At 69.7% G+C, this 55,397-nt stretch carries 50 protein-coding genes, 1 tRNA gene and 16 pseudogenes (2 of these 67 only partly in view); 20 read left to right on the plus strand and 47 right to left on the minus strand.

Features of this window, described 5'->3' with window-relative positions:
- The 10 genes and pseudogenes from SY89_RS15685 to truA form a co-directional block, all read right to left on the minus strand.
- On the minus strand, positions 1–352 hold the 5' portion of the coding sequence (locus SY89_RS15685) for an HAD family hydrolase (RefSeq protein WP_080506584.1). 350 nt of this gene lie to the left of the window's left edge; the window shows 352 of its 702 coding nt (coding positions 1–352); the start codon lies at positions 350–352; the stop codon falls past the left edge of the window.
- A 275-nt stretch (positions 353–627) separates the two neighbouring features.
- Positions 628–1,000 (minus strand): annotated as a pseudogene (locus SY89_RS03525) (DUF5811 family protein).
- Positions 1,001–1,033: 33 nt separating this feature from the next.
- A complete protein-coding gene (locus SY89_RS03530) occupies positions 1,034–3,445 on the minus strand; it encodes a DUF2298 domain-containing protein (protein ID WP_054583171.1) in 2,412 nt (803 codons plus the stop codon).
- 71 nt (positions 3,446–3,516) lie between these two features.
- Positions 3,517–3,990 (minus strand): pyruvoyl-dependent arginine decarboxylase, encoded by a 474-nt coding sequence (locus tag SY89_RS03535; RefSeq protein WP_054583172.1) that lies wholly within the window; start codon positions 3,988–3,990, stop codon positions 3,517–3,519.
- A 49-nt stretch (positions 3,991–4,039) separates the two neighbouring features.
- Positions 4,040–4,195, minus strand: coding sequence for a hypothetical protein (locus SY89_RS03540; protein WP_189319102.1), 156 nt, complete (start codon positions 4,193–4,195; stop codon positions 4,040–4,042).
- A complete protein-coding gene (locus tag SY89_RS16420; protein ID WP_144427124.1) occupies positions 4,195–4,494 on the minus strand; it encodes a hypothetical protein in 300 nt (99 codons plus the stop codon). The genes SY89_RS03540 and SY89_RS16420 overlap by 1 nt, the downstream gene beginning before the upstream one ends.
- A gap of 52 nt (positions 4,495–4,546) precedes the next feature.
- Entirely contained in the window at positions 4,547–4,903 is a 357-nt protein-coding gene (locus SY89_RS03545) for a hypothetical protein (RefSeq protein WP_054583174.1), read from the minus strand.
- 6 nt (positions 4,904–4,909) lie between these two features.
- Entirely contained in the window at positions 4,910–6,136 is a 1,227-nt protein-coding gene (pan2, locus tag SY89_RS03550) for a proteasome-activating nucleotidase Pan2 (RefSeq protein ID WP_054583175.1), read from the minus strand.
- Between the two features lie 123 nt (positions 6,137–6,259).
- Positions 6,260–8,059 carry an oligoendopeptidase F gene (pepF, locus tag SY89_RS03555; protein WP_054583176.1) on the minus strand — a complete coding sequence of 600 codons (1,800 nt, stop codon included), beginning with the start codon at positions 8,057–8,059 and terminating at the stop codon, positions 6,260–6,262.
- Positions 8,060–8,167: 108 nt separating this feature from the next.
- Positions 8,168–8,967 (minus strand): annotated as a pseudogene (truA, locus tag SY89_RS03560) (tRNA pseudouridine(38-40) synthase TruA).
- Positions 8,968–9,417: 450 nt separating this feature from the next.
- On the opposite strand from truA, the gene SY89_RS03565 reads away from it, so the two are divergent.
- Entirely contained in the window at positions 9,418–12,564 is a 3,147-nt protein-coding gene (locus tag SY89_RS03565) for an adenosylcobalamin-dependent ribonucleoside-diphosphate reductase (RefSeq protein ID WP_054583177.1), read from the plus strand.
- A 38-nt stretch (positions 12,565–12,602) separates the two neighbouring features.
- Here the strand turns inward: SY89_RS03565 and SY89_RS19260 are convergent, their stop codons facing one another.
- The 5 genes and pseudogenes from SY89_RS19260 to SY89_RS18975 form a co-directional block, all read right to left on the minus strand.
- The gene (locus SY89_RS19260) at positions 12,603–13,343 is read right to left on the minus strand and encodes a PAS domain-containing sensor histidine kinase (protein WP_321163887.1); all 741 of its coding nucleotides are present in this window, start codon (positions 13,341–13,343) and stop codon (positions 12,603–12,605) included.
- Entirely contained in the window at positions 13,235–13,999 is a 765-nt protein-coding gene (locus SY89_RS19265; protein WP_321163888.1) for a PAS domain-containing protein, read from the minus strand. The genes SY89_RS19260 and SY89_RS19265 overlap by 109 nt, the downstream gene beginning before the upstream one ends.
- An 83-nt stretch (positions 14,000–14,082) precedes the next feature.
- Entirely contained in the window at positions 14,083–14,529 is a 447-nt protein-coding gene (locus SY89_RS18965) for a molybdopterin-binding protein (RefSeq protein ID WP_275575416.1), read from the minus strand.
- An 11-nt stretch (positions 14,530–14,540) separates the two neighbouring features.
- A pseudogene (locus SY89_RS18970) lies at positions 14,541–14,612 on the minus strand (molybdopterin-dependent oxidoreductase); the annotation flags it as partial.
- A gap of 43 nt (positions 14,613–14,655) precedes the next feature.
- Positions 14,656–15,585, minus strand: a pseudogene (locus SY89_RS18975) (molybdopterin-dependent oxidoreductase); the annotation flags it as partial.
- 95 nt (positions 15,586–15,680) lie between these two features.
- Between SY89_RS18975 and SY89_RS17065 the strand changes: the two are divergent.
- Complete coding sequence (locus SY89_RS17065; protein WP_189319190.1) at positions 15,681–15,818, plus strand: HVO_2523 family zinc finger protein; 138 nt, start codon at positions 15,681–15,683, stop codon at positions 15,816–15,818.
- Between the two features lie 133 nt (positions 15,819–15,951).
- Positions 15,952–16,905: a phytoene/squalene synthase family protein gene (locus SY89_RS03580; RefSeq protein ID WP_054583179.1), complete on the plus strand. Its 954-nt coding sequence runs from the start codon at positions 15,952–15,954 to the stop codon at positions 16,903–16,905.
- A gap of 18 nt (positions 16,906–16,923) precedes the next feature.
- On the opposite strand, the gene SY89_RS03585 is transcribed toward SY89_RS03580, so the two are convergent.
- The 4 genes and pseudogenes from SY89_RS03585 to SY89_RS03595 form a co-directional block, all read right to left on the minus strand.
- The gene (locus SY89_RS03585; RefSeq protein WP_054583180.1) at positions 16,924–17,832 is read right to left on the minus strand and encodes an HNH endonuclease; all 909 of its coding nucleotides are present in this window, start codon (positions 17,830–17,832) and stop codon (positions 16,924–16,926) included.
- A 38-nt stretch (positions 17,833–17,870) separates the two neighbouring features.
- Complete coding sequence (gene cruF, locus SY89_RS03590; RefSeq protein ID WP_054583181.1) at positions 17,871–18,737, minus strand: bisanhydrobacterioruberin hydratase; 867 nt, start codon at positions 18,735–18,737, stop codon at positions 17,871–17,873.
- A gap of 10 nt (positions 18,738–18,747) precedes the next feature.
- Positions 18,748–19,574, minus strand: a pseudogene (locus SY89_RS15690) (prenyltransferase); the annotation flags it as partial.
- A pseudogene (locus SY89_RS03595) lies at positions 19,574–21,129 on the minus strand (phytoene desaturase family protein). The pseudogenes SY89_RS03595 and SY89_RS15690, both read right to left, overlap by 1 nt.
- A 108-nt stretch (positions 21,130–21,237) precedes the next feature.
- Between SY89_RS03595 and SY89_RS03600 the strand changes: the two are divergent.
- Positions 21,238–21,908: pseudogene (locus SY89_RS03600) on the plus strand (SDR family oxidoreductase).
- 49 nt (positions 21,909–21,957) lie between these two features.
- Positions 21,958–22,203: a DUF5816 domain-containing protein gene (locus SY89_RS03605; protein ID WP_204374415.1), complete on the plus strand. Its 246-nt coding sequence runs from the start codon at positions 21,958–21,960 to the stop codon at positions 22,201–22,203.
- A 60-nt stretch (positions 22,204–22,263) separates the two neighbouring features.
- Here SY89_RS03605 and SY89_RS03610 read toward each other — a convergent pair whose 3' ends face one another.
- The 6 genes from SY89_RS03610 to SY89_RS03635 all read right to left on the minus strand — a co-directional run bounded on the left by SY89_RS03610 (position 22,264) and on the right by SY89_RS03635 (position 27,602).
- Positions 22,264–22,500, minus strand: coding sequence for a hypothetical protein (locus SY89_RS03610; RefSeq protein WP_144427125.1), 237 nt, complete (start codon positions 22,498–22,500; stop codon positions 22,264–22,266).
- Between the two features lie 66 nt (positions 22,501–22,566).
- Positions 22,567–24,288, minus strand: a complete 1,722-nt coding sequence (locus SY89_RS03615; RefSeq protein WP_054583183.1) for a glutamate--tRNA ligase — start codon at positions 24,286–24,288, stop codon at positions 22,567–22,569.
- A 66-nt stretch (positions 24,289–24,354) separates the two neighbouring features.
- Positions 24,355–24,648, minus strand: coding sequence for a hypothetical protein (locus tag SY89_RS03620; RefSeq protein WP_054583184.1), 294 nt, complete (start codon positions 24,646–24,648; stop codon positions 24,355–24,357).
- Between the two features lie 39 nt (positions 24,649–24,687).
- On the minus strand, positions 24,688–26,130 hold the full coding sequence (locus tag SY89_RS03625) for a hypothetical protein (RefSeq protein ID WP_054583185.1): 1,443 nt from the start codon (positions 26,128–26,130) through the stop codon (positions 24,688–24,690).
- Positions 26,123–26,860 (minus strand): ABC transporter ATP-binding protein, encoded by a 738-nt coding sequence (locus SY89_RS03630; protein ID WP_054583186.1) that lies wholly within the window; start codon positions 26,858–26,860, stop codon positions 26,123–26,125. Before SY89_RS03630 ends, SY89_RS03625 begins: the two co-directional genes overlap by 8 nt.
- A gap of 64 nt (positions 26,861–26,924) precedes the next feature.
- Complete coding sequence (locus SY89_RS03635) at positions 26,925–27,602, minus strand: MBL fold metallo-hydrolase (protein WP_054583187.1); 678 nt, start codon at positions 27,600–27,602, stop codon at positions 26,925–26,927.
- A gap of 136 nt (positions 27,603–27,738) precedes the next feature.
- Between SY89_RS03635 and SY89_RS18080 the strand changes: the two genes are divergently transcribed.
- The 6 genes from SY89_RS18080 to SY89_RS03665 all read left to right on the plus strand — a co-directional run bounded on the left by SY89_RS18080 (position 27,739) and on the right by SY89_RS03665 (position 30,844).
- Positions 27,739–28,221 carry a hypothetical protein gene (locus SY89_RS18080; RefSeq protein WP_054583188.1) on the plus strand — a complete coding sequence of 161 codons (483 nt, stop codon included), beginning with the start codon at positions 27,739–27,741 and terminating at the stop codon, positions 28,219–28,221.
- Positions 28,218–28,706, plus strand: a complete 489-nt coding sequence (locus SY89_RS18085; protein ID WP_239685505.1) for a CPBP family intramembrane glutamic endopeptidase — start codon at positions 28,218–28,220, stop codon at positions 28,704–28,706. The genes SY89_RS18080 and SY89_RS18085 overlap by 4 nt, the downstream gene beginning before the upstream one ends.
- Positions 28,707–28,800: 94 nt before the next feature.
- A complete protein-coding gene (locus SY89_RS03650; protein ID WP_080506585.1) occupies positions 28,801–29,223 on the plus strand; it encodes a helix-turn-helix domain-containing protein in 423 nt (140 codons plus the stop codon).
- Positions 29,223–29,510 carry a hypothetical protein gene (locus SY89_RS03655; RefSeq protein ID WP_054583190.1) on the plus strand — a complete coding sequence of 96 codons (288 nt, stop codon included), beginning with the start codon at positions 29,223–29,225 and terminating at the stop codon, positions 29,508–29,510. Before SY89_RS03650 ends, SY89_RS03655 begins: the two co-directional genes overlap by 1 nt.
- Positions 29,503–29,835, plus strand: coding sequence for a DUF7521 family protein (locus SY89_RS03660; RefSeq protein ID WP_054583191.1), 333 nt, complete (start codon positions 29,503–29,505; stop codon positions 29,833–29,835). Before SY89_RS03655 ends, SY89_RS03660 begins: the two co-directional genes overlap by 8 nt.
- 43 nt (positions 29,836–29,878) lie before the next feature.
- Entirely contained in the window at positions 29,879–30,844 is a 966-nt protein-coding gene (locus tag SY89_RS03665; protein WP_054583192.1) for an oxidoreductase, read from the plus strand.
- Positions 30,845–30,889: 45 nt separating this feature from the next.
- Here the strand turns inward: SY89_RS03665 and SY89_RS03670 are convergent, their stop codons facing one another.
- Positions 30,890–33,172, minus strand: a complete 2,283-nt coding sequence (locus tag SY89_RS03670; protein ID WP_054583193.1) for a CDC48 family AAA ATPase — start codon at positions 33,170–33,172, stop codon at positions 30,890–30,892.
- A complete protein-coding gene (locus SY89_RS03675; RefSeq protein WP_054583194.1) occupies positions 33,169–33,420 on the minus strand; it encodes a DUF7127 family protein in 252 nt (83 codons plus the stop codon). Before SY89_RS03675 ends, SY89_RS03670 begins: the two co-directional genes overlap by 4 nt.
- 234 nt (positions 33,421–33,654) lie before the next feature.
- Here SY89_RS03675 and SY89_RS03680 point away from each other — a divergent pair, with 234 nt between their 5' ends.
- On the plus strand, positions 33,655–34,425 hold the full coding sequence (locus SY89_RS03680) for an alpha/beta fold hydrolase (protein ID WP_054583195.1): 771 nt from the start codon (positions 33,655–33,657) through the stop codon (positions 34,423–34,425).
- A complete protein-coding gene (locus SY89_RS03685; RefSeq protein ID WP_054583196.1) occupies positions 34,425–34,667 on the plus strand; it encodes a DUF5822 domain-containing protein in 243 nt (80 codons plus the stop codon). The genes SY89_RS03680 and SY89_RS03685 overlap by 1 nt, the downstream gene beginning before the upstream one ends.
- Here SY89_RS03685 and SY89_RS03690 read toward each other — a convergent pair whose 3' ends face one another.
- The gene (locus SY89_RS03690) at positions 34,668–35,174 is read right to left on the minus strand and encodes an HAD family hydrolase (protein WP_054583197.1); all 507 of its coding nucleotides are present in this window, start codon (positions 35,172–35,174) and stop codon (positions 34,668–34,670) included. It lies immediately after the preceding gene.
- Positions 35,175–35,256: 82 nt separating this feature from the next.
- Here SY89_RS03690 and SY89_RS03695 point away from each other — a divergent pair.
- Together SY89_RS03695 and SY89_RS03700 are read left to right on the plus strand one after the other, a co-directional pair.
- Positions 35,257–36,023, plus strand: a pseudogene (locus SY89_RS03695) (hypothetical protein).
- Positions 36,020–36,706, plus strand: coding sequence for a class I SAM-dependent methyltransferase (locus SY89_RS03700; RefSeq protein ID WP_054583198.1), 687 nt, complete (start codon positions 36,020–36,022; stop codon positions 36,704–36,706). Before SY89_RS03695 ends, SY89_RS03700 begins: the two are co-directional and overlap by 4 nt.
- Here SY89_RS03700 and SY89_RS03705 read toward each other — a convergent pair.
- The 4 genes and pseudogenes from SY89_RS03705 to SY89_RS03720 form a co-directional block, all read right to left on the minus strand.
- The gene (locus SY89_RS03705) at positions 36,681–37,826 is read right to left on the minus strand and encodes an acyl-CoA dehydrogenase family protein (protein ID WP_054583199.1); all 1,146 of its coding nucleotides are present in this window, start codon (positions 37,824–37,826) and stop codon (positions 36,681–36,683) included. The genes SY89_RS03700 and SY89_RS03705 overlap by 26 nt on opposite strands.
- Before the next feature lie 55 nt (positions 37,827–37,881).
- A pseudogene (locus SY89_RS03710) lies at positions 37,882–39,074 on the minus strand (alanyl-tRNA editing protein).
- Positions 39,075–39,337: 263 nt separating this feature from the next.
- Positions 39,338–39,853: a helix-turn-helix domain-containing protein gene (locus SY89_RS03715; RefSeq protein WP_054583200.1), complete on the minus strand. Its 516-nt coding sequence runs from the start codon at positions 39,851–39,853 to the stop codon at positions 39,338–39,340.
- A 64-nt stretch (positions 39,854–39,917) separates the two neighbouring features.
- Positions 39,918–40,843: pseudogene (locus SY89_RS03720) on the minus strand (DMT family transporter).
- Between the two features lie 155 nt (positions 40,844–40,998).
- Here SY89_RS03720 and sucC point away from each other — a divergent pair.
- Positions 40,999–42,143 (plus strand): annotated as a pseudogene (gene sucC / locus SY89_RS03725) (ADP-forming succinate--CoA ligase subunit beta).
- Positions 42,140–43,008, plus strand: a pseudogene (sucD, locus tag SY89_RS03730) (succinate--CoA ligase subunit alpha). The pseudogenes sucC and sucD overlap by 4 nt, the downstream one beginning before the upstream one ends.
- Before the next feature lie 4 nt (positions 43,009–43,012).
- Here the strand turns inward: sucD and SY89_RS03735 are convergent.
- From SY89_RS03735 to SY89_RS17070, 9 genes and pseudogenes are all read right to left on the minus strand, one after another.
- Positions 43,013–43,738, minus strand: a complete 726-nt coding sequence (locus tag SY89_RS03735; protein WP_054583201.1) for a helix-turn-helix domain-containing protein — start codon at positions 43,736–43,738, stop codon at positions 43,013–43,015.
- Positions 43,739–43,933: 195 nt separating this feature from the next.
- A complete protein-coding gene (locus SY89_RS03740; protein WP_054583202.1) occupies positions 43,934–45,100 on the minus strand; it encodes a threonine synthase in 1,167 nt (388 codons plus the stop codon).
- Between the two features lie 69 nt (positions 45,101–45,169).
- Positions 45,170–45,616 carry a universal stress protein gene (locus SY89_RS18090; protein ID WP_239685641.1) on the minus strand — a complete coding sequence of 149 codons (447 nt, stop codon included), beginning with the start codon at positions 45,614–45,616 and terminating at the stop codon, positions 45,170–45,172.
- Positions 45,520–46,056, minus strand: a complete 537-nt coding sequence (locus SY89_RS17565) for a universal stress protein (protein WP_204374416.1) — start codon at positions 46,054–46,056, stop codon at positions 45,520–45,522. The genes SY89_RS18090 and SY89_RS17565 overlap by 97 nt, the downstream gene beginning before the upstream one ends.
- Positions 46,057–46,081: 25 nt before the next feature.
- Positions 46,082–47,966 (minus strand): annotated as a pseudogene (locus tag SY89_RS03750) (S9 family peptidase).
- A 203-nt stretch (positions 47,967–48,169) separates the two neighbouring features.
- A pseudogene (locus SY89_RS19805) lies at positions 48,170–49,167 on the minus strand (DUF7544 domain-containing protein).
- Between the two features lie 148 nt (positions 49,168–49,315).
- Entirely contained in the window at positions 49,316–50,359 is a 1,044-nt protein-coding gene (locus SY89_RS03765; RefSeq protein WP_054583205.1) for a DnaJ-like cysteine-rich domain-containing protein, read from the minus strand.
- Complete coding sequence (locus SY89_RS03770; RefSeq protein ID WP_054583206.1) at positions 50,359–50,676, minus strand: hypothetical protein; 318 nt, start codon at positions 50,674–50,676, stop codon at positions 50,359–50,361. The genes SY89_RS03765 and SY89_RS03770 overlap by 1 nt, the downstream gene beginning before the upstream one ends.
- On the minus strand, positions 50,673–51,089 hold the full coding sequence (locus SY89_RS17070) for a hypothetical protein (protein WP_189319103.1): 417 nt from the start codon (positions 51,087–51,089) through the stop codon (positions 50,673–50,675). Before SY89_RS17070 ends, SY89_RS03770 begins: the two co-directional genes overlap by 4 nt.
- Between SY89_RS17070 and SY89_RS17075 the strand changes: the two genes are divergently transcribed.
- The gene (locus SY89_RS17075) at positions 51,069–51,437 is read left to right on the plus strand and encodes a hypothetical protein (RefSeq protein WP_054583208.1); all 369 of its coding nucleotides are present in this window, start codon (positions 51,069–51,071) and stop codon (positions 51,435–51,437) included. The genes SY89_RS17070 and SY89_RS17075 overlap by 21 nt on opposite strands.
- Before the next feature lie 171 nt (positions 51,438–51,608).
- On the opposite strand, the gene SY89_RS03785 is transcribed toward SY89_RS17075, so the two are convergent.
- From SY89_RS03785 to SY89_RS03800, 4 genes and pseudogenes are all read right to left on the minus strand, one after another.
- A tRNA-Val gene (locus tag SY89_RS03785) sits at positions 51,609–51,683 on the minus strand.
- A gap of 42 nt (positions 51,684–51,725) precedes the next feature.
- Positions 51,726–51,989, minus strand: a complete 264-nt coding sequence (locus SY89_RS03790) for a DUF7553 family protein (RefSeq protein WP_054583209.1) — start codon at positions 51,987–51,989, stop codon at positions 51,726–51,728.
- A 43-nt stretch (positions 51,990–52,032) separates the two neighbouring features.
- Positions 52,033–52,571 (minus strand): annotated as a pseudogene (locus SY89_RS03795) (cob(I)yrinic acid a,c-diamide adenosyltransferase).
- On the minus strand, positions 52,568–52,807 hold the full coding sequence (locus tag SY89_RS03800; protein WP_054583210.1) for a glutaredoxin family protein: 240 nt from the start codon (positions 52,805–52,807) through the stop codon (positions 52,568–52,570). The pseudogene SY89_RS03795 and the gene SY89_RS03800 overlap by 4 nt, the downstream one beginning before the upstream one ends.
- Positions 52,808–52,998: 191 nt before the next feature.
- Here SY89_RS03800 and SY89_RS03805 point away from each other — a divergent pair, with 191 nt between their 5' ends.
- Together SY89_RS03805 and SY89_RS17080 are read left to right on the plus strand one after the other, a co-directional pair.
- Positions 52,999–53,658 (plus strand): DUF998 domain-containing protein, encoded by a 660-nt coding sequence (locus SY89_RS03805; RefSeq protein ID WP_080506586.1) that lies wholly within the window; start codon positions 52,999–53,001, stop codon positions 53,656–53,658.
- A gap of 101 nt (positions 53,659–53,759) precedes the next feature.
- Positions 53,760–53,927: a DUF7838 family putative zinc beta-ribbon protein gene (locus SY89_RS17080; RefSeq protein ID WP_189319104.1), complete on the plus strand. Its 168-nt coding sequence runs from the start codon at positions 53,760–53,762 to the stop codon at positions 53,925–53,927.
- A 15-nt stretch (positions 53,928–53,942) separates the two neighbouring features.
- Here SY89_RS17080 and gcvPB read toward each other — a convergent pair whose 3' ends face one another.
- Positions 53,943–55,394 (minus strand): aminomethyl-transferring glycine dehydrogenase subunit GcvPB, encoded by a 1,452-nt coding sequence (gene gcvPB / locus SY89_RS03810; RefSeq protein ID WP_054583211.1) that lies wholly within the window; start codon positions 55,392–55,394, stop codon positions 53,943–53,945.
- Positions 55,391–55,397 (minus strand): annotated as a pseudogene (gcvPA, locus tag SY89_RS03815) (aminomethyl-transferring glycine dehydrogenase subunit GcvPA) (it continues 1,342 nt past the right edge of the window). Before gcvPA ends, gcvPB begins: the two are co-directional and overlap by 4 nt.

The following is a 55,397-nucleotide window of genomic DNA, read 5'->3' on the forward strand; positions in this document are numbered from 1 at the left end:
CGTAATGTCGACGAGCGTAATCGAGAGCGTCTTCCGCCGCCGGGCGAAAACTCACATCGGTTTCATCAACGACATCCGTCGTGATCTCACCCAACTCTCTGAGCACTGCTGTATCCACATCTGGACTGGTCGGTAAATTGGATACTGTCGCACGATAGAGATTCGTGTAAAACTCTGCATCGCTTTCTGCCGTTTCGATTTCGGCTGAATCGACTGCTCGGATGTCGGCTGGCGTGAAAATCGGGTCAATTCCTGCTGATTCGAAAACCTCCTGATGGATGTCGTTATCGGACTGATTTGCCACACACAGCGTACTGTCCAAGTCGAAACAGACGGCGGCAATATCCGACATTTTGGTCGAATATTCGTCAACTTCTCTTAATGCTCTCGGTTCTCTCGAAAACGGGTGGGCAATGTTCGCAACGTAATCACTCCCAACCCCACTTACCGGCTGTTTCAGCAAAAGTCGCCCCGAACGAAGAGTGTCCAACAGGGCCAGCACACCCGCATGCGTTCACAACCGTCCAGCTTTTCGACCGCCGAGCCAGCAACCGCCGATAGCCTTCACACCGAGCGGTTGCTCCCAACTCCGAAAAACGAACCGCAGAACCGCAATAACCGTTCCTGCTACCGAGCGACCGGAACCGGATCGTCGCCCATCGCGTACATCACCTGCGCCGCGGCGCTCGCCGCCAGCCCCTTCGCCACCTCGTCGCGGTCGGCGTCGTCGAGCCCCGCCTCGATGTCGTCGGCGTCGGGCTGGAACCCCGCGCTCACGGGGTGACCCGCCGGCGGGCGGACAGCCACGGTGGCCTCCGGCCCGTTCGAGCCGTAGGTGAGTTCCGAGCCGACGACGTACCCCTCGGGGAGGTACGACTCCGTGCGGGAGACGATCCCCGCGACGGCGCGCCGCAGCCCCGCTTCTCGTCCGGCGAGAGTTCAACGTTGTTCGACGACCCCCCATGATTCCGGGGGCCCCGGCGTAATCAGTCCCGTTCATGTCGTCGGTGTTTGGCGGTATCCACTGATAAAGTCACCGGCGGTGGAACGCCCGCGAGTCGGGCGACCGCGTCGACGCCGCGCCGTCGTCGTCCGGCAGTTCGGACCGGTCGACCTCGTAGATCGTCACTGCGTCCTCCTGGAACGCGACGGAGAACGCCTCGCGGTCGAACGAGCGCATGGCGTCGCCGTACAGCTCCTTCTCGTTCGGCCCGACGTACACGTAGGTCACGTCGTACCGATCCAGCAGCGCCGCGGCCTCTTCCCAGTCGCCGGCGTAGATCGTGTCGACGTGGCCGACCCGGCGTTCGTAGGCGTCCATCCCCCGGTACTCGGCCTGGTGGTCCCAGCCGACGACGGTCGGGAGCCCCGAGAACGTCGACGCCGGGCTCGTCCAGCCGTACGACCCGCCCGGCACTTCGACGATCGTCGGCCGGCCCTGTCGGTCCGCGAGCCACTGCAGCGCCTCGTACTCGTTGGCGTGGAAGTTCTGGACGGCTTTCGTCCCGTCGAGCGAGGGGTCGTAGTGCCCGCCCTCGACGGGGCCGCCGACCTCCGCGGCGAACATCATCACCGGGAACACGGCGGTGGTGAGGAGGATGCCGACGACCAACGCGACCGTGAGCGCCGAGGTGAGCGCGGCCTTGGTGTCCGGCGACGGCTCCGCGTCGGCGCCCAGCGACTCGATCCCTGCGGCGAGTCGGCCGCCGTGCCGGTGGAGTAGGCCGACCGACGCGGCGGCCGCGCCGGCGGCGCCGAGCGTCCACGCCTGCACGCCGACTTTCAGCGACGTGTTCCAGCGCGGGTTGTCGATCAGCGGGAGGCGCGCGTGGGCCAGTTCGAGCGCGGCCAGCAGCCCCGCGCCGGCGACCAGTAGCACCATCCCGAAGCCGGCCCGCCCCGACCGCACGAGCAGCCAGCCGGCGACGATCAGCGTCCCCAGCAGCGCTAGCACGGCGGCGTTCTCGACGACCAGCGCGGCCCCGACCGCGCCGAGGCCGAGCACGCCAGCCGCGCCGAGCCACGGCGCCGGGAGGTCGTCGACGGCCGGCCAGCCACGGGTCGCGACGGCGGCGGCGAAGGCGGTCATCAGCGCGCCGTACATCACGAGGAACGCGGGCAGCGGGCTCCGTGGCGGGAAGAAGCCGATCCCCTCGTTGCTCGGCACGTGGCCGAAGATCAGGAACGGGGAGGCGATCGCGATCCCGATCAACAGCACGATGGCGCCGGCGACCGCCGCCAGCACGACCCGCCAGAGCTCGTGGGCGAGCCACTCTCCACGAGTCTCGGCGGCGGAGGCTGGTCGCAGGCGATCGGCCAGCGTCTCCGGCAGCAGCGTCGCCGGGTGGGCGTCGGCGGCGCCGACGGTGAGCGCGGCCACCCCCGCGGCGGTCGGGAGTGACCACGTGTTCATGAAGCCGAACAGCCCGGCGACGGCGCCGAGCCCGCCGAAGACGAGCACGCGGCGCCGCGTTCGCTCCGCTTCCGGGGTCGCGTAGTACGCCAGCGCCAGCGCGCCCGCGAAGAGCACGTAGGGGTTCGCGAACGTGTGGCCGTGGAGGTCTGCCTTGACGAAGGAGTACAGCGGCACCTCCTGGATCGTCCCCGGGATCACGTAGCGCGTGTACCACCAGCCCCAGTCGAGGGGCTGGGAGAGGTTCTCGACGGTCGAGGGGAGGTCGCCGCCCTCGAAGCGCTGGGCGACGAAGCCGAAGGCGGCCTGTTCGACGACACCCCGGACCGACCCGGGGAGGTACGGCGTGGCGAGTCGGACGGCCGTCGTCGCCGCGCCGCCGACTGCGACGAAGAAGGCGCCCACGACGCCGCCGATTCGCGGGGCGTACCCCCGACGCTGGACCACGGCGCTGCCGACGCCGTAGGCGACGACGAACAGCATGCCGTAGAACGTCGCGATGCCGAGGTTGAAGCCGTAGCGCATCGCCGTCCCCGTCAGCATCGCGAGGCTGGCGACCTGGAGTTGCGTGCCGTAGTAGTACCGCAGCGGCTTGCCGGCGAACCACATGTCCTCCGGCGGGAGGCTCTCGGCGCGTTCGAGCGTGTTCACCAGCGCGAAGTGGAGGAACTGCTCGCCGGCCTGGGGCGTGATCGCGGGGTCGGACGCCCGGAACGCGAGCATGATCAGGAAGCCGACGACGAACACGCCGTACATCGCCGCCACCGACCGCCAGTCTGGCCGAGCACCCACTCGGTGGGCGAGAACGGTGCCGGCGAGCACGAGTCCGATGCCGAGCAGTAGCGTGTGGAGCCCGAACGTCAGTTGGCCGATCCAGAAGACGGCGATCGCGAAGGGGACCAGCGCAGTCGGGAGCGCGAACGCGGCGCCGTTTCGGGGGAGATGTCGGAACAGCGCGGCGGCGATCGGCGCGCCGACGGCGGTGAACGCCGCGGCCACGAGGAGGTACGCGAGGACGGGGATCCACTCCATGGGGTAGCCCTACGGGCCAACCGTTTTCACCTTTCTGGGACGCGACGGTAGCCGAGCGGCTGGGAGACCGCCTAACAGATCGGCTCGCTCTCGCCGTAGGCCGCCAGCACGACGACGCAGGTGTGCTCGCCGGGGGCAGCCTCGGCGCGCTCGACCAGCGTCTCCTCGTGGTCGAACGACCAGTCCCGGAGCGCCCGCCCGGCGTCGAGGCCGGTCTCGAGGCGGGCTTGTACGTCGGATTCGGACTCGGCGTCGGCCTCGTAGAACAGGCCCGGCCCCGGGCCGGTCGTCCAGCCGATCCCGGCGGCGACGGTCTCGGGGCCGACGGCGCTGGCTTTCGCCTGCACGACGTTGAGCCGGTTGCCTGCGGGGCCGAGGTCGGGGGCGTCGTCGACCTGAACGACCTCGGCGTCGGCGGGGACGACCGAGGAGACCGGGACGAGGTTGTAGTTGTGGAGGTTCGCGTCGGCGAGGGCGGCGTCGTAGGCGGCCTTCTCGGTGGGCGCGGTACCGGTACCGCCGACGACGTGGATGGTACTGCTCACGGACGAACGCGGCGCCGGGTAGAGAAAGGGGCTACGGACTGGTTCTCCCCTACCAGGGGGCGTAGAACGCGATGGCGACGACGACGATCACCAGCAGCGCCACGCCGGTCGCGACGACGTAGCCGAACAGCCCGACCGTCAGCGCGATCCGGCCGTCGTACTCGCCCTCGGTTTTCGGGTCCCAGACGCCGCGTGTCGGGAACACTACCGCGGCGGCGAGCCACCACAGCAGCGCGTTCCCGAGCGTGATGCCGGCGACCCACTTGAGCACGTCCTGCTGGAGGCTCCCCCGTGGAGCGCGACGGCGGCCATGATCGCCGCGTAGTGGGTGATGCCGAACGCCGCCGCGGCGACGAGGTAGTTCACGCCCAACGAACCGGTCGGCCACTGGCGACCCAGTCGGCGGACCGCAGTGGAGAGCAGCACCGGGAGGAGGGCGACGGCGTCGAACGCAGCCAGGGCCAGCAGCCCCAGCAGGAGGTCGGGGACGATTCCGGGGAGCATGCCCGGCGATGGTGTCGGTGCCGAGAAACGTTTTGTGGTGTGGACGGGGCGTTTAGCGGTCCTCGACCGTGCGCTCGTCCAGCGCGATCAGCAGGCTCGCGGCCGCGAGCACGCCGGCCATCGGGAGCACGAAGATCCACAGCGTCGCCTGCCAGAACCCCAGCAGTGCGAGCAGCAGCGCGCCGACGGCCGCGATCGACGCCCGCTGGAGCACGGCGCCGGCGGTCCCGAGCGTGGCCGCGCCGCCGAGTGCGAGAAACAGCGCCAGCCGCGCGGGGGTGTAGCCCGGCCGGTCCAGGTAGACGACGAGGACGCCGAGAAAGGCGAGCAGCGCTGCGGCCGCCAGCCCGCGGGCCGGCCGACTGCCCGTGATCGGCATCCCGCTGTCGTCCGGGCTCGACCGGCTCATCCGCCGCTACTGGAACGCGACGGGGCCGGTCGTCGGCCCCTCGCCGGACGCCATCTCGATCTTCTCGTGGGCGTCCCGGAAGTCCGCCATGCGGACTTCCTCGCGCTCGTCGCGGATCGCGAACATGCCGGCCTCGGTCGTGAGCGCGGCGATGTCGGCGCCGGAGTACCCCTCGAGTTCCTCGGCGAGGTCGTCGAAGTCCACGTCGTCGCCGAGGTTGAGTTCGGCGGCGTGGATCTCGAGGATCCGGCGGCGCCCCTCCACGTCGGGCTTGGGCACTTCGATGAGGCGGTCGAAGCGGCCGGGGCGGAGGATCGCCTCGTCGAGCATGTCGAAGCGGTTGGTGGCGGCCATGATGCGCACCTCGCCGCGGTCGTCGAACCCGTCCATCTCCGAGAGGAGCTGCATCATCGTCCGCTGGACCTCGGCGTCGCCGGAGGTCTTCGAATCGGTTCGCGTGGTGGCGACGGCGTCGATCTCGTCGATGAAGATCACGGCGGGCTCGCGCTCGTTGGCGAGTTCGAACAGGTCGCGGACGAGGCGGGCCCCCTCGCCGATGAACTTCCGGACGAGCTCGGAGCCGGCCATCTTGATGAACGTCGCGTCGGTCTCGTTGGCGACGGCTTTCGCGAGCATCGTCTTCCCCGTGCCGGGCGGCCCGTGGAGCAGGACGCCGCTGGGGGGCTCGACGCCGACCTCGCGGAACGTCTCGGCGTTGATCAGCGGGTCCTCGACGGCCTCCCGCACCTCGCGGATCTGGTCGTCGATGCCGCCGATGTCGTCGTAGGTCACGTCCGGCGACGCCTCGACCTCCATCGCTTGCGCCCGGGCGTCGGTCTCGTCGTCGAGCAGCTGCTGGACCGAGAAGGAGTCGTTGATGGCGACGCGGTCGCCCGCCTCGACCTCCCCTTCGAGGGCGGGAGACAGTTCGGTCAGCACCTCCTGGTTGTTGCCGTGCTGCTTGATCACGACGCCGTCCTCGGTCAGCTCTTCGACCGTCGCGAGGTAGAGCGAGGACGTTTTGAGCGTCTCGTTGCGTCGTTTGAGCTGGTCGACCTCCTCGCGGAGCTCCGCCTTGCGCCCCTCGGCGTCCTGGAGGCGCTCGTCCAGCTCCTCGTTGACCTGAACGAGCCGCTCGAAGTGTTCCCGGATCGCCTCCAGTCGCTCGGCCTGGGACATTTCGGGATCCAGGTCGAGCCGGGGGCGGTCGGGAAGGGAAGGACTGCGTGACATCTCTCTGTCCGGGTTTAGGGGTAGGCGTAAATGTGCCTTTGGGTCGGGGAATCGGCGCGGACGCCGGCGAACGCCCGCGCGCTCCGTCCCGGGTCGGCGGGCTACTCGCGGTCGAGCACTGCGTTACTCGAGATCCATCAGCTCGGCGGCGTCGTCCAGCCGGTCGCCGTACACCGAGAGCGCGGACTCGATTGGCTCGGGGCTGGTCATGTCGATGCCCGCGATCTCGAGCACGTCGATGGGGTACTCGGCGCCGCCGGCTTCGAGCGCCGCGCGGTAGTCGGCGGCGGCGTCCTCGCCCTCCTCGCGGATCTTCTCGACGATCGCGACCGCCGCCGAGATACCCGTGGAGTACTGGTAGACGTAGAAGTTGTAGTAGAAGTGGGGGATGCGCATCCACTCCTTGGCGATCAGGTCGTCCACGTCGGCGTTGGCGTAGAACTCCTCTTTGAGGCCGCCGTACACTTCGTCGAACGCGTCGGGGGTGAGCGGCTGGCCGTTCTCGGCGCGCTCGTGGACGCGCTGTTCGAAGTCCGCGAACATCGTCTGGCGGTACAGCGTCGAGCGGAACCGTTCGAGGTACTGATCCAGCGCGTGGGCGCGGATTTCGTCGTCGTCGACGTTCTCCAGCAGGTAGTGGGTAAGCAGCGTCTCGTTGACGGTGCTGGCGACCTCGGCGACGAAGATCTCGTAGCTGGAGTACTGCCAGGGCTGTTCCTCGGCGGCGAGTTCGGAGTGCATCGAGTGGCCGAGCTCGTGGGCCAGCGTGTACATCGAACTCACGTCGTCCTGGTAGTTCATCAGGATGAACGGCTGGGTGTCGTACGTCCCCGAGGAGAACGCGCCCGAGCGTTTCCCGCGGTTCTCGTACACGTCGACCCAGCGGCTCTCGAGGCCCTGCTCCATCCGGGCCTGGTACGCCTCGCCCAGCGGCGCGACGGCCTCGACGACCCACTCCTTGGCCTGCTCGTAGCTCACGTCGGGGCCCTCCTCGCCCGTGAGGGACATGTACACGTCGTGCATCCCGAGCTCGTCGACGCCCAGGGCCTGCCGCTTCAGGTCGGCGTGGCGCTGGAGGTAGTCGAGGTTGTCGTGGACGGTGTCGACGAGGGTGTCGTACACGTCGGTCGGGACGTTGGTGCCGTCGAGCGCGGCCTGCCGGGCGGTGTCGTAGTTGCGTGCCGCCGCCAGCTTCACGTCCTTCTTCACGGAGTTCTGGAGCGAGGTGCCGACGCTGTTGCGGTAGTCGTCCCAGGTCTCGTAGTACTGCTCGTACACCTCGCGGCGGAACTCCCGGTTCTCGTGTTTCTGGAGCTTCGTGAAGTTGCTCTGGGTGATCTCGACCTCGTCGCCGTCGGGCTTCTCGACGGTGGGGAACGAGAGGTCGGCGTTCGAGAGCATCCCGTAGATGTCCGACGGCGCGTTCGTGATCTCCGAGAGGTCGGCCAGCAGCTCCTCGACCTCCGCCGAGCGCGTGTGGGGCTTCATCCGCAGCGCGTCGTCGAAGAAGTGCTCGTACTCCTCGAGGGCGGGCTCCTCGGCCATCAGCGCCTCGACCTCCTCCCAGTCGAGCTCCTGCAGTTCGGGCTCGAGGAAGCTGGTCGCACTGGAGGCCTCCGACTGCAGCGACTCCGCCTTCGCGGCGATCGCCTGGTACTCCTGGTTCCGCGTGTCCTCCGCGGACCGCAGCCGGGCGTAGGCGCCGACCTTCGCCACGTCGCGCATCACGGCCTCGTACTCCTCGAGCAGTTCGGCGAGCGTCTCGGCGCTCTCGGTCGCGCGCCCCTCGTACTCCCGCAGGTCGTCGACGCGCGCCTCCACGTCGTCGTAGGCTTCCTGCCACGTCTCCTCGTCGGGGAAGATGGACGCCAGATCCCACTTGTACTCCTCGTCGATATCCTCGCGTTCGGGGACAGTGCTCATCGTGCTGGCGTAGTGTCGGATTCGGTGGTAAGTCTTCTCACTCACACCCGCGAGACCGCAGGAGGTGGCCGTATTTGCCGGATCGCGCCGGTCGTCGAGGACGGGGGACTACGCCAGCCCCGACAGGACCGTCTCCGCCACGCGAACCCGCTCCAGCCCGTCGACGCGCCGCTGGCTGAACACGCCGCGGGCGCTCTCGACGGCCTCCTCGTCGACCGCGAACTTGACGCCGGGGTAGTTCACTCCCGTCAGTATCAGCGGCTCTGGCGGCATCCGGGGCACGCCCTTCCCGCCCTGCAGCGACGCCTCGCCCAGCACCTCGTCGACCCGCGCGAGCGGCTGGCCGTCGACGGCGACCTCGGTGAGGACGCCGACGAGTCGGCGGACGAACTCCCGGGGAACCCGCCCGCCCCGACCGTGACGACGAGGAACTCCCCGTCCCGTTCGACCCCGACAGTCACGTCCCGAACCGTTCCCGACTCGTCGCTCGTGAGGTTGTGGAAGTCGTGCTCGCCGGCGAGTCGGTTCGCGGCCTCGACTGCCGCCGCGTCGTCGGCGTCGGGCGCGTGGAGCTGGTAGGTGTAGGTCCGCCGACTGGCGTCGTGTGTCGCGTGGAACCCCTGGGGCACGTCGGCGGCGGCCCAGGCCCGGATCGACCCCGGGAGCCGCCCGTTGAGCGCGGCCGGCGTACACCAGTCCGGTGCCTCGAACGCGACCGTCTGGGCGACCGCGGAGACACCGGCGTCAGTCCGGCCCGCGGCGGCGTACCCCGGCGGCGTCTCGCCGTCGTCGAGGACGCCGCCGGCCGCGAGCGTCTCGAGGAGCGCGCCCTCGACGGTGGGAACGTCTGGCTGGCGCTGGAACCCGTAGAACGCTCGGCCGTCGTAGGCCAGTCTGAACGCGCGCATCACGGGCTGTTCGTCGTGACCCGAAATCGTCCGTCGGCGTGCACGTCCCGAGGTTTCGGACCGCGGCCCAAAACGGTGCCGACCGGCAGGACCGGTCCGGGCGACGGAAGCTCCATCGGCAGTGAACACCCCTCTTGTTCGAGTCGAACCTCCGCGATGTCCCGCGATCGAGACGGCCGCGAACCACTTTCACTCCGGTTCGGCCAACGTTATATCCGGCCCGCACGTACCATCACACGAGTGCCGCGACGGCGGCCATACGCCTCACACGATGACCAGCAACAGCACCCAGCGCAAACAACTGAGTTTGTACTACTACAAGCCCACCGGCAACCAAACGGTTAATGGGGGTCCACGAAATAGGACTTCTCCGTCACAGATGTCCGACCTACACACCAGCTACGAGGGTCGAGTTCGGCCAGACAGCGCCGTGTTCGGGGTGAGCGCGCAGTGAGCACGCCCGACCTCGGCGCCGACGAGCTAACCCTGCCGATCAAGCGCACCGACGGGGAGACGCTCGAGGACCGACTCACCGACAACGCCTACGAGAACATCCTGCCGGCGCGGTACCTCCGGAAGAACGCCGACGGCGAGGTCACCGAGGATCAGGAGGAGCTGTTCGCCCGCGTCGCCAAGAACATCGCGCTCGCCGAGGCCGTCTACGAGGCCGAGCGGCAGGGCGTCGACGTGACGGTCACGCCCGACCAGCTCAAGCCCGATCACCCGCGCCGCGACGAGCTCGCCGAGGAAGTCTTCGGCAAGGGGTTCGACGCCGAGTCCGACACCGAGACGGTCCTGAACGAGCACAACGTCAACAAGTTCGCCTACGACACTGTCGTTCCCGAACTCGACGCGGAGATCGCCTCGTCGGTCCGCGAGACCCGCGAGGAGTTCGAGACGCTGATGACGGATCTCTCCTTTATGCCGAACTCGCCGACGCTGATGAACGCCGGCGACGAGCTCCAGCAGCTCTCTGCCTGTTTCGTCGACTCGCCCGGCGACGACATCACGGACATCCACCAGACGGCCAAGGAGGCCGCCGAGGTGTTCCAGTCCGGCGGCGGCATGGGGTACGCGTTCTGGAAGCTCCGCCCCTACGGCGACTCCGTGGGCTCGACCGGCGGCATCGCCTCGGGCCCGATCACGTTCATGCGCACCTTCGACCAGATGTGCGAGACGATCGCCCAGGGCGGCGCCCGCCGGGGCGCCCAGATGGGCGTGATGCGCGTCTCGCACCCGGACGTGATCCAGTTCATCCACGCCAAGAACAAGGACGTGAGCCTCGCGAACACGCTGCGGCTCAACGACCCCGACGACTTCACGCACAACTCCTTCGCGGACGCGCTGGAGGAGGCCCGCGAGCTCATCGACGACGAGGGGCGCGTCCCCGAGCACCTCCGCAACGCCGTCGAGGGCCACCTCTCGAACTTCAACATCTCCGTCGGCATCACCGACGACTTCATGGCGGCGCTGAAGAACGACGAGGAGTTCACCTTCACCAACCCCCGGACGGAGGAGCCCCACATCGCCACGCCGGAGACGAAAGAGCTCTACGACATGTTCGGGCTGGGCGAGCACGTCGAGGTCGGCGAGGAACTCTCGGTGCCCGCCGAGGACCTCTGGGACCAGCTCATCGAGGGCGCCCACGAGAACGGCGAGCCGGGCGTCATCTACCTCGAGCGCGTGAACAAGCGCCACTCCTTCGACGTGGAGGAGCACCCCGACCACCGCATCCTCGCGACGAACCCCTGCGGCGAACAGCCGTTGGAGGAGTACGAGGCCTGTAACCTCGGCCACATCAACCTCTCGACGCTCGCGGCCCAGGACGCGCCGGACTGGCGCGTCTGGTCCGAGGAGCACGCCGACGAGTACGACAGCCACGAGGAAGCCGTCTCGGCGTTCCTCGACGAGGCGATGAACTGGGAGGACTTCGACCACCGCATCGCCTACGGCACGCGGTTCCTCGAGAACGTCGTCACGATGTCGGACTTCCCGGTCGACGAGATCGAGCAGAAGGTCCGGGAGATGCGCAAGATCGGTCTCGGCGTCATGGGGCTCGCACAGCTGTACATCCAGCTGGGCGTGCGCTACGGCACCGACGACGCCGACGAGATCGCCCGCCAGCTCATGACCCACATCAACCACGGGTCGAAGGACGCCAGCCACGAACTCGCCGAGGAGCGCGGCGTGTTCGCCGACTGGCACGACTCGAAGTACGCCGACCCGACGAGCTACCCCGAGTGGTTCGAGCACCACACCGGCGAGGACCCGCAGGACTGGGCGGACGGCTACCCGCTGCGCAACCACAACACGACGACCATCGCGCCGACGGGCACGACGTCGATGATCGGCAACACGACCGGCGGCTGTGAGCCGATCTACAACGTCGCCTACTACAAGAACGTCTCCGGCGACGTCCAGGGCGACGAGATGCTCGTCGAGTTCGACGACTACTTCCTCCGCGCCTTGGAGGACAACGGCATCGACGTGGGGGCCGTCAAGGAGGAGGCCCAGGAGCAGATGGCCAACAACGAGTTCGACGGCGTCGAGGGGCTGGAGACGGTCCCGGACGCGCTGGGCGAACTGTTCGTGGTCACCGGCGACCTGAGCGCCAAGCAGCACGCCTCGATCCAGTGTGCCGCACAGGCCGGCGTCGACTCCGCCATCTCGAAGACGGTCAACGCGCCGAACGACGCCAGCCTCGAGGACGCGAAGGACGCCTTCGAGTACGTGTACGACAACGGCGGCAAGGGCGTCACCTACTACCGCGACGGCACCCGCAGCAAGCAGGTGCTCACCACCCGCGCGGACAACACCGAGTTCGCCGACGAGGACGAGGCCGCCGAGGCGCTCGTCGAGCAGATCACCGAGGTGTTCGGCGGCATCGAGGGGTTCCTCGACAACGAGGACGTGCAGGCCGCCCTCGACACGCAGGTCGAGCAGCTGCTCGCGAGCGCCGACGGCGACGACACGCCGCCGGGCCGCAAGCGTCCGCGCCCGGACGTGCTCCACGGCGTCACCCAGCGCATCGACACCGGCTACGGGAAGCTCTACGTCAACATCAACGAGGACCCGGCCACCGGCGAGCCGTTCGAGCTGTTCGCCAACATCGGCAACTCCGGCGGCTTCACCGCCTCCTTCACCGAGGCGCTGGCGAAGACGATCTCTACCTCGCTCCGCTCGGGCGTCGACCCCGACGAGATCGCCAGCGAGCTGCAGGGTATCCGTAGCCCGAAGGTCGCCTGGGACAAGGGTGAGCAGATCCAGTCGATCCCGGACGCGATCGGCACGGCGATGCGCCGGTATCTCGACGGCGAGATCGACAAGGGGATCCCCCAGCAGCAGACGATCGACGAGCTCGACGACGAGGCGGCCGACGCGTCCACCGACGGCGGGGCGGCGGCCGAGCCGCCGTCCGAGCCGGCGGGTGTCGACGTCGAGCCCGACGCTGACGCCGACGAGGCGCCGAAGGAGGACGCCACGGGCGACCTGATCGCTTCCGGTGAGAGCCCGGAGTGTCCGGAGTGTGGCTCGATGAGTCTCTACTACTCCGAAGGCTGCAAGACCTGCGAGTCCTGCGGCTGGTCGGAGTGCTGAGCTAGCGCGGCTCCCCTTCTTTCGGCTGGTCGCCGACGCTACGCCTCCTCCGCCCGCGGAAGCGAGACGGTGATCCGGTTTCCGCTGTCCTCGTCGTAGTGGGCGGCGACGTGTCCGTTCGACAGCTCGACGGCCCAGTAGATCAGCCAGAACCCGAGGCCGCTGCTGTGGTAGACGTTCGTCATGTCGTGGTCGCCGGTGAGCACGTCCGCCTCGATCCGGGGGATCGCCGTCCCGTCGTCTTCGACGGTGAGTTCGACGTGGGTCTCAGTCTCCCGTAGGTGGAGCTGTACCGTGGGATCGCTGTCGTCGCTGTGCAGGATCGCGTTCTCCAGCAGTTCGATCACGGCCAGGCGTAGTTCCGGTCGGCCGTACACCGCCGCCGGCTCCGGGGCCGTCACCTCGACTGTGGCGTCGGGGTGGCGCTCCCGGACGGTTTCGACGCTCTCGTGGACCGCTTCCCGGAGGTCGATCCGCTGGCGCCCCTGCTGTTCCGTCAGCAGGTCGATGATCTCGCGTTCCTTCTCTGCACTCTGGAGGAGCTGTTCCCCGACTCGGCGGATGATGGCGGTGTGCTCCGACACGTCGGGCACCTCATCCGCGATGAGGTCCGCCTGTCCGAGCACGACGTTGAGGTCGTTCCGAAGGTTGTGTCTGAGGAGGTTGTCCATCACGACCAGTTGCCGCTCGCGCCGCCGCCGATCCGTGATGTCACGTGCGAAGCCGACGATGCGGACGACCTCGCCGTCCGACGTGATCGGCTCTGCCTGCACCCACACCCAGCGTTTGTACCCCTTCCCGGGTTCACCCGATACTCGATGTCCACCGACTTGCCCGCGGAGAGACAGGCCATCGCGTCCTTCACCGCGGGACGGTCCTTGGGGTGGACTGTCTCGAGGAACATGTCGGGGTCTTCCTGGGTCGATTCGATCGACCCGCCGAAGATCTCCGTGTAGGCGGGGTTGACGAACAGTAGCTCCGACCAGTCCCCGTCGAACATCCACAGCACGTCGCTCGCGACGGCGGCGATCCCCTCGAGTCGGGAGGCGGTCTCGGCGCGTTCGCGCTCGGCCTGGACGCGGTCGGTCACGTCCCGGGAACTGACGACGTAGCCGTCGAGCGCCTCGTCGGTGATGTTCGACATCCGGCTCTCCAGCCAGACCCAGTCGCCGTCGCTAGTCCGGTGGCGGTACTCGACGGTCTCCTCGGTGAGGGTTTCGCTCTGGATCGCCCGTTCAAGCGTCCGGCGGACCTCGTCGACGTCCTCGGGGTGCATGAACGCGAAGGCGTTCTCGCCGACAAGCTCGCTCGGTTCGAAGCCGAGGATCCGCTCGACCGCCTGGTTCACGTAGGTGAACGTCCCGTCGGGCTCGACGAGGGCGATCTTGTCCTGGGTGTGGTCAAGGAGGAGTCCGAGTGACTCGGACTGTTGCATCCCGAGTAAATTTATTCCGAATGGAGATAACTCTCACGGCAGCCGGGATGGGTTGTAACGCCAGCCGCGGCGACGATATCCGCCTAGAGCTCGATCGTCTCGCTGACCCACCCGGTCGGGCCCGACGGCCGGAGGTCGCTTTCGGCCTCGGGCTGGCGCTCCCCGTTGCCGTCGATCGCCCGCACGACCACTTCGTGGCGCTCGGTCGCCTCGTACTCGTGTTGCCACATGCGCCACGCGTCGGCGGCCTCGCCGTCCGGCTCGGGGTTCTCGGCGTCGAGGGGGACCGCGCCAGGCAGCGGGTCGGTGAGCGCCGCCTCGGTCCAACTGTCGCCGCCGTCCGTCGACACCTCGACGGCGCTGATCCCGTCGGTCCCGGCGTAGGCGTGCCCCCGACTCGAACCGCCTCGCCGTCGACGGTCGTGCTGTGGAGTTTGGCGACGGTTTTCACCTCGCCGGTGCCCTCCCAGCCGCGCTGTTCCCAGTAGCCGTCTTCGGGTTCGTCGCGGATCTCGATCTCGGTGAGCCACTTGGCGTTGGTCTCGCCCCAGTGGCCCGGGACGAGCGTCCGCAGCGGGGCGCCGTGGCCCCGCGGGAGCGGGCGGCCGTTCATCCCCACGCCAGCAGGCCGTCGTCCAGCGCCTCGCGGGGAACGAGACGAAGTAGTCGTCGGCGGCGTGGAGCGTCACACAGCAGCTCTCGGGGGCGCCCGCCTCGTCGAGCACCGACGAGACGGGGACGCCGTCCCAGAGCGCGTTGTCGATCTTCGTCCCGTTCAGCGGGTCGCTCACACAGCGCAGCGTGACGAACCGGCGCTCGCCCCCCATCCCTTGGAGCTCCGAGAGGGTGAACGTCCGTTCCTCGGGCACCTCGCCGGTGACGGTGAGGTCCCAGTCGCCCGGGCCGAGGTTCGGGTCGACGGACGCGATGTCGACGGTGTAGAACCCATCCGAGACGAGCGGGTCGGTGTCGGGCAGCGAGAAGGAGCGGTCCTCGGCGGCCGACAGCAGTTCGGCGGCGCCCGGGTCCCGGGGCTCGCGGTCCGCATCCCCCGTCGACGCCGGCTCGCGGAGGCGGATCGCACTCGCCGCCAGCGCGGCGACGGCCACGCCGGCGCCCTGGAGCAGGCGCCGACGCCCCGGCGGCGTCTCGCGGCCGGTCGGTCGGCCCAGATCCAGCGTCGCGTTCGCGGCGCCGACGACGAGCGCGCTGCCGATACCAGCCCCCAACGCGCCGAGGGCGCTGCCCGAAAGCACCAGCGTGAGCCCGCCGACGAGCCCGAGCGTCGCGAGCGCTCGCGTGGGCGTGTCCGCGACGTACCGCCCCACGAGCACCGTGAGTGTCGCGTAGGCACCGAGCAGCAACACGCCGGTCGTGGCCACGAGCAGCGGCTGGGCCAGCTCGCCGAGGGATCTGACGCCGACGGCGACGAAACTGGGCGCTGTGTCGCGGACGACCGCGGCCGCGCCGGCGCCGACGAACGCCGGGCTGTCGCCGGCGGCCAGCAGGGAGCCGGCGAGGGCGGCGACTCCGGCGATGACGCCGACACCGGCGTCGGCTAACTGCTCGCTACTCGGGCGGTTCATGCTGTCCTAGTGGGGCTCCGTGACCGAAAGCGTTCCCCCAGCTGGCACGCTCACGCCCCGTAACTGCTTTCTCGGCGGGGCTGCGACTGGCTGGCGTGAGCGATTCGGAGCAGGAGACCACGGCGCCGGGGCGGCCCTGTCCCCACTGCGGCGAGACGATGGTCCACCGCCACTGCGAGTACGTCTGCCCCCAGCACGGCGTCGTCTTCGACTGTGCGGACACGTTCTACTGACCGCGAGACGGGTTCAATCGATGTCACCGCACCGTACAGTTAAGCCGCTTCGGGTCCAACTGCCGGTACAGTACTGACTTTTCGCCCGGCGTCGACGGCGCGTGCCGCGGCCGGCGAGGGTCACCACATCCCCATGGTCGAACAACGGCAGCTCGCCCGCAGCAAACAGATCCACCGCGAGACTGGCAAGACGTTCTACGTCGCGACGCGGTTCCTCCCCGAGCGCGTACGGCACCCGACGTACGTGCTGTACGCGTTCTTCCGCGTCGCCGACGAGGTCGTCGACGGCGACAACGATCTCGCGCCCGAGGAGCGGACCGAGCGCCTGGAGTCGTTCCGCCGCGCAGCGCTGGGTGAGGAACCGACCGACGACCCGGTGCTCGCGGCGTTCGCGGAGATCCGCGAGCGCCACGACATCCCCAAGTCGGACGTGAACACGTTCGTCGACGCGATGGCGACCGACGTCGAGACGACGCGCTACGAGACGTACGGCGAGCTCCGCGAGTACATGGACGGCTCCGCGGCCGCAGTCGGCCGGATGATGACCGCCGTGATGGCGCCGGACCGCGCCGAGGCGGCGCTCCCGGCGGCGACGGCGCTGGGTGAGGCGTTCCAGCTGACCAACTTCGTTCGCGACGTGCGCGAGGACGTGATCGAGCGCGACCGTATCTACCTCCCCGCGGAGACGCTGGAAGCCCACGGCGCCAGCCACGAACAGGTCGCCCGACTCGAGTTCGACGAACAGGTCGCCGACGCGGTGCAGGCCGAACTGACCCGGGCGGAGGCGCTCTACCGCGACGGCGTCGCCGGCATCGAACTCCTACCGGACGACTGCCAGTTCCCGGTGCTGCTGGCGGCGATCCTCTACGCCGACCACCACCGACTGATCCGGAACCTCGACTACGACGTGGTGTCGACGACGCCCTCGCTGTCGACGCCGCGGAAGCTCTGGCTCGCGGCCCGTGCGCGGCTGGCGTGGTGGCGCAACCCCGACCCCGTCGCCGTGTTCCGCTCCGTCAGCGCGATCCCGAGCGACGAGACCGACCACCGGCTCCGGCGGGTGACCGGACGGCTGCCGGTGCCGTAGTCCGGTTCGGCGACAGTCTCAGTTCGGCGGCCACCACTCCAGCGACTCGTTTCTGGTCGCGAGGTACTCGTCGGCGACGCCCGCGTCTCGGAGTCGATCGAGGCGCTCCCCGTGGCGCGCCCGGAGACTCTCCCGCATCCAGCGGTCGTCAGGGTCGTACTCGGGGTGCACCCAGAGTCGCCCCGCCCCGTCGAACGTCCAGAGCGCGGCGTCGAACGCGAAGTGGTGGGTCCAGTTCAGCAGCAGCGCGTTGCCGGGAGCCTCGGCGATGTCGGGGCGGTCGCTCCGTGGCAGGACGTGCGAGACCGTCAGCAGGCTCCGGTGATCGATCTCGGTGACGGCACAGCGGCCGTCGAACCGGTCGTACACCGACTGTTTGAACGACGCCGAGACGCGCACCCCGGCGCGGGTCTGCGTGACGGTTCGGCCTGTGGTGTCGCCGGCCTCGAACGGTGGCGCCGGGGTCGCGGGCTCGTCGACGCCCGGTTCCGTGCCGGGTCCGTCGACGTGGCGCATCTCGAACTCCAGCACCTCGCGGTCGCCGTCCGGATCGGCGACCATTTCGTGGCCCACGACGCTGACCTGCCCGCGGTACTCCCAGCCGGGTTCGTCGCCGGCGGTGTAGAAGAAGTAGATCGGGACTGGCTCGTGCTCGGCCTCGATCAGCGCCGCGTTCCCCAGCGAGTCGGGCGACTGGTCGCCCTTGTCGGGCAGCCCTTCGCCCACGTAGGTGAACGTCCCGGCGGACACGTCGTCGTCGTACGGTCCCTCCTCACGGGCGAACAGCAGGACGTAGCGGTCGCCGTTCTCGTCGTTCCGGACGTTGATGCCCGAGACGCGGTAGCCGAAGCCGGTGTCGAACAGCGCCTCGATGTCGGCCTGGTCGTAGCGTTCGCCGCGGGCGATTTCGGGGTCGGGATGGGCCATCGCGTTCGGGAGAGGGCTCGGCGGGCCGACTGTTCAAGCTACCGACGTTCTGCGTCCCCCAGCCACGGCACCATCCCCGCGTCGAAGCGATCCGTCCGGAGCAGGCCGGCGCCGATGCCGGCGGCGACGACGGCGGGGATCCAGTTGCCGTAGATGGCGTTCACGCCGCCCCAGAGCAGGACGAAGCTCACCATGTCGTCGAGCGCGAACTCGCAGGCCTCCAGCCGCGCGCCGAGTGCGGTCCGATCGAACGCGGCGTCGAGGACGACCACCGCCACCGTCGCCGAGAGCACCCAGCCCGCGTAGTTCGACAGCGGGACGCCGTAGAACAGCCCGCCGCCCTCGTAGCGCCAGAACCCCAGCGCGACGGCGCCGGGATCGAGCACCACGTCCATCGCCAGCACGAGCGCGATGACCGAGAGCAGCCGGGGCACTGCACGGTCGGCGAGGGGGCCCAACAGCAGCAGACAGAGCAGGTAGGCGTTCGCCACGAGCGGGAGGAAAAACACCGGGAGCGCCACCGGGACGCCGCCGAGCATCGGTCCGAGCGAGACGCCGTACTCGAAGAAGCCGTACGGCCAGCCCGTGGTGACGCCGACGATCTCGATGGCGTAGCTGTACGCCGCCAGTGCGGCGACGCCCAGCGCGGCCCGGCGGTCGACAACCGGAAGGACGCCGACGACGAGCGGCGAGCGCATCACCAGCACGCCCGTCAGCACGAACAGCGGATTGAACGCCAGCGGGTCGGGCAGCCAGCCCTCGGCGCTGGCGATCAGCGAGAGCGCGCCCACCGCGGGGAACACCACCGCGATGGTGAAGCGGTTCTCCTGGATCAGGCGCTCGAGCGCCGCCTCCCACGAGCGACGATCCGCGGGATCGTCGGGCAGCCACGCGGCGACGCTCACGCGAGCACCCCACGAGGCGGAGCAGGCCGCCGAGCGTCAGGAGCATCCCGACGATGCCGTTCACGATCGGGAACCACCAGTACGCACGCTCCACGTCGACGCCGGCGCCGACAGTCACGAGCAGGAACAGGGGGTAGACGCCGAGCAGCGCGCCGAGTCGCACGTCGAGCAGGCCGAACGCGACCGCGGCGAGCGTCCAGCAGCCCGCACAGTAGAGGTACGTTCGCGTCTCACCGAGCACGGTGGCCGTGGTCTCGACGCCCGCCGCGCGGTCGGGGTCGATGTCGGGGATCGCGGAGTAGGTGTGCATCGCCATCGTCCAGAGCCAGCCGCCCACGAGCGCCGGCACGGGCGGGTGACCGCCCGCCAGCGCGGCGTAGGCGGCCGCGCCCGGGAGCAGGTACAGCCCGTTCGAGAGCGAGTCGAGCAGCGGGCGCGCCTTGAACCGCAGCGGCGGCGCGCTGTAGGCGGTCGCGAGCGCGAAGAAGCCGGCCAGGTAGGGCCACGCGACCCGGGGGTGACCGGGAACAGCGCGAGCCCGAGCAGTCCCGCGGTGGCGACGACGGCCGTGACTGCCGGCGAGTCGCGCCAGCGCGCCTCGGGGCTGCCCTCGGCCGCCTTCTTCGGGTTCTCGGCGTCGATCTCGCGGTCGAACCGGTCGTTGACGCCGTAGAGATACACGTTCGCCGGCAGCAGGTAGTACAGAAAGAGGGCTGCGGGCAGCGGGGCGAGGAGGTCGCCGGTCGAGTCGGCGGCGTAGGCGACGCCGACGAGGACGGGCCCGGCGGTGTAGAGCCAGAACCGCGGGCGCGAGAGCGTCAGCAGGTAGCGCAGCATCAGGCTTCGCGGTCGGCGACCGCCTCGGCGGTCAGTTGGCCGCTGATCAGACACATCGGGACACCGATCCCCGGGGTGGTGTAGGAGCCGGTGAAGTACAGCCCCGGTACCTCGCTGGAGGCGTGGGAGGGCCGGAGGAGTGCGGTCTGGCGGAGCGTGTGTGCGAGGCCGAGCGCCGAGCCCTGCATCGAGTTGTAGCGGGCCCCGAACTCCGACACCGAGAACGTCTCCTCGACGACGATACGGTCCCGGAGATCGGTGTCCGTGTTGGCGGCGATATCGTCGAGCACGGTCTCCCGGTACGCCTCGCGCGTCCCGTCGTCGTCGAGTCCGGGCGCGATCGGAACGAGCGCAAAGAGGTTCGAGTGCCCCTCGGGAGCCACCGTGTCGTCGGTCTTCGACGGCGCACAGAGGTAGTACGCCGGGTCGTCGGGCCACGCCGGTTCGTCGAAGATCGTCTCGAAGTGTTGGTCCCACTCCGTCGGCAGGACGAGCGTGTGGTGCGCGAGTTCGGGCAGGTCGCCCTCGACGCCCATGTAGAGCAGGAACGCCGAGGGGGCGTAGGTGCGGGAGTCCCAGTAGTCCTCGCTGTACTGCCGTTTGCGCTCGGGCAGGAGCGCCTGCTCGGTGTGGGCGTAGTCGGCGTCGCTGACGACGAGATCAGCGAGTTCGTAGCCGCCGGAACCGACGCGCCACTCCTCGTGGCGGTCGCTCGGCGCGAAGTCGGCGGGGTCGGCGGCGGCGTAGTCGACCTTGAAACCGCCGCGCTGGCCGTGGATCTGGGTCACGTCGGCGCCGGCGCGGTACTCGACGCCGAGCTCCTCGCCCAGGTCGACGAGGCCGTCGATCACCGCCGCGAGGCCGCCCTCGGGGTAGTAGACGCCCAGCTCGAAGTCGACGTGGCTCATCAGGTTGTACAGCGCCGGCGTGTTGTGCGGCGACCCCCGAGGAACACGAGGGTGTACTGCATCACCTGCTGCAGTTTGGGGTGGTCGAAGTACTCCTCGACGTGGTCCTGCATCGACCCCAGCAGCGCCAGCCCGCGGGCCTGCTTCCCAACGTCGGGATCGAGGTAGTCCCTGAGCCGGGGGCGGTCCTCGTAGACGAAATGCTCCATCCCCACGTCGTAGGTGTACTCGGACTCGTCGAGGTACGAACGGAGCGCGTCGCCGGCGCCCGGTTCGTACGCCTCGAAGCGCTCGACGTTCGTCTCGATGTCGGGCGCGAGATCCATCGAGTCGCCGTCCTTCCACTGGATCCGGTAGTGCGGGTCGAGCCGGTTCAGCTCGTAGTAGTCGCTCGCGTCCCGATCGAAGTGGCCGAAGAAGCGCTCGAACACGTCGGGCATCAGGTACCACGACGGGCCCATGTCGAACCGGAACCCGTCGCGCTCCATCACGCTCGCGCGGCCGCCCAACTGCTCGTTGCGTTCGAGCAGGGTCACGTCGGCGCCGGCGTCGGCGAGGTAGCAGGCCGTCGAGAGGCCGCCGACGCCGCCGCCGATGACGACGATATCGCGGCCGGAGAGCGAAGCGAGGTCCGGGGCTACGTCCATGTTCGGAGCAGGGGCGCAGGGGGCTTAAAACGGGCGACGCCGGTACCCAGGCGTCGGCGATTGCTCCGGGAGCCGTACGGCTAAGTCGGCGGGGACCGAGGGTCCAGTATGGAGAACACCACAGCCGTCGTTACCGGCGCCGGCGGCGCGATCGGAGCCGCGGTGGTCGAAGGGTTCGCCGCCGACGGCGCGACAGTACTCGCGGGCGTCCACCACGACGAGGGGCGGTTCGACGGGACCGACGCCGTCGAGACGATGCGCGTCGACGCCCGCGACGAGTTCGACGTGGAGTTCCTGATGGAGCGGGCGGCCAGCGAGGGCGGCGAGATCGACCTCGTGGTCCCCTGTGCGGCGGTGTTCCACGGCGACCCCGGCGAGCAGGAGCTGGCGTCGGAGAGCTACGCCGCCTTCGACGACGAGCTCCGAACCAACGCCCGCGGCGTCTTCGTCGCGATCTCGGAGGCGCTCCCCCACCTCGCCGCCGACGCGCGGGTGCTCGTCCCTCGGGGTCGATCGCCGCCGACGCCAAACCGGGCTACGGCGGCTACGCGGTGTCGAAAGCGGCTGCGGAGGCCGTGACCCGACAGTTCGCGGTCGAGACCGAGCACACGATCGGCGTCGTCGACCCCGGGGTCGTCGCCAGCGACCTCACGGGCGGACAGGGTCGGGCGCCCGAGGACGTGGTCGGGCTGTTCCGTTGGGCGGCGACGGACGCGCCGGCGGAGGAGCTGGACGGACAGCGGCTCGGCCTCGCCGAGTGGAAGCGGGCGACCCGGTAGCGACCCCGAGAGCCGTACGTTCTTCACCCCCCACCGCCTTGGCTCGGCCATGCAACTGGAGGCCATCCGGACGGCGGAGGGCGAGACGGTGTACGTCGACTACGCCGACGGCGAGAAGGGCTCGAAGGGGATGTTCTTCGTCGCGTACGTCTCCGAAGACGGCGAGGAGCGCTGGGGCTACTTCTGTGGGAACTGCGAGACGACGGACAACGCGGTCGACCCGATGGGCCGGATCGAGTGCAACGTCTGTGGGAACGCGAAGAAGCCGGACGAGTGGGACGCGGCACACGAGTGATCTCGGCGAGCGACCGCCGTGGTCTCCGTACCACGGTATCGGAGACTCTGTCGAGATCTGTCACGAGTGATCTCGGCGAGCGATCGCCGTGGTCTCCGTACCAGGGGCGTCGGAGACTCTGTCGAGATCTGTCACGAGTGATCTCGGCGAGCGACCGCCGTAGTCTCCGTACCACGGCGTCGGAGACCCCGCCTCGATCCTCGACAGTAGCGCGTCGACGGCTTCGGCCACGCCGTCGCGGATACACGGTGGCGGCGAACAGCGCACCTGTGTGTCGTGGCGGCCGGGGCCGAACACCGCGCCGTGGACCGCGGAACTGCTGGAAGAAGTGATCGAGTACCGGGATCGCTGAGCCGGCTGCGTTTACGAGTGCGCGAAGTACGCCACCGACTCGCCGCCCTCGTTCTGCTCGTCGACGCGTGCGAAGCCGACGCGCTCGAACTGCACCATCTCGTCGGCGTCGTAGTCGGCGTAGCCCGGCTCCGCGTGGCCGACCTCGTCGCCGTCCGTCGTCCGCAGCCGCAGGTCGACGCTCTCGGCGGCCGGCACCCAGTGGATCACGTCCACGTCGCCGCTTTTGACCACCGCGAGATCGTCGTCGGTGTGTTCGAAGCCGCCGGCCGTGCGCGTCACGGGGCCGAACCCTTTGAGCCAGACTTTCTCCCCCGCCGCGGGGAGGTCTGCTTCCTCGACGAGCACGGCGTCGCCGACCGGGATGTCCCGCGTGCCGCGGTCCTCGTGGTCCGGGTGGAGTGGCGGATTAGCCACGTCGGGGCCGCCGGAGACGGGGACCTCGACGCCGTCCCGGACGAAGAAGCGCCGATCGGCGTCGTCGTCGATCAGTTCGCGGTTGTTCGCGTACACCGCCGACATCGCGAGATCCACGTCGGAGGTCGAGAGTCCGAGCTCGAGCATCGCATCCACGAGCGCCTGTCCGCGGATGCCGCGCCGACGCACGGAGGCGATCGTCGGCGCGCGCGGGTCGTCCCACCCCGAGAGCTCGCCGTTCTCGATCTTCTCGATGATCGTCGACGTGCTCATCTTCACGTCGTAGGCGTCAATCTGGACGTGGCCCCAGTGCAGCACTTCGGGGTACTCCCAGCCGAAGTAGTCGTAGACGAAGCGCTGGCGTTTCGCCGAATCCTGCAGGTCGATCCCGCGGATGATGTGCGTGACGCCGGTGAGATGGTCGTCGATCCCCGACTGGAAGTCCAGCATCGGCCAGCAGCGGTACTCGCTGGCCGCCTCGCGGGGGTGCGGGGTGTCGACCATCCGGAACGCGACCCAGTCACGCAGCGCGGGGTTCTTGTGCTCGATGTCGGTTTTGACACGCAGCACCATCTCGCCGGAACTGTACTCGCCGGCGACCATGTCGTCGAACTCCGCGTGGACCGTCTCGATATCCTTGTCCCGGTGCGGACAGGCCTCGGCGTCGTTTTTGAGGTCCGAGAACGTCTCGCCCGAACAGGAACAGGTGTACGCGCCGCCCTCGTCGATGAGCTTCCGGGCGTGCTCGTAGTACGTCTCGACGCGGTCGGACGCTTTCAGCACCTCGTCGGGGGTGAACCCGAGGTAGCCGATGTCGTCGAGGATCGCGTCGTAGACGTCCAGATCGGGCCGCTTGGTCTCGGGGTCGGTGTCGTCGAACCGGACGATGAAGTGACCGTCGTAAATCTCCTCGGTGTAGGTGCCCATGACCGACGGCATGCGGGCGTGGCCGAGGTGCCACGGGCCGTTGGGGTTCGGCGCCGCGCGCATGCGGATCTCGTCGTACTCCTCGGCGTTCGGGAGGTCGGGCAGGATCTGGTCGTCCTCCTCCTCCTCGGCCATCAGCTCCGCGTACAGCTCGGCGTCCAACGCCTCGAGGCGCGCCTCCTGCTCGTCCTCGTCGAGGCCGTTCACCCGCGAGACGACCGGGGCGACGACGCCCGCGATCTGGTCGCCGTGCTGGCGGAACTCGGGGTTCTCGCCCATGAGTGGCCCCATGATGGGGCCGACCTCGGCGTCGCTGCCGTGTTCGAGCGCGTTGAACAGGGCGTGCTTCTCGGCCTCCCGTTCGACCCGCTCGCGAAGATCCTCGTCCATTAGCGGATCGTACTGCCCGGCGTCGCAAAAAGGGGTGTGAATCGGTCGGGCGCCGCAGTCGCAGACTCAGACGATCCCGCGAGCCCGGAGCGCGTCGCGAACGAACCGCCGGTAGACGGCGGCGTAGGGCAGCAACAGCAGCGTCGTGACCACGATCAGCAGGACGAACCGCCCGTAGCCGCCCGCGATGGCCCCGGCGCCCATCGCCGGCTCGATCGGCGCCAGCCCCATCGACCGCAGCGCGTCGTCGAAGGCGAGCCTGAACGCCGCCCAGAGCGCGGCGAACAGCAGGATTCCCGGCACGAACAGGACGAGCAGGAACTCGTTGATGATCGTTCCCGGGTCCTCGGCGTCGAACATGGTCCGACGCTCGTCCGTCGCTGAAAAATAGCTTGGGAGCTACTCCCGATGATGCGCGGCCCACTTCCCGAGCGAGCGCCGATAGAGCCCCATCCCGAGTGCACCCAGCACCACCCCACCGACGCCTAGCGCCGCCAGCAGCGTCGCCGAAACCGGTGCCAGCGCGAACGCGACCACCAGAATCGGGACCAGCGGGACCGCGATCGCGGCGCCGAAGGCGGCGTACAGCCCCGTGTCGAACAGGAACTCGTTGGGCGACATGCCGGCGAGGCAGATCGTCAGCCCGAACACGTAGCAGGCGACGCCGACGAGCACGACGGCGCCGACGGCGGCCTCCCCCGGCGGCGTGCCGCGCCAGAGCACACCCACCGCGTAGAACGCCAGCCCCACCGCGGGGCCGAGCAGCAGGAACGCCCGCAGTTTCCCGCGGAACACGGCGGCGGTATCGATCGGGTGGGCGAGGTAGCTCGCCACGTCGTCGTTCGTGGTGAGCCAGTTGTACGTGGTAAATCCCGTCAGTCCCAGCACGGCGCCGAAGGAGATCCCGACCGAGGGCGCGACGCCGGTGATGTCCGCTGCCAGGTCGACGAGGCCGGCCGTCACCCCGAGCAGCACCGCGGCGGAGAACAGCACCTTCCCGAAGCCGCCGGAGCTCCGGGACACGTCGAGCAGCGTCTTCGCGGCCACGGGGTCGCTGACGCGGCCGAGCCAGCGCCGGAACGCCGGCCCGACCGAGCGGTCGGCGGGCTTGGCCTGCGGGTCGAACGTCGCCGCGCCGACGGCGTAGGCGGCGAGGATCAGGGCGGCGGCGGCGCCAGCGCTCGCGACCCCCGGATCGAGATACAGGCCGTAGGGGGTGTAGTCGACGACCGGGACGCCCGTGTACCACGCCGCGACGGCGACGCCGAGCAGGGCGAGCAGCAGCCCTCTGCCCGGGAGCCCCTTCGCGGAGAGCCCCACGCCGGCGATCGTGAGCCCGATCCCGAGCACGAACGTCGTGACGAGCGTGGCCCAGAGCAACGGGATCGCGGCGAGGCCGATCCCGGCGCCGGCCAGGGCGGCAGGGGCGACGCCGACCGCCATCGGCAGCAGGAAGAGGACCGCGTAGTAGCACACGTCCTTCACGACGAAGATTCCCAGCAGGCGGGCTTGGGAGAGCGGCAGCGTGCGGGCGGAGAAGACGATCAGCGTCACGTCGCCCAGCACGTTGGCGACCGCGTCGCGGCCCACGAAGCCGATCGAGCCCGTGTGGAGGCCGAACACGAACGCCAGCGCGTGCATTCCGGCGACGACCGCGCCGGGGTCGGTGCCGGTGGAGTCGAGCAGCCACACCGCCCCGGCCACGAGCGCGACCACGAGCAGCGGGAACGCGCCGAAGCGGCCGCCGCCGAGCAGTTCGCTGTGGAGGCGCCACTCCTCGCGCAGCATCTCCCGGAAGACGGTCTTGTCGCGGTCCCAGCGGCTCGGGGACTCCTCACTCATCGCCCTTCCACTCCTCACCGGCGTCGACGTTCTCGACGAACACGTCGAGCAGCGTCTCGTCGGGGTCCAACTCGGCCGGCTCGACTTCCGCGACGAGTTCGCCAGCGTTGACGATCCCGACCCGCGAGCAGAGTTCCGCGGCGACCTCGACGTTGTGGGTGGAGACGACCACGGTGTTGCCCGCCTCGCGGTAGGTCGTGAGGAAGCGCTTGACGCGTTCCTGGACGATCGGGTCGAGGTTCGCGAGCGGCTCGTCGATGAACACCACCGCCGGCTCGTGGAGGAAGGCGCCGGCGATCATCGTCTTCTGCTGCTGGCCGCGCGAGAGATCCGTCGAGAGCGTGTCGAGCTTCTCGGCGAAACTCAGGCGTTCGGCCCACGTCTCGGTTCGCTCGTCGACTGCGTCGTCGTCCATGCCCCGCACCGAGCCGACGAACTGGAAGTACTCCCGCGGCGTCAAGAAGCTCGGCGGTGACTCCTTCTCGGGCAGGATTCCGACCCGTTCGCGGACGCCGATGGGGTCCGACTCGGGATCGACACCCAGCACCGCCGCCTCGCCGGCGTCGGCGAGGATCTGGCCGGTCAGCACGCTCATCGCCGTCGTCTTCCCGGCGCCGTTGGGGCCGAGCAGGCCGTACAGTTCGCCCGACTCGATCGAGAGCGAGAGCCCGGCGAGCGCGTCCACATCGCCGTAGGACTTGCGCAGGTCGTCGGTCCGGATCGCGGTCATGGGGGTGCCCTGGCTTCGACGGCGGGGGCATAGTTCGTCCGGCGCTGGCTATCGGTTCTGAAACTCAGAGCCGGGCTGCGAGCGCGGCCAGGGCGTCGCTGCCGCCGGTGGTCAGCGGCTCCCCGTGGCCGACACAGGCCAGTTCGAACTCGGGCGCCCGTTCGGCGAGGTCGCGGATGCTCGCCGCGACTGCGGCGGTGTCGTAGCTCATGAGCCAGCCCGAGGGTTCGAGTTCGCCGTCGCCCCCGGCGACGAGATCACCGAGCACCGCGGCCCCGTGGTCCTCGCTCACGAAGACGACGTGGCCCGGCGAGTGTCCCGGCGTGTGGTAGGCCGTGAACGGGCCGACTTCGTCGCCGTCCTCGACGTGCTCGATCTCCAGCGGCGGCCGGGTGACGAACAGGCCGAGCAAGCGCTGCAGCGCGCCTTTGTGGTTGGTGAGCGGCGGCGAGCGCTCGCCGGTGAGGAGTTCGGCGTCGAGCCGGTGGGCATACACCGGCGCGTCGAGTTCGGGCGTCAGTCCCGCCAGCCCGCCGACGTGGTCCAGGTCGTAGTGGGTGAGCAGCACCCGCCCCACGTCGCCCGGCTCGTAGCCCGCTTCCGCCAGGCCGGTCCGGATGTCGTCGGCGTCACGCGGCGTGCCGGCGTCGACGAGCGTCGGCCCGCCGTCGTCCTCGATCAGGTAGGCGTTCACGCCGCGTAACTCGAACTGCCAGACGCCGGGAGAGAGCTCCCTGACCATGCGGGGAGCACGGGCTCCAGCGGCTTAACACCGGTCTGCGGAGGCGGTCGGTTTCTCCTACATAAATCGGTCGCCGACTTCGCGGCCCGCGAAGCCTGCGGCGGGTGGTAACTGGGTGCCCCCCGTCCGTTCGCACATGGTCCAGAACTCACCGATCCACGACCGGTTCGCCACGATCGTCCCCGAGACGCTCCAGACCCGGCGTCTCGGGATCTTCCTCGCCGTCGCGTTCGGGCTCCACTGGCTCCCGGCCGCGTACTTCATCGCCGAGGGCGTCACCGTCACCGACCGGAACTTCTCCACGCTGGCGTACAACGCCGTCGTCCTCGTCGCCAGCTTCACCCCCGCGTTCGCGACGCTGGTCACGCGCTGGCTCACCGACGAGGGGCTCGGCCGCGAGGCGCTGCTGCTCTCGCCGGAGCTCCGGGGGAACTGGCGGACGTACGCCGTCGCGGGGCTCCTGCCGCTGCTGCTCGCCGTCGTCGGCGCCGCCGTCTACTTCGCCCTCTTCCCCCGCTACCTCGCCGCCGACCCGCTGGCGACGTTCGCGTCCAACCTCGCCTACGGGGGGACAGTCCGGCGGCCACGCTCGCGCTCGCGGTGCCGGCCACGCTGGTGAGCCTCGCCGGCGGCGCAGTGATCCTGCTGGGCGAGGAGCTCGGCTGGCGGGCGTACCTGCTGCCGAAGCTCTCGCCGCTGGGTCACCGTCGAGCCACAGTGCTCACGGGTGTGCTCTGGGGGATCTGGCACTGGCCGTTCATCTCCCTCGGCGTGAACTACCCGGACGCGCCGTGGCTCGGGATGGCGGCGATGGCGTGGGTGACGACGCTGTACGGCGTGTTCCTCGCGTGGGCGACCTACCGGACCGGCAGCGTCTGGCCCGCCGCGGTCGGCCACGCGGCGTTCAACACCAGCTCCCGCTGGGGGCCGATGGTCGCCGAGGGGGCGCCGAACTTCGCGATCGGCCCGACGACCGGCGGACTCCTCGGCGCCGTCGGCTGGCTCGTCGTCGCGGGCTGGCTGCTCGCCCGCTCGCCGGTGTTCGCGGGCGACACTGCTGGCCCGGTGACGGACTGCGAGGCGGCCGAGACGACGAGCCGGTGAAGGCAGCATGGGGGTACGCCGGTGGCTCGTGACTGGTGGGGCGCCCGCTGGCGATCCTGTACGCTTACGTGGTCCCACCCCACAGATGGGGGCGATGTCCGGTGAGGGCAGCGTCGTCGCCATCGACGCCGACGACGCCGACGTCGTCGCGCTGCTCGACGACGAGTACGCGCGGGCGGCGCTCGTGCTGACCTACGGCGAGGCGCTGGCGACCGACGAGTACGCGCGGGCGGCGCTCGTGCTGACCTACGGCGAGGCGCTGGCGACCGACGAGCTCGCCGACCGCCTCGACGCCGCGCCGTCGACGATGTACGACCGGCTCGACCGGCTGACCGACCACGACCTCGTGACCGAACAGCAGCGCCTCGACCCCGACGGCCACCACCACAAGGTGTACCGCGCCCGCCTCGACCGCGTGGTGACCGAACTCACCGCCGAGGGGTTCGAACTCCGCATCGATCGCCGACCGACCGACCCAGCCGACCGCCTGACGGCGGCGTTCGAGGACCTCCGCTGATGCTCCAGTTCACGCCACTCGACCTCGCGCTCGCCGTCGGGTTCCTGCTCTCGGTGGGGCTCCCGCTCGCGGTGGTCGCCGTCGTCGTCCGGGGGTACCGCGAGGGGACACACAGCACGGCCGCGATCCGGCTGGCGGTCGGGGTCGTCCTTGTCGCGGCCGCGCCGACCCTGCTCCGACTGGGGTTCGGCGCCGTCGTCCCCGGCGGGGCGTGGGTGCCGCTGCTGGTCCGCTCGACACAGCTCGTCGGGCTCCTCGTCGTCCTCGGGGTGATGCACGGTGACTGACTCGGCGGGCGGCGGTGCGAGCGCCCTGGGGGAGCTACTCCGGGAGGCCGGACCGGTGGAGTTCGCGACCGCCGCGGTGACGCTCGCCGTGTTAGTGCTCGGGCTCTACGTCGGCTACCAGTCGTACCGCGGCTACCGGCGCAACGACAGCCGTCCGGTGCTGTTCCTGGGGATCGGCGTCGCGCTCGTTGCGACGGGGCGGCCGGTCGTCTCGACGCTCGGCTACCTCCTCCTCCCCGGCGCGGATCTCGTGCTCGCCGTGGTGTCGTTCGGCGTCTCGGTGACGGGGCTGCTGTCGATTCTCTACGCGTTTTCCCGCGCCTGACGGCACCCCAACCGTTAGGACGGTCCTGACTGAACGGTCAGTCATGAGTTGGGACCGTTCGTCGATACCGACACTGACCGGTCGAACCGTCGTCGTCACCGGCGCGAACAGCGGTCTCGGCTACGAGGCCACGGAAGCGTTCGCGGGCCAAGGCGCCGACGTGGTGTTGGCCTGCCGACGCCTCGACAGCGGCCGGGACGCCGCCGAGGCGATTTGCGAGACGCTCGCCGACGGCCCCGAGTGGGCGTCAGCCCCCGACGACGGGTCGCTGACAGTGATGGAACTGGATCTGGCTGATCTGGGCTCCGTCGCGAGCTTCGCCGAGCAGTTCGGCACGCGCTTCGACGACCTGCACGTGCTCTGTAACAACGCCGGCGTGATGGCGATCCCCCGCGACGAGACCGTAGACGGGTTCGAGCGCCAGTTCGGCGTCAACCACCTCGGCCACTTCGCGCTCACGGGGCACCTGCTCGAGGACCTACGGGCGACCGACGGCGAGAGCCGGGTGGTCACCCAGAGCAGCGGCGTCCACGAACGAGGGACGATCGACTTCGACGATCTGCAGCACGAGGCGTCCTACGACAAGTGGGGCGCCTACGCCCAGAGCAAGCTGGCGAACCTGCTGTTCGCGTACGAACTGGACCGCCGGCTCGACGCCGCCGACGCCGACGTGACGAGTCTTGGCTGTCACCCCGGCTACGCCGACACGAACCTCCAGCGGCGCGGGCCCGAGGCGGCGGGGTCGACACTCGGGATCTGGGCGATGAAGGCCGCCAACGCCGTGCTCGGTCAGTCAGCCACGCAGGGGGCGCTGCCGATGTTGTACGCCGCGACAGCGGACGGGGTCTCCGGGGGCGAGTACGTCGGCCCGGGCGGGCTGTTGAACATGCGCGGCGCCCCGGAACTGCAGGAGTCGAACGCGGCCTCGCGGGACGAGGAAACCGCCGACCGGCTGTGGGACGTTTCGGCGGCGCTCACGGGTGTCGAGTACGACCTGCCCGACGCGTAGCGACGCGGCGTCGGTCGGCAAAAATCCGCAGAACGGAGCGGGACGTTACTGGAACGTCGGCGCCGCGGGCTCCTCGTCTTTCTCCACGTCGGCTTTCTGGAACCGCTCCTCGATCTTCTGGTACTGCTCGCGGGTCTCGTCGGTGACCGACGGGACGACTTCCTCGAGCGCCTCCTCGAAGTGGGCCATCGTCACGCGGACGTTGCCCACGCTCTCGGTGGCCTCCTCGGGGTCGACGCTGTTGATGAACTCCCGGGTGGCGTTCATCGACGCCTCGCGGGCCAGCGCCTCGAGGTCGGCGCCGACGTAGCCGTCGGTGCGGGCCGCGATGTCGTCGAGATCCACGTCGTCGGCCAGCGGCTTGTCCGCCGTGTGGACCGCGAGGATCGCGCGCCGCGCGTCCTCGTCGGGCACGGGCACGTGGACGTGCCGGTCCAGCCGGCCGGGGCGGATCAGCGCGCTGTCGATCAGGTCCGGCCGGTTCGTGGTCGCGACGACGACCACGTCCTCCAGCTCTTCGAGCCCGTCCAGTTCCGTCAGGAGCTGGGAGACGACGCGCTCGGAGACGCCCGAGTCACCGCTGTTGCGGCCCCGCTCGGTCGCGATAGCGTCGATCTCGTCGAAGAACACCACCGTCGGGGCGTTCTCGCGGGCCTTGCTGAAGATTTCGCGGACGCCCTTCTCGGACTCGCCCACGTACTTGTCCAGCAGTTCGGGCCCCTTCACCGAGATGAAGTTGCTCTCGGCCTCGTTGGCGACGGCCTTCGCGAGCAGCGTCTTCCCGGTGCCGGGCGGGCCGTACAGCAGCACGCCCTTCGCGCTGTCGACGTCCATCTGCTCGAACACCTCGGGGTAGTCGAGCGGCCACTGGATCGTCTCGCGCAGGCGCTCCTTCGTGTCGCCGAGGCCGCCCACGTCCTCCCAGGTCACGTCGGGGACTTCGACGAACACCTCACGCAGCGCGCTGGGCTCGATGCCCCGCAGCGCCTCGCGGAAGTCCGTCTCCGTCACGTCGAGGCGTTCCAGCGTCTCGGCGTCGATCTCGTCCTCCTCGAGGTCGAGTTCGGGGCGGAAGCGACGGAGCGCGATCATCGCCGACTCCTTGGCCAGCGACTCCAGGTCCGCGCCCACGAACCCGTGGGTGTTCTCCGCGAGCTCCTCGATGTCCACGTCGTCGGCCAGCGGCATGTTGCGCGTGTGGACCTGCAGGATCTCCTCGCGACCGTTCGTGTCCGGCACGCCGACCTCGATCTCGCGGTCGAAGCGGCCGCCGCGGCGCAGCGCCGAGTCGATGGCGTCGACGCGGTTGGTCGCGCCGATGACGACGATCTCGCCGCGCTCCTCCAGCCCGTCCATCAGGCTGAGCAGCTGGGCCACGACGCGGCGCTCCACGTCGCCGCCGGCCTCGTCACGCGCGGGGGCGATGGAGTCGAGTTCGTCCATGAAGATGATCGCCGGGCTCTCCTCCTGGGCCTCCTCGAACACCTCGCGGAGCTGCTCCTCGGACTCCCCGTAGTACTTCGACATGATCTCGGGGCCGGAGATGGTGTGGAACGAGGCGTCGATCTCGTTGGCGACGGCCTTGGCGATCAGCGTCTTCCCCGTCCCGGGCGGCCCGTGCAGCAGCACGCCCTTGGGCGGTTCGATCCCCAGCCGGCCGAACAGCTCGGGGTGGCGCATCGGGAGCTCGATCATCTCCCGGACCTGTTCGAGCTCGTCGTCGAGGCCGCCGATGTCCTCGTAGGTTACGTCGGGGCCCTCGGTACCGCCGGGGGTGCCGGCGCCGGCCGCGGCGCCGCGGTCGTCCCGGATCTGTTCGGCGGGCTGCTGGCTGATCTCGACCTCCGTCGAGTCGGTGATCACGACCGTCCCGCTGGGGTCGGTCTCGGCGATCTTCAGCGGCACCGCCTGTCCCTGCCCGCCCATCAGGCCGAAGCCCAGCGGGAGCTGGACGTCCTGCCCGGTCGTGACGGGCTGGCCGGAGAGCTCCTTCCGGACGAGGCTCCCGATGTCGCCGCGGATCCCCATGTTCTGGGGGAGCGCGACGGTGACGCTGTCGGCGGGGTTCACGTCGGCGGGCTCGACGGTGACGCGGTCGTCGATGCCGACGCTGGCCTCCTGTCGGAGCCGGCCGTCGATGCGTACGACGCCCGTGCCGTCGTCCTCGGGGTAGCCGGGCCAGACGCGGGCGATCGCGGCGCCCTGGCTCCCCTCGATGCGGATGAAGTCGCCGCCCGAGAGGTCCATCTCGTCGGCGGCGACGCGGTCGACGGCGGCGAGGCGGCGGCCGGCGTCTTTCTGCTTCAGCGGCTTGACCGTGAGCTTCATGCCTCCACCTCCACGGTCAGCACGCCGTTGTTTACCGTGCTCTCCCGGGCGACCCCGGGAAGCTCGAACTCGGTCTCCGTGGACGTGCCGTCGCCGTTCTCGACGACGACGATGGCGGTCTCGCCGACCGTGTCGACGGCGACCTCCCCCTCCGCGTCAGCGAGATCGAGCGCGACCACGAGGCTGTCGTCGTACTCGTAGACCCGACCGAACTGCTCGTCGGTGATACTGCGTTGGTGAGTGGTCATTAGCTAACCCCAAGTAATCGCCCAGGGTATTTAGATCTGTCGCCAAAAAATCGCCATACGGGAGCGACATCGCCGAATACGGATGGGGTAGCGGTTCAGCTGGTGAGCTGCGCCGGACCCGCCCCAGCTGGCAGCTCGCTGTTCGGCGTCGACCGGGTGGCCGTCTGGCTCGCGAGGCCACGTTCGCGTGGCTCGTTCCCGCGGCTTTATGCTGGGCGCGGGAGACACAACGGTATGAAGCAGGTTTCGCACCACGGCCGGGGGACGGCGTACCGCCGCTCGGCGCGGACCGAGGCGGGGCCGGGGCTGCTCTGTATCCACGGCAGCGGCGGGGCAGCGGGCGTCTGGAAGTCCCAGTCGCGGCTGGCCGACCGGACGCCGGTGACGGCGATGGATCTGAGTGACCACGGCGAGAGCGGGTCGCTGACCGCACAGGCCGGCTACGAGGCGCTTTCCGGCTACGCCGACGACGTGGTCGCCGTCGCCGAGGAGACGGGCGACCGCGTCCTCTGTGGCAACTCCCTCGGCGCCGCCGTCGCGTTGACTGTCGCGCTGGACCGGGAGCTCCCGATCGACGGGCTCGTCCTCACGGGTGCCGGCGCCCGACTGCCCGTGCTCGACGACCTGCTGGTCTGGCTGGAGGAGGAGTTCGACCGCGCGATCGAGTTCCTCCACGGGCCCGACCGGCTGTTCCACGAGCCGAGCGACGAACTGGTCGGGATCAGCGAGGCGGCGATGCGGGAGACCGGCCGGGAGATCACCGCGCGGGACTTCCGGACCTGCCACGAGTTCGACGTGCGCGAGCGGCTGGGAGAGATCGACGTGCCGACGCTTGCGGTGGTGGGCGAGCACGACAAGCTCACGCCGCCACACTACCACGAGGCGCTGGCGGACGCGATCCCCGACGGCGAGATGGCGACCGTCGACGACGCCGCCCACCTGGCGATGCTCGAACAGCCAACCGCGTTCAACAGCGCCGTCGCGTCGTTCCTCGACCGTCTCTGATGCCAGAGCGCGTCGCCACCACCGATCCCGACGGCGTCGACTTCGGCTGGGTGATGCAGGTGACGTTCGTGTTGACGATCGTCGTCGGCGCGCCGGTGGTCGCGCTGCTGTCGATGCAAGCGACGCTGCCGGACTGGCCGTCCCGCGCCTCGTTCGCGATCCGGGTCGGCGCGCCGGTGTGGGTGCTGACGGGGCTGTGCGTGTATCTGTACGCGCGGTGGCGGGAGGGCGACGACGCGTAGCTACTCGACCCAGCGGAACGGGACGCCGGCTCGCTCCGCCGTCACGCGGTCGCGTTCGGAGTCGCCGACGAACACCGCCGCCTCGCCCTCGACGTCCATCGCCGAGAGCGTCGACAGCAGCGGCTCGGGGTCGGGTTTGTAGCTCCCGACCGAGTCGCGGCCGACGACCGCGTCGGCGTCGAGCCCGTGTCGGTCGAGCGCGATCCGGCAGGCCGCCTCGCTGTTGAGCGAGCAGACGCCGACCGGGCCCGGGTGGGCGCGGAGTTCCTCGACCAGTTCGAGCGCGGGTGCCGCGCGAGCGGCCTCGCGCTCGTGTTCGCCGACGACGGCCTCGAAGCGGTCGCGGTGGCCCTCCGTCTCGGCAAGTTCGAGCAGGCCCCAGAGGTCCCGATCGCCCGGGTCGACGCCGACGCCGCGGAGGTCGGCGGCGAGATCGTCGCGCGCGGCGCCCCAGTCGACCGGGAGGGAGACGAGTGTGCCGTCGAGGTCGTAGACGACGGGCTGCATGCCCGGCAAGAGGGGTTGGGGGAGAAAAAGCGTGGGGCGCTCGCGCACCCAGATTCAAGTAGTCTGACACCCACCCTGGGGTATGGCGGGGCCCGACCCCCAACAGCTACAGCGCGTGGTCGATCGCTTCCCCGAGCCGCGCGCCGACGATCGGTTCGTGGCCGCGGACCGCCTGCTCGGCGGCGCCTACGGCCGCATCGCCGGCGAGTGGTACGACGAGCTCCGGCGGCTCGCCGACGCCTACGCGGACGGCGAGATCCTCCGCGAGACGGTGCTGGCCCACGTCGAAGCCGTCCCGACTTCCGACTCACCGACGGCGCCGCGCCGCTGCCGGACCGCCGCGCCGCCCTCCGTGCGGCCGCGGACACGCTGCCCGAAGTCGGCGAGCTATCCGTGTGGTACCACGAACTCCGGAGCCTGCTCGACGACGATCCGGACGAACTCACGCCGTTCGAGCGCGCGCTGCACGCCTTCGGCTACGTCGTCGCCCACGGGCTGTTCCTCGGCGCCAGCGCACCCGAAACCGTGGTCCGACGGCTCCGGCTCGCCTACCGCCTCGTCGGCGTCCGGATCGACGACACCGGATCCGAGGGCGCCGAGCGGACGACGTTCACCTGCCCGTACCGGACCCTCGGCGCCGACCGCCGGGGGACGCGCTGGGTCTGTCACGAGAAACTCGACCGCGTCGACGACGGCTACGTCAGCTACCTCGGCGAGCGCGGCATCGACTACCAGCGGCCGCGGGGCTGTGCGGACTCCGAGCAGTGCTACTCGACGGTCGCGCGAGCGAGCCCCGAGCAGTGGTGGCCGAAGACGCCGCCGGAGGCGGTCCGGGACCACGGCGGATGAGCGACAGCGCGCACCGTCGCCGAATCCGGGACAGCTACCGGCGCTGGGCGCGGCTCTACGACTGGTTCGCGCGGGCGACCACCGGCGTCGGCGGCGTCCGAGCGGCCTGCGTCGACGCGCTGGAGCTCGACCCGGGCGACACGGTGGTGGAGTTCGGCTGCGGCCCCGGGCCGAACCTCCCGGCGCTCCGCGAGGCGGTCGGCCCCTCGGGCCACGTCGTCGGCGTCGACGTGACCGACCGGATGCTCGATCGGGCGCAGGCGCTCGTCGCCCGACGCGGCTGGGAGAACGTCTCGTTGGTGCAGGCCGACGCCGCGACGCCGCCCATCGCGGCGACAGACGCCGTCCTCGCGACGTTCGTCACGTCGCTGTTCCCCGACCCGGAATCGGTGGTGCACGAGTGGTGCGATATCGCCGACAGCGTCGCCCTCGCCACCTTCGCGCCGCGGGGGAACCGCGCGGCGAACGCGGCGCTGTGGGGGTTCACACGCCTGAGCACGGAGTTGTTCGACGCCGCCGGGGCGACGCGCTCGCGCAGTTGGACCGTCGGACGGCGGCCGCCCGGGCGGGGTTGGAGGCGTCGATGGGGACGGTCGAGAGCGGGAGGTTCGTGTTCGGGACGATCACGGTCGCTGCGGGCCACCGCGAGCCGTAGCGTCAGTCCAGCAGATCCCGCGCGATGATCGTCTTCTGGATCTCGCTGGTCCCCTCGTAGATGGTCGTGATCTTCGCGTCGCGGTAGAACCGCTCCACGTCGAACTCGCTCATGTAGCCGTAGCCGCCGTGGATCTGCACCGCCTCGTTGGTCACGTCCATCGCCGCCTCGCTGGCGAAGTACTTCGCCATCGACGCGATCACGCGGGAGTCTTCGCCCGCGTCGGCCTGCCGGGCGGCCTCCCGACAGAGCAGCCGCGAGGCCTCGACCTGCGTCGCCATGTCCGCGACTTTCTGCCGGATCGCGCCGATGTCGCCGATGGGCTTGCCGAACTGCTCGCGCTCGCCGGCGTAGGCGATCGCCTCGTCCAGCGCGGCCTGTGCGACGCCGACGGCCTGCGAGGCGATGCCGAGTCGCCCGCCGGTGAGGATCTTGAACGCCGCGGAGAGCCCCTCGCCCTCCGGCGTGAGGCGGTACTTCTCGGGAATTTCGACGCCGTCGAACGTCATCCCCGTGGTGTCGCTGGCGCGCAGGCCGAGTTTGTGCTCCTTCTTCCCGACTTTCACGCCGTCGTACTCCGCCGGGACGAGGAACTGCGTGATCGAGCCGCGGTCGTCGGCGTCGGTCTTGGCGAAGACGATGTAGACGCCGGCCCGCTGGCCGTTGGTGATCCACTGCTTCTCGCCGGAGATGCGATAGCCGTCCTCGGTCTTCTCGGCGGTGGTGGTCATCTCCGCGGGGTTGGAGCCGGCGCCGGGCTCGGAGAGACAGAACGCGCCGACGGGACGGCCGTCGACCATCTCCGGCAGCCACTCCTCCTTCACGTCGTCGCTGCCGAACTCGGCGATACAGGAGGTCGCGAGACAGTGCACGGAGAGCGCCGTCGCGACCGCGAGGTGGCCGTACGCCAGCGCCTCGTTCACGACCGAGTAGGTGGTCTTGTCGGCGTCGAAGCCGCCGTACTCCGCGGGGACGGTGAGGCCGGTGAGGTCCAGTTCGGCGAGGTCGTCCCACGCGTCCTCGGGGAACTCCTCGGTGGCGTCGAGTTCCTGCGCCTCGGGACGGAGCTCCTCGAGCGCGAACTCCTCGACGGCGTCCCGGAAGGCGCGCTGCTCGTCGGTCAGCGCGGAGTCGGTCTGCAGGTGCATAGCTCGTTCGTGGGCCGGACGGCGCAAAAACGGTCCGACTCCCGGGCCGACCGCCTCAGTCCTCGTTCCGGAGGTAGCCGACGACTTCCACCGGCGGCACCGGGATGCCGCCGCCCTGGGCGAACGTCGGGCTGCCGCCGCCGCCGCCGCCGAACTCGCCGGTCACGTCCTGGACGACCGCGTTGGCGTCGGCGTCGCCGTCGGTCGCGACGACGACGAACGTCTCGCCCGAGGTTCCCGTGACCGCGACGCCGTCGACGCCGTCGCCGACGTACCCCTCGAGTTCGCCCTGGAGGTCGTTCGGCGTCGCGCCCTCGATAGCGCCGACGAGCCACCGCCCGCCGTCGCGGTCGACGGCGTCGAGGCCGTCGAGCCGGTCGGAGAGGAGTTCGGACTTCAGGTCGGCCGCCTCGTCGCGGAGTTCGTCACGTTCGTCTGTCAGTCGGTCGACGGCCTCGGGGATCTCCGGCGGCGCCACGTCGAGGCGCTGGGCGCCCTCGCGAGCGGCCACGTGGAGGTCGGCGGCGGCGTCGATGGCGCTCGGCCCGACGGCGAACTCCACGCGCGTCGCGCCCTCGCCGGGGTTCGAGCGCTCGAGCACGTGGATCGGGCCGATCTCCTGGGTGTTCGAGACGTGCGTGCCGCCACAGGCCGCCACGTCCCAGCCCTCGACAGTGACGACGCGCACCTCGTCGGCGTCGGCCATCGCGCCCTCCTCGGTTTTCGTGTTGAACGCGACCGCCTCGCGCTCGCGGGCGGTCTGGGTATCCTCGTACCCCCACGTCACGGGCAGGGAGTCCCAGACCGCGCGGTTGGCGAGCCGCTCCATCTCGACCATGCGCTCGTCGGTGATCTCGGTGTCGGCGGTGAAGTCGACGCGGACGCTCTCCTCGCCGATGTCGAAGCCGGCGTAGCCAACGTCGTCGAGCACGCGTCGCCCCGCGCCGAACAGGACGTGGCTCGCCGTGTGGGCCCGCTTGCAGTACGTGCGGAACGCGGCGTCGACGACGCAGTGGACCGTCTCGCCTTCCTCGAACTCGGGGGCCTCGGCCAGCGTGTGGACGACGCCGTCTGCGGACTTCTGTACGTCCGTGACGGCGAGGTCGTCGATCACGCCGCGGTCGGCGGGCTGGCCGCCCCCTCCGGGTAGAAGTACGTCTCGTCGAGCACCACCTCGCGGCCGTCGACGGCCGCGACCTCGGTGTCGAACGAGAGCGTCTCGGGGTTGTCGGGTGCGAGGGTCTGCATGGCTGTCGGATATCGTGGCGCCCGCAAAAAGCCGCGGGCTCCGGCTATCTTCGCGTTCGCTCCCGTGCCACGGCACGGCCTCGGAATCGCTGGCCGGAGCCAGCGAGGCTCGCTCGCCGTGAACGGTCACACACGTCTACGGCATGGGCTCGGAATCGCTGGCCGGAGCCAGCGAGGCTCGCTCGCCGTGAACGGTCACACACGTCCACGGCATGGGCTCCAGTCACCGACCGTCGTCGGCGACGTTCGCGCGCCGTGAACGGTTACTCCGCCAGTTCGATGCCGAACCGGTCCTCGAGCTTGGCGATCACGCTCCCGCCAACGTCGGCGCGGATCGCGCGCCCGTCCTCGACGGCGAGCAGGTCGTCCTCGTCGAACGACAGCTCCGCGGCCAGCTCCTCCGTCGTGAGGCCGGCGTCCTGCCGGGCCTCGGTGACCACATCGCCGTAGCCCGAGACGAGGTACGGGAGGCTGTCGTCGTCGTAGTCGGTGTCCTCGACCCACTCGGTGTCGGGCTGGTTCGAGTCCATCAGCTTCGCGGTGTTCTGTGCCGCGCGCTTCTTGCGGTTGGTGCGAGCGCCGTCGCGCGTTCCCTCCTGCTGCTCGCGCTTCTTGCGGTCCTTGTTGCGGTTGGCGCTCATCGGCGCGCAGTCGTCACAGACAAGCAGCTCCGCGCCCGCCACGTTCGCCTTTTGGAGCGAGGCGGACTCGGTGCCACAGAGTTCGCAGGCGTCCCCGTCGTCGCCACCGCCGGCGCCGCCGGTCGAGTACTTGGCCATGGCCCGGCTACGTGCCGCGGCGACATTAATTCGTGGTCGTGGACTCGCTCACCTGCCTCTGGCTTCAGGGAAGCAGCGCCGGACCGGCGGTCACCAGCGCGACGCCGAGGACGATCAGCGCCGCGCCGGCGACGACGCCGCGGGTCACTCGCTCGAGGTCGCCGAGCAGGAAGTACGCGAAGGCGGTGGTGAAAAGCGGCGCCGTCGCCGCCAGCGGGTCGACGATCGCGACGGTCCCCTGGGGTGGCGAAACGCCGCGAACAGCGAGAGCAGCGCGACGGCGGTGACCGCCCCGCTGCCGGCGAAGTACGTCCACGTCTCACGCGGCGCCGCGCGCAGGTCGCCCAGCCGGCCGCGGGCGACCGCGTAGCCCGCGAGCACCGCGAGCGCGGCCAGTTCGTTCAGCGCGACCGCCTCCAGCGAGGACACGCCCGAACTGGTCAGCCCGTAGCGCCGCAGCACGTTGCCGATCGCGAAACAGCCCGCCGCGCCGACGGGGAAGAGGAGTTCGTACGGCTCCCACCCGCTGATGTCGCCGCCTTTCGCCAGCGCGAGCGCGGCGAGCCCGACGACGAGCACGATCACCCCGACGGCGGTGGTGAGCGCCGCGGGCTCGCCGAGGAACCCGACCGCAAGCAGCGTCGCGAACAGCGGCCGCGCGGAGACGCCGGCGCTGTTCACGCTCGCGCCGACGCGGTCGACGCCGGCGAACGTCGCCAGCCGCCCCAGCGCGGTGCCGACGACGCCGGCCGCGACGAACACTCCCACTGTCTCGGGGGTCAGCCCCGCGAACGCGTCGCCGCCCTGCAGGACCGCCAGCGCGAGCAGGTAGAGCGTGCTGTCGACGATCACGACGGCCAGCGACGCCTGCAGCGAGCTCCCGCCCGCCGCCATCCCGCGCTTGGAGAGCACCGGCGAGAACCCCCACAACAGCGCCGGCACCAGCGCGAGGGCGTACACGACCGGCGGGGCGGCGAGAGCGTCTGCCATCGTCGACCTCTTCGCCGCTGCCCACAAGGGAGCGTCGGTTGCGGCAGCCGCGGTCCGTCGGTCCCGCCAACCGCGTTCGTGTGTTCGAGTCGCACACCCACGCCAGCGCGTACCGACGGGATTATGCGCCCCACGGTCCCCAGTTCCCTTAGGCGATGAAACTACACGAGTACCAGGCCAAGGAGGTGTTCGCCGAGGCCGGCATCCCCGTGCCGGAGTCTCGGCTCGCCTCGTCGGTCGACGAGGTCGTCGAGGCGGTCGGGGAGATCGGCTACCCCGCCGCGATCAAGGCACAGGTCCACGTCGGCGGCCGCGGGAAGGCCGGCGGCATCGAGATCGTCACGAGCGAGGACGAGGCCCGCGAGGCCGCCGAGTCGATCCTCGGCATGGACCTGAAAGGGTACACCGTCGAGCGCGTGCTCGTCGAGGCCGGCGTCGACTTCGTCGACGAACTGTACGTCGGCGTCACGATGGACCGCGCGGCCGGCGAGCCGGTCGCGATGGTCTCCACCGAGGGCGGCGTCGACATCGAGGAGGTCGCCGAGGAGACGCCCGAGGCGATCGCCCGCGAGCACGTCGACCCCGCCTTTGGCATGCACCCCTACGAGTCCCGGAAGGTCGTCTACGAGGCCGGCGTCGAGCAGCAGTTCGCCGGCGAGGTGGCGTCGATCCTGCGGACGCTGTTCCAGCTCTACGAGGACTCCGACGCCTCCGAGATCGAGGTCAACCCCGTGATGATCACGGCCGACGACGACGTGATCGCCGCCGACGCCGTGATGAAAATCGACGAGGACGCGCTGTTCCGCCAGCCCGAACTCGCCGAGATGGAAGAGGACAGCTACGAGGACGACCTCGAGCGTAAGGCCGGCGAGTACGGCTTCGACTACGTCCGGCTGTCGGGCAACGTCGGCATCATCGGCAACGGCGCGGGCCTGGTGATGACGACGCTCGACCTCGTGGACTACTACGGCGGCGAGCCCGCCAACTTCCTCGACATCGGCGGCGGCGCCAAGGCCGAGCGCGTCGCGAACGCACTCGACATGGTGTTCTCCGACGAGAACGTCGATTCAGTTGTGTTCAACATCTTCGGCGGCATCACCCGCGGCGACGAGGTCGCCAAGGGGATCAACGAGGCGCTGGCGCAGTTCGACGAGATCCCCAAGCCGGTGACGGTCCGGCTCGCGGGGACCAACGCCGAGGAGGGATGGAGATCCTGAACACCGACCTCGTGACGGTCGAGAAGACGCTGGAGTCGGCGGTCCAGCGTGCGGTTGCTGACGCCGAGGAGGTGAACCAATGAGCATTCTCGTCGACGACGACACCCGAGTGGTGGTACAGGGCATCACCGGCGGGGAGGGCAACTTCCACGCCGAACAGATGATCGAGTACGGCACCAACGTGGTCGCCGGCGCCGTCCCCGGCAAGGGCGGCCAGACCGCCGCGGGCGTCCCCGTCTACGACACCGTCCAGAAGGCCGCCATCGAGGAGGACGCCGACGCCTCCGTGATCTTCGTGCCGCCGGCGTTCGCGGGCGACGCGATCTTCGAGGCGCTCGACGCGCCGCTGGACCTCGCGGTCGCGATCACCGAGGGCGTCCCGACCCAGGACATGGCGAAGGTGAACAAGCGCCTCTCGGAGGTCGACACCCGCCTGATCGGCCCGAACTGTCCGGGCATCATCACCCCCGGCGAGGCCAAACTCGGCATCCTGCCGGGCAACATCTTCTCGGAGGGGAAGGTGGGGCTGGTCTCCCGCTCCGGCACGCTGACCTACCAGGTCGTGGACAGCCTCACCCAGCGCGGTATCGGCCAGAGCACCGCCATCGGCATCGGCGGCGACCCGATCATCGGCACGTCGTTCGTCGACGCCCTCGCGGCGTTCGAGGACGACCCCGAGACCGAGGCCGTCGTGATGTGCGGCGAGATCGGCGGCGAGGACGAGGAGCAGGCCGCCGCCTACATCGCGGAGCACATGGAGACGCCGGTCGCCGGCTTCATCGCCGGCCGCACGGCGCCGCCGGGCAAGCGCATGGGCCACGCGGGCGCCATCGTCTCCGGCAGCGGCACCGGCACCGCAGAGAGCAAGATCGACGCGCTCAACGACGCGGGCGTCCCCGTTGGCGACACCCCGAGGAGGTCGCCGACAACGTCGAGAGCTTCCTGTAACGCGCTAGCTGTCGTCGCCGTCGGCGGTGCCGCCGTCGATGGCGGCGGTCGTGTTCTCGACGGCGCCGGTGGTCGTGCCACCCCGTTCGCCGACTGTCGACGCGAGCACCGACGAGACGCCTCGCCGGAGTCGCTCCGACAGCGCCTGTTCGGAGATGTCGAACCGGTCGGCCAGCGTCTCGAGGTCGGTCTGGCGGGGCACTTCGAAGTAGCCCGCCTGCAGCGCTTCCTGTAGCGCTTCGGTCTGTTTCTCCGAGAGGTCGTACTTCTGTCCGTGGTCGCCGTCCGCCGGATGGGCTCGCAGGAGTTCGACGCTGAACCCGTTCTCTCGGAGGAGGCTGATGTACTCCGTCAGCGCCTCGCGATCCGGCAGCCGCACCTTCAACACGGCGCCGTCGACGCTCGTCTCGATGGAGAGCCGGGAGGCGCCGGTCTGGCGGTCGATCGGGCCGGGGTTCGTGGTGTCCTCGCGGTCGACGACGACGCGGTAGAGCCGCCGATCGTCGCCGCCGTCGATACACTCGTACGTTCTGACCGTCGGATCGTCGGGCAACGCGGCCTCGAACGCCTCGAAGTCGCCGCCCGAGGCCCAGACGAACAGCACGGGATCGGACGCCCGGTCGGCCGCCGTCGCCCACTCGCGTTCGAGGGTCATCCCGGGAGCCGCCGTTACCGACGGTCGCATCACTAACTGCGCGTCGGTCAGACGGAGTTCCGCGATGAGGCTCACAGCTACCGGTTCGACGGCGTGTTACTAAGGTTATGTGGCGACGAAAAGTGGGGGTGGACGGGAAGGGATCCACGCCCCGATGTCAGAGGCGGCCCATCCGACGCTGGTGCGTCGGTGGACATCGTAACGTATGACCGGGGAGGAGGTAGTCTTTTGGCTTGTTTACTCCGGGCTTTTAAGCGTGCCTGGCCGCGTTCACTCGAACAGTGAACCCACTCCCGACAGAGTGACGCGGTCGGTCGCGACCTCGGCGCCGCCGTCACCGAAGCCGCGACCGGTCGCGACGAGCGCCGCCGTGTCACCCTGATCGAGGACGCCGGCGTCCCGGAGGGGTTCGAGCGCCGCCAGCGTCGTCGCGGAGGCGGGTTCGACCGCCAACCCCGCGCTCGCGAACCGGCGGCCGGCACGTTCGATCGCGTCGTCGTCGACCGCGACGACGGCGCCGTCTGTCGCTCGCGCGGCCGCGAGCGCCCGGTTCCCGCTCGGCGGATCGGCGTTGGCGATGGAGTACGCGATCGTCTCCCCGCCCTCGACGGCGGTCACCGTGTCGTCGCCCCGGGCGAACGCCTCCGCGATGGGGGCACAGGCGGCCGCCTGCACGAAGCAGAGCTTCGGCGGCGCGTCGAGCAGCCCCGCCGCGGTCAGCGTCCGGACCGCCTGCCACGTGCCGCTGGCGTGGCCGCCGCTGCTGACGGGGAGTACGACCGCGTCGGGCGCGTCTTCCAGTTGCGCCAGCAGCTCGAGCGCCGTCGTCGCTTGCCCCGCCACCCGCCACGGCGCGTCGCTGTTCAGGAACCGGACGCCCGCCTCTTGCCCGACTTCCAGCGCCTCGTAGTACAGTCGGCCGTAGTCGCCGTCGACCCGGACCAGCCGCGGGTCGTAGCGCCCGATCGCGGCGAGTCGTTCGTCGGCGATGTCCGCCGGCACGAGCACGGTACAGTCCATCCCGGCCGCGGCGGCGCCGGCGGCGACGCTCTCGGCCATGTTCCCGTGGGAGACCGTGCCTATCCGGCGCTCGCCGCGTTCGAGGGCGGCGGCGATCCCGAACGCCGTCCCGCGATCCTTGAAGCTGCCCGTCGGGTTCAGCCCCTCCGGCTTCACGTGGACAGTGACACCGTCGGTGTCGAGCGATTCGGCCCGGACGAGCGGGGTCCCGCCCGCGGCGGCCGGCAGGCCGCTCCCTGGGGCCGGTGCGTCGACGCCCAGTAGCGGCAGCACGTCCCACATCGACTCGACGCAGGTCGGGTACGAGTCGGGGACTGCATCGGGGTCGGTGTCGAGCCAGAGCGGTTCGCCGCAGTCACACCGCACCCGGCGGTCGTCGTCTGTTCGGGCGTCGCAGCGCCAGCACACGCGGGTCATGGCGCGTGATGAGGGCGGGGAGCGCAAGAAGGGTGCGGGTCGATTGCTGGGCGCGCCGGTCGGGGACGCCTACTGGCCGTCGCGGACAGCCACCAGCACTGGCACGTCGACCCCGCGGAGCACGTTCGAGGCGACGCTGCCCAGGAGCGTCCGCCGGAGGTTGCTTCGTCCGTGTGAGCCCATCACGACCGCATCGACGCCCTCGTCCTCGACGTACGTCCGGATGCGGTCGGCGACGCTGCCGGCGGCGTCGGCACGCTCGACGGCAGTCCGAACTTCGGCGTCGGGGTTGTGGCCCCTGAGTTCCTCGGCGGCGTCCTCGACGGCCTCCCGCCCGCGGCTCTCGAGTCGCTCGACAAACTCCGAGCTGAGCCCGCCGGCGTTGAACGCCCCGCCGGCCTCGGCGAGGTCGATCACGTTCAGCAGATCGACGTGGCCGCCGTCGATCCGACTGAGTTCGGCGGCGTGGGGGAGCGCCCGCGCGGCGTTCTCGCTGCCGTCGGTGGGAACGAGCAGTCGCTCGGCCGCGAACGATTCGGCCGCATCGGGGACCACGAACACCGGCTGCTCGCTGCGGTACAGCACCTGTTCGGTCGTCCCCCGAGCAGGCGCCGTTTCACGCCGGAGATGCCCTGGCGGCCGAGTACGACCAGATCCGCGTCAGTCTCGTTTCCGTACGCGGTCAGCCGTTTCGCGGGGTTGCCTTCGAGCAGTTCGGTCTCGATCGGCTGTCCGACCTCGTCGGCGACCGCCTCGAGCTCCGCGAGCACGGCCGCCCGCTCCTCGCGGAGCTCGCTGGCCTCGCTCGACCCCTGCGTGAGCTCGAGGGTGCCCTGTTCGACGACGTGGACCGCCGTCACCGACGCGTCGACGCGCGTGGCGAGTTCGAGGCCGTATCGCGCCGCCCGTTTCGACTCGTCACTCCCGTCGACGCCGACGAGGATGTGGTCGTACATGTCCGACTGTTGGTACCGCTCCCCTTTACCGCTTGTCGCTGCGCTCACTGACGGCGACCGGCTGGCCCAGCCGGCGGTCGAGGAACTCCCCGAGCAGCCGGAACGTGCGCTTCTTCTGGTCGATGTCGGAGGAGCCGTGGCCCTCCTCGCCGAGTTCGTGGTACTCGAAATCGCCGCCCTCGCCCTGTTCGTACCCTAGCTCGGTCAGGCGGTCCCGCATGATGCGGGCCTGGGAGACGGGGACGCGTCGATCGTTGACGCCGTGGACGATCAAAAGCGGCGCGTCGAGGTTCTCGGCGTGGGTGACCGGCGATCGTTGCTCGTACAGGTCGGGGTTCGCTTCGGGCGTGCCGAGATACCGCTCCATCAGCCCCGTCTTGAAGTGGGGCATCGTGTTCTCGTACATGTCCACGAGATCCGAGACGCCGACGAAGGCGATCCCGGCGTCGTAGAGATCGGGGTACTGGACCAGCTGCCAGTACGCCGAGTAGCCGCCGTAGGAGCCGCCGTAGATGCCGACCCGGTCCGCGTCGATCCAGTCGCGTGTCTCGATGACGTGCTCGGCTGTCCGAGCCACGTCCGCCTGTTCGGCGCCGCCCCAGTCGCCGTAGAGCTCCTCGCGGAACGCCCGGCCGCGCCCGGCCGAGCCGCGGTAGTTCATCTGGAGGACGCTGTAGCCTTGCGTCAGCAGGAACTGGGTGTAGAGGCCGAACGACCGCTTCTCTTGGACCGGTGGGCCACCGTGTGGGTTGACGATCAGCGGGGAGGGGCGTTCGCCGGAGTCGTACAGCAGGCACTCGATGTCGAGCTCGGTCGCCGGCGAGAGATCGACAGCCCGCGCCGGCGTCTCGGCGACGCCGCTGGAGCTGACCGTGAAGAACTCGGCGTCGCGGAACAGCTCGGGATCGACGCCGCCGTACTCCGCCTCGATCAGGGTCTCGTACTCGTCGGTCGCGAGGTCGTAGCAGAGCAGCTCCGGGCGCCGCGTGGGCGTCGTGTGGAGGACGAGCACCCGTCGGTCGTCGAGTATCGGGTTCCCGAACCGGACGAACGGGCTCACGCCTTCGGGCACGTCGAGTTCCCGGCTCTCGCCGGTTTCGAGGTCGTACACCACGCTCGCGTCCGCGGCCGCTCTGGTCCTGACGGCGAGTACCCGGTCGCCGTCGGGCGTGAACCCCACGGGCCGCTCCTGGGCGTCGCCGTCGCCGAGCCACGTGACCTCGTCATGCTCGGTGTCGTAGACGCCACAGCGGTTCAGGTCGGTGCTGGTGTCACTCAACAGGAGTCGCCGGCCGTCGGGGCCCCAGTCGACGGGGACGGTTTCGGCGCCCGGCTCGCCCACGTCGAGCCGCCGCTGGTCGCTGCCGTCGGTGCCGACGAGGTAGGTGTCCTGGTTGGCCGAGTCCTCGCGCTCGTTGGTCGCGTACGCTACGCGGTCGCAGGCGGGCGGGAGGACACCGCTGTGGGCGGCGTGGTCGTGGTCGGTGAGGCGCTCGGTCTCGCCCGTCGAGCGCCGATGAACGTAGAGGTTCTGCTGGCCTTCGGCCGTCGAGCCGATCGCCAGCGTGTCGCCGTCGTCGCCGACGTCGAACAGCGTGGTTTGGCCGTCGAGCGTGACGACTGCCGCCGTCTCGCCGTCGGCGGTGATGCTGTGGATGTCGTGCTGTTCGTCGCCGTCGTCGTCCTTGTGGAAGTAGACGCGCTCGCCGTCGGCGCTCCACTGGGCCGCCTCCTTGACCGCCCGGGGACCTCGCCGTCGCTCCACTGCGTGAGCGCCCCGACTCCACGTCCAGCACGTGAAGCTGGTTCCGGCCGGTGATGTCGTAGAACAGTGCGATCCGGTCGCCGTCGGGTGATGCCGTCGGATGGGCCAGCGTCGGCAGGCTGGCGAGCTCCTCCAGCAAGTCCATCTCGTCGGTCACAGTCTCCGGTTGGGAGGAGCTGTAAAAACGCTTCGCAGAACGCCTTTTCTGAAATAATGGTTACATGAACGCGGGATCGCGTCGCTCCGGGCATGGACGGGCCCGACGAGGCTGAGCGCACCGTGACGGTCGACGAGTCGGGCTCGGTCGTGGGGACGACGATCGAGCCCGGGACGGGTGGGTAGCGGCCGCTACGCCCGGATCGCCTGCCGCTGCTCGTCGACGAGGTCGAACGCTGCCTCGGTGTCGCCCAGCACGAGCAGCGCGTAGTAGCGCAGGAACGTCTGGACCGGCACCGAGAGTAGCAGCGCGAGCACGAACAGCAACAGGACGAACAGCGCGATCGTGATGGCGATGAGGGCCCCGCCGGCGATCTCCGACACCGAGAGCAGCGCGACGCCGCCGACGCCGACGATCACGAACGGGATCGCGAGGATCAGCATGCCCACGAAGGTGACGATGCCGACGACGAGGCCGACGGCGATCGACAGCACGAACCGCACGAACACGTAGACGAGGTACTGCTTCCACTGGCCGGTCAGCGTGGGCCAGAACCGACGCCAGGCCGCGAGGACGTTGCGGTTCTCCGCGATCATCACCGGCACGACAAACTGGGTCGTGAACCCGTTGACGAGCGAGGAGACGATCGCGACGACGAACGCGACGCCGATCGCGAGCAGCAGCAGGATCACCGAGAAACTACCGTTGCCGGTCAGGAGCGGCCAGGCCGCGGCGGCGATCGCCCCGCCAGCGACCACCAGCGAGAGCAGGCCGACCACCAGCCGGAAGCCGAACAGCCGGCCGCCCTGCCGCCAGCGCTCCCCCAGTAGCTCCGGATCGACACGCGTTCGCGACGGATCGACTCGACGAACACGAACTCCATCACCGCGCCGACGAACGCGAAGCCGACCCCGATCAGGATGATGGCGCCGACGATGGCGCCGATGATGGCCCACTCGGTGGGAGTGAGCGAGTTGACGATCTCCGAGAGACTAGGCAGCTGTCCCGGATCCGACGGCGTGGTGCTCGACGTGGTGTTGCCGAACTGCGCGGGGTTGGCCGACCCGGTGCCGCCGAGGAAGAACACGACGAACGCGAGCTTGAGCCACCGACCGAAGTCGAACGGCCAGAGGAACGAGCGCGTGGCCGCGATGGCGTCGTCGATGTCCTGGAGCGCGTACAGCGTCATCGACGCCACCCCCGTGGGTGGGAGCAACTGGACAGCGATGTCGTGGAGGGGCTGAAACGGCTAGTCCGGGGCCTCATGTCAGGGCTGTTGGGCGACCGGTATCATATAGTTTCGCCTACGCTATCGGGCGTGAAAACGCGCCCCGGGATCAGAGCACGGCGAAGTAGTAGTACCCGCCGACGGCGGCGACGACGAGGACGGCCACGACCGGGAGCAGCCGCCGCGTCGTCGACTTCGGCACCGAGTGGCTGTGCAGGTTCCGGCCAACCTCGAAGAGATCGTACTCCTCGCTGCCGTACTCGTAGGTGACCTTCTTGACTGGCACCGACCGCTGCTCGACTTCGTGTGCCACCGTCGTCGGGCCGCCGTCGCTCGCTCGGTCGGGCGTCTGCCGGACCGTCATGTCGAAGCGGTCGCCGTCGACATCGGCGAACCACTCCTCGTCCGCGCCCCGGATGTCGTCGACGGCGAACGTCGATTCGGGCTCGTACTCGAGCGTCCCTTTCGTGGTCTCGTACAGTTCGCCAGCGCCTGAACAGGTGCTACAGGGTACGTCGCCTTGCCCCGCGCAGTCGGGGCAGGTCACCTCGCCCGCGCCGTCACACGTCGGACACTGCCGTTCTCCCGTCGCGTTACAGGTCCTGCAGGCGAGTTCACCCGTGCCGTTGCAGCGACTGCACGTGGTGTCGCCCCGGCTGCCAGTGCCGTTGCAGTCACCGCAGTCGACCGCCCCCTGGCCGGCACACGCCCCGCAGTCGGCAGTGCCGTCGCCCCGGCACTCGTCGCATCTGACGACGCTCCGTCGGTCGCAGGTCCCACAGGCTTCGCGGCCGCTCCCGCCGCAGTCCGTGCAGCCGACGAGCCGTGCCCCGTCGAAGTCCGCGAACTCGACAGTCCTCGACTCGAAGCTGTCCGGCGCGTGCTCGTAGCGCTCGTCGATCGGTACGATCGATCCCCGGGAAGGGGCGTCGGACGGCGGGACCGAGATCGTCCGCGTCGACTCGGTAACGGTGAGTGTCCGCTCGATCTCCTTGATCGCGTCCCACTGCTCGTGGCTTCGGACCGTCGACGACTCGGCGAGATCGTTCGCGACGCTCCAGGTTTCGGTGTACTGGTCGAGCAGCGCTTCGGCCTCAGCGTCGCTCGCGGCGGCGACCGGGTCGGCGGCGCCAGCGTCGGCGTCGGCAGCCATCACGAGGCCTCCACGTCCAGGGTTTCGAGCACCTGGATGTCGCGGTCGAGGCCGCGGGCCTCGCGGGCCACGTCCGCCGCGCCCACCTCCGGCGTCATCTCGTTGCCGAAGTACACACGCTCGGGTGCGTACGGCGGCCCGACCTCGGCGGCAAGCGAGTCGTCGCTGGTGAACCGGGCGCCGATCTGATGGGTCAGGTTCTCGCCGGACTCACCCTCGCTGCCGAAGCCGGAGATGACCACGCGGTCGACCTCCCGGGGCGCGTAGCCGGCTTCGAGCACCAGCTCCGTCGCCAGCGACTCCGCGACCGAGGTCATGTCCGCGAACAGGTCGATGAAGTGCTCCGTCCCGACCCGGACCCGGATTCGCTCCCCCCGATCTCGACGGTTCCGGTGGTCGAATCGGTCGTGGGATCGAACGCTTCCCGTGCCAGTGAGTGCATCGCGACCGTCGTCGAGAGGTCGATCGCGTCTTCCGGGACGCCAGCGTCGACGAGCGCGTTCTCGGCGGTTACTTCCAGTAGCTTCGCGAGCCCGGCGTCGATCGTCTCGCGGCCGCGAACCCGGACCCGCCCCTCGTCGAGGTTGACCGCCGCGACCGTCACGGTGATCTCCCAGAGTCCGAGGTCGACCACCACGATCGGGTGGCCACCGTACTCCTCGGTGTTGATCTCGTAGTCGACGGCGCCGAGCACGCTGGTGGCCACGTCGTGGCTGACGACCTGTCGCACGTCGAACCCCGCATCGCCGACGGCCTCGGCGAGCGCCTTTTCCGCGCTCTCGGCGTAGTCCGTGGGAGGGCGACGACGGTCTCGCCCGTCCAGCCGTCGTCGTCGATGGCGTCGTACACCGTCGCAAGCCGGTCGGCGTACCCGTCGCCGACGGACACCGTCCGGATCGGCCCGAGGTTCTCGATCTCGAGCATCGGCGTCGCCGGCCCGGCCAGCGCCGCGAACGTCTCGTCGAGCCCCGACGGCTGCTCCCCGCCGGGCGTGTCGATCATCGAGACGAACTCCTCGCCGGTCGGATTCGACTGGGTACGGTCCTCACAGGACATCGTCGTCACCCGCAGCCCGTAGTCGTCGATGGCGATCCCGCAGACGCGGTCGTCCGGTGTACTACTGAACAGCCCCATACGTAGAGTAGCCGAGTGTGGCGACCGTTAGCTCACGGGCTGACGGGATTCATCACCGGCCGACGAACGCAGAACCGTACAGCGTTTCGACTACCGGATCCGCGCCGAGAGAAAGTGGGTCGGCCAAGATTTGAACTTGGGGCCTGCTCCGTGTGAAGGAGCCGTCATAACCGGACTAGACCACCGACCCTTCAACCGGAAGTTACGCGAGGGCGGACTTAAGCGTACTGTCTCAGTCCTCGCGCTGCTCGCGGTAGGCGGTCACCCGCTCGCGAGCGTTCTCGACCGCCTCGCGGGCCTCGCCTTCGGCGCGTTGCTCCAGCTCCTTCAGGTCGCCCTGGAGCTTCTCCAGGCGCCCCGGCTCGGGCTCTTTCTCCGTGCCGGTGAGCTCGCGGACCCGATCCTCCAGCGGCTCGACTTCCTCTTTGATGCCGGCTTTCGCGTGCTCGACTGCGCGACCCATGTAGTACCGTGCGTCCTCGAAGTGACTCGCCATACGTCTATGTTGCTCTCGAAAGGTCAAAAGCCTTGAGGCCGACTCAGTACGTCGGCGACTCCTCGGGCTCCCCTTCGCGCTGGTTCACGAGGCGTGCGGCGGTGAACAGGTAGTCCGAGAGCCGGTTCAGGTAGCGGATCGCCTCGGCGTTGACCGGCTCGCCGTCGGTCTCCGCGAGCGCGACCGCGCGGCGCTCGGCGCGACGGGTGACCGCGCGGGCCTGGTGCAGTCGCGCGCCGGCGTCGCCGCCGCCCGGGAGGACGAACGAGGTGAGCGGTTCGAGCTCGTCGTCGGCGTCGTCCATCCACGCCTCCAGTTGGTCGATGTCCTCGGGGCCGATCTGGGGGTCGTCCGCGCCGGTGTCGGGGTTGGCGAACTCTGCCTGCACGACGTGGAGGCAGTTCTGGATCTGCTCGAGCTGGCCATCCACGTCCTCGTGGCCTGTGGGGCGGACGCGCCCGACGAGCGCGTTGGCTTCGTCGACCGTGCCGTAGGCCTCGATCCGCGGGCTGGTCTTCGAGACGCGTTCGGCGTTGCCGAGGTCGGTCTCCCCTCGTCGCCGCGGCCGGTGTACACCGTCACGCGAGGGTCGCCTCCACGTACTCGACGATGTTTGCGCTCTCGGCCATCGTGACGCCGCGGTCGTCGTCGACGAGCACGGGCACCGCGCGCTGGTTGCTCACGCGAGCGACCTCGTCGCGCTCGGAGTGGAGCGCGTCGACCCAGACGGTTTCGTACTCGACGCCGGCGTCGTCGAGGGCGTCGTGCGCCTTCTCACACCACGGACAGCCGTCCAGTGAGTACAGGGTGACGGACATACCCGGGGGTTGGGTTGGACGGGGGAAGTAGCTTGTTACGGCGGGGGTACTGCGGTTCCCCGTTCGGGAATGGAACACCCTGGCGTGGTGTGTTCGGCCCGCTGTCGTCGAGTCCGGGCTGTGCGAGTCCGTCGCGCAACGTCGACCCGAGCGAAAACGCTATTCGCTCTGCCGATGATGTAACTCACGTTATGAATAACTCTGGTACCTTTCGCTCTCGGTTCGGGCTCTCGGACGCTTCGATCGCGGGCGTCAGCCTGACGCTGGCGGGATTCATCGGCGTCATGGGGATCATCACCGCCGAGGTCCTGTACCCGGACTACTCGACGAGACAGGACATCAGCGACCTGGGCTCGACACGCCCGCCGAACCCCGTTATCCACGAGCCGTCCGCGACGATCTTCAACAGCACCATGCTCTTGACGGGGGCGATGGTGCTCGTCTCCGCCTACCTGCTCTACCGCGTCCTGGATCGTCGCGGGTTCCCGATCGCGCTGGCGGTGTTCGGGTTCGGCGCGTTCGGCGTCGGCGTGTTCCCGGGAAACGTGGCCCCGTGGCACGGGCTGTTCGCCATGCTCACGTTCGTCTCGGGTGGGATCGCGGTGGTGCTCTCCGCTCGAGTCGTCCCGAGGCCGTTCTCGCTGCTCTGTGGGCTCTTCGGCGGTATCTCGCTGCTCGTCCTCGCGAGCGTCTTCTTCTACGGGTTGGTCGGCGGCGGTCCCAGCCCGCTCGAACCCCTCGGGCCCGGCGGGATCGAGCGGTGGGTCGTGTACCCGCTGATCCTCTGGCTGCCCGCCTTCGGCGGCTACTTGTTGGCGGACTCGGCCGACGCGACGGCGACCCACGAGTAGGACGGGGGCGAGACCGACGATCGTGTCGGGGTCGGTACGGCGTCGACGCCGGAGCCACCGAAACGACATCTTCAACAGGCCCACGATCGAACTCGGCGGGTATGAGCCTCGAACGCGAACACGAGTGTCCGGAGTGCGGGGAGACGCGGACGTTCTGGAAGGTCGCGGCGATGAACCTCCACCTCGGCGAGAAAACGAAGTGGCACTGTGGCGAGTGCGACTACGGCTTCATCCAGATCAACGGCATCAGCACCGAACAGGCCGCCTGAAGGCGTTTCGCTCCGTTACTCTTCGTCCAGCGCCTGCCACGAGAGCCGCGGGTCCCGCGCGGCGCTCGTCTGGTCGATCCGCCGTGCGGTCGTCCGACTCGGGGCGTCGTGGCGCTCCTCGTCGGTCGACCCCATCGCGGCGTCGAACGCCGCCGCCAGATCGTCCAGCGACTGCTTGCTCTCGATCTCGGTCGGCTCCGTGAGCATCGCCTCGGGCACCATCTCCGGCCAGTTCGTCGTCGGCGGGTGGACGCCGAAGTCGAGCATCCGCTTGGCCACGTCGGCGGCCGCGGCGTCGCCCGCGGTGGCCGCGAACTCGTGGTGGAACGGCTCGTACGGCACGTCGAGGTCGATCTGTTCGGCGAGGTAGTTCGCGTTCAGCACCGACTTCGCGCTCGCGTCGCGTAGCCCCGAGTCGCCGAGGCGGGCGATGTAGGCGTACGCCTTCACGAGCACGAGCCAGTTGCCCTGGAACCCGTGGACGTTCTCGATCGCCTCGTCGCTCTCGACGAGTTCGTAGCCCGAGTCGGTTTCCTCGACGCGGGGGTTCGGGAGGAACGGCGTCAGCTCCTCGACGACGCCGACGGGGCCGGCGCCCGGCCCGCCGCCGCCGTGGGGTGTCGCGAACGTCTTGTGGACGTTGTAGTGCATGATGTCGAACCCCATGTCGCCGGGCCGTGCGCGCCCCAGCAGCGCGTTGAGGTTCGCGCCGTCGTAGTACAGCAGCCCGCCGGCGTCGTGGACCACGTCGGCGATCGCTTCGATGTCGCGCTCGAACAGCCCAACCGTGTTGGGGTTGGTGAGCATCAGCGCCGCGGTGTCTTCAGAGACGGCCGCCTCGAGCGCCTCCATATCGACGCGACCGTCGTCGCCGGAGGGGAGTTCGACCACGTCGTAGCCCGCGAGCGCCGCCGTTGCGAAGTTCGTCCCGTGGGCGGAGCTCGGGATCAGCACCTCGCTGCGCTCCTCGCCGTTGGCGCGGTGGTAGGCGCGGGCGACGGCGATCCCGGTGAACTCGCCGGCGGCGCCGGCGGGCGGCTGGAGCGTCACCGCGTCCATCCCGCCGATGCGGGCGAGGTAGTCCTGCAGCCCCGCGAGCAGGCCGAGCGTCCCCTGGATCGAGTCCGCGGAGCGGTCGGGGTGGATCGCCCCGTTGGGGTCGGCGGCCACGTCCTCGGTCACCGGCGGGTTGTACTTCATCGTACAGGAGCCCAGCGGGTACGGCCCGGACTCGATGCTCCAGTTCATCTGGGAGAGCCGGGTGTAGTGGCGCGCGACCTCCGGCTCCTCGGGGTTGGGGAGCGTGAGATCGTCCCGCGTCAGGTCGTCGGGGAGCGCGTCGCCGGGCTCGACGGTGTCGCTGCGCTTCTCGGTCAGCAGCGGTTCGTTCTCGTCGTCGCTAACGGCGTAGGTGGCTTGGTCGTAGCTGCGACCGGGCTCGCGTCCGTTCCCTGTCGGTCCGCTCATGCC

Source organism: Halolamina pelagica, assembly GCF_001307315.1.
In the GTDB taxonomy this organism is placed as follows: domain Archaea; phylum Halobacteriota; class Halobacteria; order Halobacteriales; family Haloferacaceae; genus Halolamina; species Halolamina pelagica_B.

Bases quoted from the DNA above. Each gene is read 5' to 3' on its own strand.
- SY89_RS03800 (WP_054583210.1), bottom strand. From the start codon at position 52,807: ATGTCCGTCACCCTGTACTCACTGGACGGCTGTCCGTGGTGTGAGAAG.
- SY89_RS17080 (WP_189319104.1), top strand. From the start codon at position 53,760: ATGAGCCTCGAACGCGAACACGAGTGTCCGGAGTGCGGGGAGACGCGG.
- SY89_RS03680 (WP_054583195.1), top strand. From the start codon at position 33,655: ATGAAGCAGGTTTCGCACCACGGCCGGGGGACGGCGTACCGCCGCTCG.
- SY89_RS03805 (WP_080506586.1), top strand. From the start codon at position 52,999: ATGAATAACTCTGGTACCTTTCGCTCTCGGTTCGGGCTCTCGGACGCT.
- SY89_RS03740 (WP_054583202.1), bottom strand. From the start codon at position 45,100: ATGACCCGCGTGTGCTGGCGCTGCGACGCCCGAACAGACGACGACCGC.
- SY89_RS17565 (WP_204374416.1), bottom strand. From the start codon at position 46,056: ATGTACGACCACATCCTCGTCGGCGTCGACGGGAGTGACGAGTCGAAA.
- pepF (WP_054583176.1), bottom strand. From the start codon at position 8,059: ATGAGCACTGTCCCCGAACGCGAGGATATCGACGAGGAGTACAAGTGG.
- SY89_RS03605 (WP_204374415.1), top strand. From the start codon at position 21,958: ATGCAACTGGAGGCCATCCGGACGGCGGAGGGCGAGACGGTGTACGTC.
- SY89_RS03630 (WP_054583186.1), bottom strand. From the start codon at position 26,860: ATGACCGCGATCCGGACCGACGACCTGCGCAAGTCCTACGGCGATGTG.
- SY89_RS03770 (WP_054583206.1), bottom strand. From the start codon at position 50,676: ATGACCTCGGTCGCGGAGTCGCTGGCGACGGAGCTGGTGCTCGAAGCC.
- SY89_RS18080 (WP_054583188.1), top strand. From the start codon at position 27,739: ATGGTCCAGAACTCACCGATCCACGACCGGTTCGCCACGATCGTCCCC.
- SY89_RS16420 (WP_144427124.1), bottom strand. From the start codon at position 4,494: ATGCTCCCCGGAATCGTCCCCGACCTCCTGCTGGGGCTGCTGGCCCTG.
- SY89_RS03545 (WP_054583174.1), bottom strand. From the start codon at position 4,903: ATGAGCCGGTCGAGCCCGGACGACAGCGGGATGCCGATCACGGGCAGT.
- SY89_RS03665 (WP_054583192.1), top strand. From the start codon at position 29,879: ATGAGTTGGGACCGTTCGTCGATACCGACACTGACCGGTCGAACCGTC.
- pan2 (WP_054583175.1), bottom strand. From the start codon at position 6,136: ATGTCACGCAGTCCTTCCCTTCCCGACCGCCCCCGGCTCGACCTGGAT.
- SY89_RS03585 (WP_054583180.1), bottom strand. From the start codon at position 17,832: ATGGCCCATCCCGACCCCGAAATCGCCCGCGGCGAACGCTACGACCAG.
- SY89_RS03705 (WP_054583199.1), bottom strand. From the start codon at position 37,826: ATGCACCTGCAGACCGACTCCGCGCTGACCGACGAGCAGCGCGCCTTC.
- SY89_RS03790 (WP_054583209.1), bottom strand. From the start codon at position 51,989: ATGGCGAGTCACTTCGAGGACGCACGGTACTACATGGGTCGCGCAGTC.
- SY89_RS03715 (WP_054583200.1), bottom strand. From the start codon at position 39,853: ATGGCCAAGTACTCGACCGGCGGCGCCGGCGGTGGCGACGACGGGGAC.
- SY89_RS03765 (WP_054583205.1), bottom strand. From the start codon at position 50,359: ATGGCTGCCGACGCCGACGCTGGCGCCGCCGACCCGGTCGCCGCCGCG.
- SY89_RS03685 (WP_054583196.1), top strand. From the start codon at position 34,425: ATGCCAGAGCGCGTCGCCACCACCGATCCCGACGGCGTCGACTTCGGC.
- SY89_RS03530 (WP_054583171.1), bottom strand. From the start codon at position 3,445: ATGGAGTGGATCCCCGTCCTCGCGTACCTCCTCGTGGCCGCGGCGTTC.
- SY89_RS19265 (WP_321163888.1), bottom strand. From the start codon at position 13,999: ATGCAACAGTCCGAGTCACTCGGACTCCTCCTTGACCACACCCAGGAC.
- SY89_RS03615 (WP_054583183.1), bottom strand. From the start codon at position 24,288: ATGGACGAGGATCTTCGCGAGCGGGTCGAACGGGAGGCCGAGAAGCAC.
- SY89_RS03670 (WP_054583193.1), bottom strand. From the start codon at position 33,172: ATGAAGCTCACGGTCAAGCCGCTGAAGCAGAAAGACGCCGGCCGCCGC.
- SY89_RS03700 (WP_054583198.1), top strand. From the start codon at position 36,020: ATGAGCGACAGCGCGCACCGTCGCCGAATCCGGGACAGCTACCGGCGC.
- SY89_RS03625 (WP_054583185.1), bottom strand. From the start codon at position 26,130: ATGAGTGAGGAGTCCCCGAGCCGCTGGGACCGCGACAAGACCGTCTTC.
- SY89_RS03620 (WP_054583184.1), bottom strand. From the start codon at position 24,648: ATGTTCGACGCCGAGGACCCGGGAACGATCATCAACGAGTTCCTGCTC.
- SY89_RS03650 (WP_080506585.1), top strand. From the start codon at position 28,801: ATGTCCGGTGAGGGCAGCGTCGTCGCCATCGACGCCGACGACGCCGAC.
- SY89_RS03655 (WP_054583190.1), top strand. From the start codon at position 29,223: ATGCTCCAGTTCACGCCACTCGACCTCGCGCTCGCCGTCGGGTTCCTG.
- gcvPB (WP_054583211.1), bottom strand. From the start codon at position 55,394: ATGAGCGGACCGACAGGGAACGGACGCGAGCCCGGTCGCAGCTACGAC.
- SY89_RS03580 (WP_054583179.1), top strand. From the start codon at position 15,952: ATGGTCGAACAACGGCAGCTCGCCCGCAGCAAACAGATCCACCGCGAG.
- SY89_RS03635 (WP_054583187.1), bottom strand. From the start codon at position 27,602: ATGGTCAGGGAGCTCTCTCCCGGCGTCTGGCAGTTCGAGTTACGCGGC.
- SY89_RS03690 (WP_054583197.1), bottom strand. From the start codon at position 35,174: ATGCAGCCCGTCGTCTACGACCTCGACGGCACACTCGTCTCCCTCCCG.
- SY89_RS03675 (WP_054583194.1), bottom strand. From the start codon at position 33,420: ATGACCACTCACCAACGCAGTATCACCGACGAGCAGTTCGGTCGGGTC.